Genomic DNA, 56041 nt, shown 5'->3' with positions numbered 1-56041 from the left:
GCGAGACGCGCACCCAGACCGTTTTCGGCACCGGCAATAAACAGGCCGACTGGATGGTGATCGGCGAAGCGCCCGGGCAGAGCGAAGATCTGCAAGGCCAGCCATTTGTCGGCAAGGCCGGGCAGCTGCTGACGGAAATGCTGCGGGCGCTGGGACTGGCCCGGGACGATGTCTTCATCGCCAATATTTTGAAATGCCGGCCGCCCGGCAATCGCGACCCCAAACCGGACGAGATTGACGCCTGCCATGCGTATCTGCAGCGGCAGCGGGCGCTTGTCCAGCCCAGGATCATCCTGGCTGTAGGCCGCATTGCCGCCCAGGCCTTGTTAAAAACCGAGGCCCCGCTAGCCAAGCTCAGAGGCAAAGTGCATACTTTAGATGAAACGCCGGTCGTTGTGGTTTATCATCCCGCCTATTTGTTAAGGTCACTGCCGGACAAGCGCAAAGCCTGGATGGATTTACAGTTGGCGATGAAGACGTACACAGAAGGTTGATTATGCGGGCAATGTTAGACAAGATAAAAAATTGGCTGGTTTATGATGCGGACAGGGAATTCTATGCCAAGGTGTTTCCCGACTCCATGAGTAGAAAGGATTTAATGCGTATCAGGAGAATGGCTGTATCCGATCTGCCCAGCGTGGCAGCCATCGAAAAAAGAGGCTATCCATTCCCATGGGGGGAGGACATTTTCAAGGATTGCCTGAAAGCGCGCTATGATTGCTGGGTTTGCGAAGAGCAGGATAAAGTGCTGGGATATTGTATCGCTTCCATCGCCGTCGGCGAGGCGCATGTTCTGAACCTCTGCGTAGATCCTGCCGAGCAAGGCCAAGGCATTGGCCGGAAGCTGCTGGAGCATCTGATTGAAACGGCAAGGGAACGGGCCGAAACCGTTTTCCTGGAAGTGCGGCCTTCCAACAAAAACGCTATCGCCCTGTATGAAAACATGGGCTTCAACGAAATAGGCATCAGGAAAGGCTATTATCCGGCTGAAAATGGCCGCGAAGATGCGCTGATGATGGCGCTGGAGCTTTTTTAACAAGCCGTACCGCAAGGACGCTTTATTATTCCCCGGTTTAGATACCGGACTGATCCGCTAGTCAGACATGGGCTTCATCCCCTGCCCCGGCCAATAATCCGGACCAACATGGCCGCCGGTCGTCTTCACTGATATCATGACCAGATCGGCGTAAGTGCGAATTCACTTGTGCCCTTTAGGGTATTCGCACTTAATGACCTCTTTAAAATAACAGTGTTTCGGATCGAATGCCGTGCAGGACATAAGTAATCCCCCTGCAACGGCGTAACATCAGTAAAAAATTCTATTCCGCCGGCCCATCCAAACCATCAAAGCCTCTTGCTGAGGCCTATCAAGCTGCCCTTTTACGCCCGGCAAAACACGACCGCCCTCTATCCGTACGATTTATTGAAAATAATTAAACTATGTTATTTAACACATAAAAATAGGTCATTTGCCACAAATGTGATCCCAATATTACTTATATGTCAGTGTTTATTTACATTTTTAATTAGATATCTTTATATTATATAAGCAAATACTAAATCCGATGAGCGGCTGAATATTATGGTATGAAAAATGCTTATTATTAGAAAGTTATTAACTAATAAATAAGTAAAAATGAAGAAGTATGTACTATTATTGGGAGCGAGTTATTTAGGAAGCGGGATTGCTGCCGAACCTGTAACTGCGGATAAAGCCGACGTCAACGCCAGCCAGAACAAAGAACAGACTACAAACGCGGACGACGCCATGGTTCTGGATACGATGATCATCAAAGGCCAGGCATCGAATATCGATGTACCTTTCGGCTCTTATCTCGACCATTCCAAGATAGCGCTATCCAGGACGGCTATCAGCGATACGGCCAAAATGTTCAGCGACGTGCCCGGCATGAGTCTTTCCGGCGGTGGCGGCATTTCAAGCCGGCCCATTCTGCATGGTATGGCGGACGACCGGTTACGGGTGCAAGTAGACGGCATGAATTTGATTTCGGCCTGCGCCAATCATATGAATCCGGCGCTTTCTTATGTAGCGCCGTCCAGCGTTCTGAGCGCCCAGATACTGGCCGGCATCACGCCGGTGAGCCTCGGCGGCGACAGCATCGGCGGGACGATTCGCGTCAATTCGGCCGATCCCGAATTTGCCGAGGACGGCGAGGCGCCTTTGATCAGGGGTCAGATGTCAGGCTTCTACCGCAGCAACGGCGACGCATACGGCGGCAATATTTCCGCTTCGATAGCCAACGAGAACGCGTCGCTGACTTACACGGGGTCTTCGGTGCAGTCGCGCAATTACAAAGCCGGCGGCGATTTCACAACCGCCAATAGAATCAACGGCAATGACGTAGTCGCCTCTTCGCTCTATCGGTCTGAAAACCAGTCATTATCACTGGCCTTGCGCAACGACCGGCATCAAGCCGTCATCAAGGTAGGCCAGCAAAACATCCCCTATCAGGGCTTTCCTAACGTGCGCATGGACATGGTCGGCGATGACAGTTGGTTCGCCAATATCTCCACCAAAAGCCAGTTCGACTGGGGTATCCTGGAAACGCGCGCCTATCATGAAGACGCCCGGCACAAGATGAACTTCCTGAAGGACAAAGGCGGCGAATCAGGCCGGACCATGCCCATGGATACGCATGGCATCAACCAGGGCCTGATGGTCAAAGCCAACATCGATATAACCGACAAACATCTGCTGACCGTCGGCAGCGAATATCAGCGCTATCGCCTGAACGACTGGTGGGATCCGATCGGTACCGACCCGATGAAAATGATGCAGGGCTCCGGCCCCTTCTGGAACATTTTTGAAGGCAAGCGCGACCGGCTGGATGTGTTTACCGAATGGGAAGCCCGCTGGAACGCCCAATGGCTGACCCAGGTCGGCATCCGCGTCGGCGGCGTGGAAATGGATACCGGCGATGTCATGGACTACGGCAAGCTGACGCCGGAAGCCACCGCCTTCAACAATACCAAACACAAGCGCACCGATGTCAATATCGACTGGACGGCTCTGGCGCGTTACACCTTCAACGATATGCAGACCTATGAATTCGGCGTCGCCAGAAAAACGCGCTCGCCCAGCCTGTACGAGCGCTATGCCTGGTCGCGCGGCACCCGCATGGGCATGATGGTCATGCCGATGAATATGTTCATGAACAACTGGGTCGGCGATGGTAACGGCTATGTGGGCAATATCAACCTGCAGCCCGAGGTTGCTCACACCATCAGCGCGACTGCCGACTGGCACGATGCCAATCAGGAAGACTGGCAGGTCAAGGTCACGCCTTTTTACACCAACGTCGACAATTATATCGATGCCGAACTCTGTCAGCCGGCCAACGGCATGACCTGCGCCAGCCCGGCGATGGGCGGTTTTAATCTGCTGCAGCTGAACAACTTTGAAGCCCATCTGTTCGGCGTCGATGTGTCCGGCCAGAAACGGCTGCTGGATTCCAGCAAATACGGCAGCCTGACCGGCAGAGCCGTCATGAGCTACGTAAGAGGTCAAAATAACGACACGGGCGGCAACCTGTACCAGCAGATGCCGTTCAATGCGCTGGTCGCACTGGACCACCGGCTGGGCGGCTGGACCAATACAATCGAAACTCAGATCGTCGATGCCAAAAACCATGTGCAGGATGTGCGCCTGGAACCGAAAACCGCTGGTTACGCATTGCTGAATCTGCGCAGCAGCTACAGTTGGAAGCACATGCGCGTCGATGCCGGCATAGACAATTTGCTGGATAAAAACTATGCGCTGCCGCTAGGCGGCACTTACATCGGGGAAAAGAGCGTACCAGGGACTGCCGTGCCCGGCATGGGCCGCTCGTTCAACGTCGGGCTGACGCTGACCTACTAAAGCCTTTCTCCGGCTGTCTGACAAGGAGCCTGACAACCGGAAACACCCTGCCATCAACCACGAAGGTCACGAAGAAAATCAAAGAAAACTTCGTGTTCTTCGTGGTTTATCCGGATTGTTATTTCAGAGCCGGCGTCACATGCGGCTCGATCGCCTGATACATGATTTGATGCATTTTAGGATTGCCGGCAATCACATTGCCCGACTCCATGTATTTATCATTGAAGGAAAAATCGGTGACGACGCCGCCGGCTTCCTTGATCAACAGGATGCCCGCCGCCATGTCCCACTCGCGCAGGCCGATTTCCCAAAAGCCATCGAGACGCCCGGTGGCCACATAAGCCAGATCCAGCGCTGCAGCGCCGGCGCGGCGGATACCGGCCGAATCCGACATGGCGCGAAACATGCCCAGATAGGCATCAAGATGCTGCAGATTTTTGAAAGGAAAGCCTGTGCCGATCAGCGCGCCTGTCAAGCCGGCCTGGGCTGTCACCCTGATGCGGCGGCTGTTCAGCATTGCGCCGCTGCCGCGTTTGGCAGTGAATAATTCATCGCGCAGCGGATCGTAGACGACGCCGACTTCGATTTTGCCTTTATGCACCAAGGCAATGGAAACAGCGTATTGAGGAAAACCGTGCAGAAAATTTGTCGTGCCATCCAGCGGGTCGATCACCCAGACAAAATCATTGCCTTTATGCGCGCCGCTTTCTTCAGCCAGGATAGCATGATCGGGATAAGCAGTTCTGATGATATTGATGATTTCCCGTTCGGCCAATTGGTCGACCTCACTGGCAAAGTCATTCCTGCTTTTTTGGTTGATGCGCAAACGCCCGACATTGTCGGATGAGCGTACGATAAGGTCGCCGGCGCTTCTTGCAGCGCGGACGGCAATATTAAGCATTGGTTGCATAGGCTGAATTTATAATGAGCGAGTAGAAAACCTCCATAGCATACCAAATCTTTTGCTAAAATTGGCTCTTTTTTCCATGAAGAGACAACACGTTGCTGTCTAATATCAAAATCGTTCTGGTCGAAACTTCGCATCCGGGCAACATAGGCGCCGTTGCCCGGGCCATGAAGAATATGAAAATGACTAATCTGTCGTTGGTTGCGCCTAAAATTTTTCCGAGCGCCGATGCAACCTCGCGGGCATCCGGCGCCGATGACATACTTGCGCGGGCAACGGTCTGCCAAAGCCTGGAGGAAGCCATTGCCGACTGCCAACTGGTCATCGGCGCCAGCGCCCGTTGCCGGACCATCAGCTGGCCGGAATTGACGCCCCGGCAATGCGCCGAAAAGCTCGCTATTGAGGCGCAGACGGCCAAAGCGGCCATTATCTTTGGCCGTGAAAACTCCGGCCTGAAAAACCATGAACTGGACCTGTGCCGCTACCTGCTGCGCATCCCCTGCAATAGCGAATACAGCTCGCTGAATCTTGCCGCGGCCGTGCAGGTGATCTGCTATGAATTATTCGTCGCCTCTGGCCAATCGCACGAGATCATGATCGGCGACAAGGGTGAAGATCCTCTGGCCACGACGGCGCAGATGGAGATGTTCTATGACCATCTCTACGAAGCCTTGACCGATATCGGCTTCATGCATCCCGACAAATCAAAATCGATCATGCGGCGCCTGCGCAGGCTTTTTAATCGTGCACAGCTCGATACTAAAGAGGTGGATATCCTCAGAGGTATCTTGAGAATGTCTCAGGGCCATAAAAGGAATCAATGATATGTTCAGCAGATTGAAAGAAGACATTCTGTGCGTTTTCGAACGGGATCCGGCGGCGCAATCCGTCTTTGAGGTCATTACGGCTTATCCCGGCATACACGCCATTTTGATTCACCGCCTCAGCCATTATTGCTGGAACGCCGGCTTCAGATGGCTGGCGCGCTTTATTTCCCATATCAGCCGCTGGCTGACAGGCATCGAAATCCATCCCGGCGCCAGAATAGGCCGGCGCTTCTTTATCGATCACGGCATGGGCGTCGTGATAGGCGAGACCGCCGTGATCGGCGATGACTGCACGCTGTATCACGGCGTCACGCTGGGAGGCACGACCTGGCAGAAAGGCAAGCGCCATCCGACGCTGCACAACGGCGTGGTCATAGGCGCCGGCGCAAAGGTTCTAGGACCTATCGAAATAGGGCAAGGCGCCCGCATCGGCTCGAATTCGGTCGTACTGAAATCCGTACCGCCTGGCGTAACGATAGTCGGCATTCCTGGCCATATTGTTGACTCAAAAGCCAAAAAATCAACACCGGGGCGCGATGCGATCGCCAGCAAGATGGGCTTCGATGCCTATGGCGCGACGGCAGACATGCCGGACCCTATCGCTAACGCAATCAACCGCATGCTCGATCATATTCATGTGCTGGACGAGCAGATAGAAACCATGAAAAAAGCGCTGAATGATGCCGGCATCGCCTACTCGCAACCGCCGGTGCCTGATCTGGAAGGCTGCGAAATCGAAGACAGCTATGTAAAAGACAAAAGAGAAGAGATTTAATAAATGATTTATGCCTCCGGATTGACGATATATCCGGAGGCATAAATATATTTATCCTGTCATCAATTCATACAAACCGCCAGCCTTTTCGTTGGACTGACAATCCTTTCTTAAGATAGTCTTAAGTATATGATTATAATAGCTTAATACTTCAATAGCGGTCACGATTTGACCACAAAAATATTAACCTTTTAAAAGTTGACTATTTTGCTGGGTTAAGTATAGTTATAGCAATGAGAACTTATTGTATTTGTAAAGGATGGTCTTATGCGCTTAACCACTAAAGGTCGCTACGCCGTAACTGCTATGCTGGATTTGGCTTTTCACAGCCAAAAAAAGCCGGTTACCCTAACTGAAATTGCTACTCGTCAAACTATTTCCCTGTCTTACCTGGAACAATTATTCGCGCGTCTGCGCCGTGCCGGCATGGTAAAAGGCGTACGCGGGCCGGGCGGCGGCTATAAACTCAGCCGCAAGGCCAGCGAGATTAATATTGCCGATATTATTTCCGCTGTGGACGAACCGCTCGATTCAACCAAATGCGGCGGTGAAGGCAACTGCCAGAATAACCAGGCCTGTTTAACCCATGACCTGTGGATGGGCCTGAGCGAGCAGATTCGCCATTATCTGACAGACATCAGCCTGGGCGTGCTTCTGGAAAGACATCAGATTCAGGAAGTTGCCAGAAGGCAGGAACAGGAGGCTCAGCATGTCATTGTCGTTCATCGTCAAAATGGAGTCAGCGCTTAAATTAAATGATCTACCTCGATCATAACGCGACGACACCGATAGATGAACGGGTGTTGGATGCCATGCTGCCTTTTCTGACCACCTTCTACGGCAATCCTTCCAGCCTGTATCGTCAAGGCCGAGTTGCCCGAAGCGCCATAGAGACGGCCCGTGAGCAGGTTGCTTCACTGGTTGGCGCACAGCCTGCGCAAGTCATTTTTACCAGCGGCGGCACGGAAGCCAACAATCTGGCCCTGGCGGCAGGCGGATCCGAAACCGGACTTGCCATTTCAGCCATCGAGCACCCTTCCATTGCTGAGCCGGCCCAGCGCTTGAAAAGCCAGGGACGAGAACTTGCCATTATCGACGTCGACAGCGACGGGCTGATTACGCAAGAAGCCCTGGATCATGTTATCAGGCGCAAGCCCGGCCTGGCCTCTTTCATGCTGGCAAACAATGAAACCGGCGTTATCCAGGATATTGCCAAATACGCGCGGCAATTAAGGGAGCATCGGGTCCTCGTTCACACGGATGCAGTGCAAGCTTTAGGAAAAATCTCGGTAGACTTCAATGAGCTTGGCGTGCACTTGATGTCTCTGTCCAGCCATAAAATTTACGGACCGAAAGGCTGCGGCGCCCTGGTGTTCGAAAAAGACGTCCCAATCAATCCGCTATTGTTGGGCGGCGGCCAGGAGCAGGACCTGAGAGCCGGAACCGAAAATGTCGCAGCTATCATCGGCTTTGGCAAGGCAGCGGAACTGGCGAGAGTGGAACTTGCCGAACGCAGCCGAAATCTGCTGGCTTTAAGGGAACAGCTCGAAGACGGCTTGATGGCTATCCCCGGCTTAACTATTTTTGCCCGTCAGGCTCAGCGATTGCCCAATACCGTCCAGTTCGGCATCGACGGACTCGACGGCGAATTGCTGCTCATGAAGCTGGACCAGAAAAATGTCGCCGTCTCCAGCGGCTCGGCCTGCGCCAGCGGCGCAAGAGAGCCCAGCGCCGTGCTGACGGCCATGGGCGTTGAGCCCGAACTGGCCAAAAGCGCCATTCGCGTCAGCCTTGGACAAGCCAATACGGCTGATGACGTGAGCAAATTCATTGAATTATTGAAATCCTTGATATAAAGGATAAAGTACCAAGAGGTCATTATGTCTGTTTCATTAACGGAAAACGCAGCGAATCAAATCAAAAAACAACTTGAAAAACGCGGCAAAGGCATCGGCTTAAAGCTCGGCGTCAAAAAATCGGGCTGCTCCGGTTACGCTTACGCGCTTGATTATGCCGACGCTCTGGCTGAAAACGACGTCGTCTTTGAAAACTTCGGCGTTAAAATCATCGTTCAGCAAGCCGACCTGCCTGTGATTGACGGCATCGAGGTCGATTATCGCCGTGAAGGCATCAATGCGGCGTTTCAGTTCAACAATCCCAATGTCAAAGCTACCTGCGGCTGTGGCGAAAGTTTTTCTGTTTGATCAGTCCCTGCGGGGTCGAATTCACTTGTGCCCTTTGCGGGTATTCGACCCGAAACAACTTGCTTCGCATCTAATACTGCAGTTGTAAATTACCGTATTGCCCGCGCCGCCGGTAGTGGCAGGTACGAATCGCTGTCGTAGGGTACGCATTGCGTACCTTTCCAGAATCGCACAAGCCGGCGAGCTTGGAAGAAGGTATGCGGTGCATACCCTACAGAAATGCACAACGTCAGCTAGTTTTTAAATTTCCCGAACCTGAGCAATACGCCGGGCAATAGCAGCAAATTCAACAGCGTGGAAGACGCCAGCCCGCCGATAATAATCGCCGCCATCGGCCCCATGATCTCGCGTCCCGGATTGTCGCTGTTGAAGGCAATCGGGAACATGGCCAAGCCGGTCACCAGCGCCGTCATCAAAATGGACGGCAAGCGCTCCTGGGCGCCCTGCATGACCGTCTCCAGATTCCAGTTTTTCCCCTCGACTTCGACCAGATAGCGGTAGTGCGACAGCAGCATGATGCTGTTGCGCGCGGTGATGCCGAACAGGGTGATGAAACCGACAACCGAGCCGACCGACAGCGTCGCGCCGGTCAATACAACCGCGGCAACGCCGCCGATCAGGGCAAACGGCAGATTGGCCAAGGTCAGCAGGACGTGGCGAAAGCTGCCTATGGCGATATAAATAAAGATCAGCACGCCGGCGCCGGCCAGCACGGCATGCAGAATCAGCTCGTTACGGGCATGGGCCTGCTCGGTTGCCGCACCGGTGAATTCGGGGTAAACATCGACCGAGAACGGAATCTCTTTCAGCACGCGCGCTTTAAGCTCCCGCATGAAGTCATCCAGGTCCCGGTCGATGATATTGCAGGTAACGGTCTGCCGGCGTTGCGCGCCCTGATGCAGGATGTTGTAGCGGCTGGCCGCATGCCTGATCTCTGCGACCTGCGCCAACATGATCAGGCTGCCATCCTGAGTCCTGATCGGCAATTGGGCAATCGATTCGGGCTGCTTTCTTAACTCCGGCGCCAGGGCCACGGCGATATTGAAGATTTTATTGCCCTGGGCGAGCTTGCCGACGACATGCGTTTCATAGGCGGCCTGCAGGGTATTGATGACCTGCGACGGCAATATGCCCCAGAAACCGAGCTGGTCCAGATCCAGATCGATTTGCACCAGCGGCGTGCCGGGCGGCGAGCGCAACTGCACATCGGCGGCGCCGGGAATGCTGCGCATAATCTCGGCCAGCGCCTGGGCCTTGTCGTCAAGAACCGTCAGGTCATTGCCGTAAATATTGACGACGACCGGCGAGGTATAACCGGAAATGGTCTCGTCCACCCGCTCCGTCAAAAAAGTATTGGCTTCGAATAAAATGCCTGGAAAATCACTCAGAATGGTTCTAAGCCTGTCCAGGACCTGCTGTTGTTCCGATCCCGGCATGGGTTTGAGGCGAACCTCGTACTCACTGTAATGGCTGCCGTAGGTGTCGGCGCCGCGTTCGGCCCGCCCGGCCCATTGCGATACCGACTCAACGCCTTCAATCTTCATGAATTGCTCGGTCAGCTTGCTGCCGATTCTCAGCGACTCCTGCAGGGACGTGCCGGGCATGCTGGTCGTATGGACAATATAATGCCCCTCGCGCAATTCGGGCAGGAACTTGCTGTCGAGGGCGAAAAACGCCAGCAGGCCAATGAAGCACACAGTCATGCTGACGGCCATGACTGCCTTGAAATGCCCGATCACAAAATTCAACGCGGCGCCATAGCGCGGCTTGATGCGTCTGATCAGCGGCGGCTCATCATCGCCGGCATGGCGGCCAAGCAGCGCGTAGCACAAGGCCGGCGTCAAGGTCAGCGCCACCAGCAGCGACATCAGAATAGCCAGAATGTAGGAATAACCCAGCGGCGCAAACAAGCGCCCTGCCACGCCGTTCAAGGTCAGCAGCGGCACAAACACCAGCGCCACGATAAAGCTCGCATAAACGACCGAACTGCGCACCTCCAGTGAGGCCTGGTAAACGACATCGGCCACAGGCAGCGGCCGGTCCGACAAGCGGTTCTCGCGCAAGCGTCGGAAAATATTCTCGGTATCGATGATGGCGTCATCGACGACCTCGCCCAAGGCGATCGCCAGGCCGCCGAGCACCATGATATTGAGATTGATCCCGGCTTCCAGCAGGACGATGACGGCGCTGATCAGCGATAACGGAATGGCCAGCGCGGAAATAAACGCCGTGCGGAAATTGAACAGAAACAGGTACAGAATAATGAGCACGAACAAACCGCCGATCAGCAAATGCCCCGACAGATTGGACAGCGACGTTTCGATATAATCGGCAGGCCGGAACAGGTGCGAATGGAACGTAATGGCCTGCTTGCTGAAAATAGGCTCGAACTCTTTCAGCGCCTGCTCCGCCTGCCTGGACACGGACAGGGTATTGGCGCCGTATTGGCCGATCACCATCATGACAATGCCGGACTTGCCCATGATTTGCGCCGCGCCAATGGGCGGCTCCGGCGCGTAGGCGATCCTGGCCACTTCGCCCAGCGCAATATTGCGCCCCTGGTCGCGTTTGACGAGGATTTTGGCGAATTGCTCGGGCGTGACGGGTTGTCCGGTCACCTGTAATGTAAAACGCTGACTGTCGTTTTCGACGAAACCGCCGCCCTGAATGTTGCCCGCTTGTGAAGCCGCCTGAATAATGTCGTCGATCGCCAGATTGAAGCGGTGCAGTTGCACGGGATCGACCTGAATCTGCAATTGCGCGACCTCGCCGCCGAACACATTGACATCGGCAACCCCGGGCACAGACAGGAGACGAGGCACGAGGGTCCAGTCGACCAGGCTGCGCAAGGTCATCAAATCCTTGCTGTCGGAGCTTAAGCCGATCGTCAGCACTGTGGCTGACGACGAAGACAGCGGAATCGCCACGGGCGTGCCTATGCCCTGCGGCAGCCGTCCCGACAAGCTAGCCAGCCTCTCGCCAACCAATTGCCGGTTGCGGTAAATATCGCTGTCTTCATTGAAGATCGCCGTCACAATCGACAGCCCTTGAATCGATTCGGAACGCACCGATTCCATGCCGATCAGGCCGCTGATCGCCATTTCAATCTGCTGCGTCACCAGCACTTCAACCTGCTCGGAAGACAGCCCCGGCGATTCGGTTTGAATGATGACCTGTTTGGGCGAAAAGGCCGGAAAAATATCGAGCCCCGCCGTGGAAAAACGGTAGCCGCCATACAGCAGGATCAAGACGGCAAGGGCGATGACGATGCCGTAGAAGCGGATGGAAAAACGGACGAGAGCGGCCAGCATGATTTTTTTAATATTCCCGATTACACGATTTTCAGTCGGATGGAATGCTTCAGCCGACATGCGGCTAGATGCACAGCATAATTATGACCGGCTAATCATCATCCTCATCGGGAATCTGCCCGCGCATTTCTTCCGACAACAGCATTTGCGCGCCCGTAGTCACCAGTTCCTCGCCGGGGCCGATGCCGCCGCCGATGAAATAACCGTCGGCTGTGGCCGAGAAATGTGTGACAGGACGGCGGCTGAACCGATCCTTGTCGGTCTTGATATAAACAAACGCCTGATCCAGATGCCAGATCAATGCCGATTTGGGAATCATCACGCCGGCCCGGTCTTCATCCTGTTGCGTAATCCAGGCCGCGACGCGCATGCCGGGCCTGATGCGGCCGCTATCGGCCTGAAAGAAGTAGCTTTCGCCCTGAACGGCGCCGTCGATTTGCGGCGCGGCCGATATGAGCGTGGCTTTAACGGCTTTGCTGCGAATGCCTGACGGTTCAATGTAAATTTCCTTAACGTCATCGGTCAAATGGGTATTGGTTGGCAGCGTGATTAAAAGCAGGCTTTGCCGGCCCGATAAAAAAGGCGCCAGCTTGCCCGCATCGGGCGATAAAACCCAATCGGCCAATTCCTTGCCCCAGTTGATCAGGGCTTCATCGTAAATCGCCTTGATGCGGAACTGCGAGGCATCCAACAGGGCCTTGTCGGTTTGCCATTGCGATTGCTGATTTTGCAGGCTGCGTTTCGAGGCGATGTCATTGTTATACAAATCCTGCTGGCGCTTGATGCTCTGCTCGGCCAGCTTGAATTTTGCCGCCGCGCTTTTCTGTTCGGCCAGCGCGACCAGATACTGGCTGCGCAGCGCCAGCAACGGCTGGATGGCGACAGCCTTTCCGTATGCGGCGAATTCGGGCCGGTAATTCGAAGCGGCCAGCGTTACGGACTCCAGGCCGGACAATTTCTGCGCTTCATCGCTGAGAACCACGGCCGACTGCCCTGCTGTAGCCTGTGCGGGCTGAATCCGGTTATCGTCATCGTCGGCAAAGACGGGAAAAACACCGATAGCAAAAAAAACGGCTATTAAATGTGCGTTAAATCGGGCAGGGAAAAGCATGGAATTGATGGGTCTTGTAGAGATTGTCCGAATTATAAGGCCAGCGTATCGGATAAATGAATTTTTTTGTTGTTTTTAAAAAATAGCGCGTTATCCTTGAAATCAACAATACAAGCTACGTAAACACTACTTTGAGAGATGAACATGAGTGATTTGCCGGAAAACCTGAAATATGCCAAAACCCATGAATGGGCGCTGCTGGAAAACGACAATGTAGTGCGTGTCGGCATAACGGATTTTGCCCAGGGAGAATTGGGCGATCTGGTTTATATCGAGTTGCCTGAATTGGGGCGCAAAGTAGCCGCCCAGGAGCAGTGCGCAGTCGTGGAGTCGGTTAAAACCGCATCGGATATATTCAGTCCGGTTGCCGGCGAAATTGTCGCCGTCAATGCCGCCCTGACTGACGAACCTGAACAGGTTAATAACGATGCTTATCAGGCCTGGCTTTTTTGCGTTAAAGCGGATGATCCGTCCGACCTGGATCGATTAATGGATGCCGAGGCTTATCGTCAGTCGATTGAAGAGTAAACCGGCCCGCCAGTTATGCACAAAATCTGTGGATAAGTTTGCGAATAACGCGTTTATATGAACTGCAAGCTTTTGACTTTCCGTGGGTTTTCTTAAATCGTACAGAGTTTGAGCGGTTTATTACGCTGTTTGTAACCAAACTACCCCATAGATTGTGTATCATTGGCGGTTTTTGATCACTTAACGAAACATAATGGCGAATCAAAATGCAAAAGGCCTTCAACGGCTGATAAACGCATGCTTCTTTTCTGCTGCCGGCTTTAAAGCGACCTGGACACATGAAGAAGCCTTCAGGCAGGAAGTGCTCCTGTTTGTCATCACTACACCACTGGCGGTCTGGCTGGGTGAAACCACTGTCGAAAAACTGCTGCTGATCGGCAGTATCGTGCTGGTCATGCTGGTCGAGCTATTGAATTCAGCGGTAGAGGCCGTCGTCGACCGGGTCGGGCTCGAACATCACGAATTATCCGGCAGAGCCAAGGATATTGGTTCTGCAGCGGTTATGCTGTCGCTGGTTTGGGCAGCAGTCACCTGGACTTTAATTTTAATATAAGAGGAACACAATGAGCGCACTGATATGCGGATCAATGGCTTACGATACCATCATGGTTTTTCATGATAAGTTTAAAAACCATATTCTGCCGGAAAAAGTCCATATTCTTAACGTATCGTTTCTGGTTCCCGTGATGCGCCGTGAATTCGGCGGTTGCGCCGGCAACATTGCCTATAATCTGAAACTGCTGGGCGAAGAGCCTTTGGCGATGGCGACGGTCGGCCATGATTTCGAACCGTATGCGCAATGGATGTGCCAGAACAGCCTGTCCAGCGAATTCATCCGGATACTGGATGGCCATTATACCGGCCAGGCCTATATCACGACCGACAAAGACGACAACCAGATCACGGCCTTTCATCCGGGCGCAATGAACTTCTCGCATCTGAACTCCGTGCCTGTGGACCGCGACATCTGCATCGGCATCGTGGCGCCGGACGGCAAGGAAGGCATGCAGATGCACGCCGAGCAATTTGCCGAACTGGACATCCCGTTTATCTTCGATCCGGGCCAGGGCATGCCGATGTTTAACGGCGAGGAATTGACCAGATTTCTGGATCTGGCCACTTGGGTCACACTGAACGATTATGAATCCGAATTGATGCAGCAGCGTACCGGCCTGTCTCTGGAGCAAATTTCCGAACGTGTCGAAGCGCTGATTGTCACCCTGGGCGCCAATGGCTCCAAGATTTATACCGGCGGCGAATGCATTAACATTCCTGCCGCAAAACCCAAAGCCGTGCTTGATCCTACCGGCTGCGGCGATGCCTATCGCGCAGGACTTCTATACGGCTTGATGAACGAGATGGACTGGGAAATGACCGGCCGCATCGCCTCGTTAATGGGCGCGATTAAAATCGAACATCACGGCACCCAGAATCATGCCTTTGACATGGATGTGTTCAGGGAAAAATATCGCGAGAATTTCGGTTCCTCACTTTAATTACGCCTCATGCTGAAAAATACGCAAAACCTGTTGGACATCATGTCCCGCCTGCGCCACCCGGAAAACGGCTGCGAGTGGGACGTCAAACAGGATTTTTACAGTTTGATCCCTTATACGATCGAAGAAGCTTACGAAGTCGCCGATGCGATAGAGCGCAATGATCTGGATGATCTGCGCTCGGAACTGGGCGACCTGCTGCTACAGGTGGTTTTCCATTCCCGCATCGCCGAGGAACGCGGCCTGTTCGATTTCGAGCAGGTCGCGGCGGCGATCTGCGAGAAACTGGTGCGCCGGCATCCCCATGTTTTTTCGGATGCGGTGTTTACCAGCGATGAGGAACGCAAACAGGCCTGGGAGCAGGCAAAAGCCCTGGAACGACAGCAGAAAAACAAGGCCGTGGAACAGGACAGCGTTTTATCGGGCGTAGCCATTAATCTGCCGGCCCTGGTGCAGTGCGAGAAAATCCAGAACCGCGCCGCCAGCCACGGCTTCGACTGGCCCGAGGTGCTGCCGGTTTTCGATAAAGTCATGGAAGAGCTGGATGAAGTCAAGGATGCCTGGCGCTCCGGCGATCAGGCGCATATCCAGGAGGAAGTCGGCGACTTGCTGTTAGTTGCCGTGAATCTGGCGCGGCATTTAAAGGTCAATCCCGAAATCGCGCTCAAGGAGAGCACGAAAAAATTCTCCAGGCGCTTTCAATACATAGAGCAACAGGTGCAGGCGTCGGGCCGCGATCTGCGAGACTGCGAGCTGGCCGAACTGGATGCTTTCTGGAACGAGGCGAAAGCGGCCTTGAAAAAATAACGGCCGATAAGGCTATTCCCGCACCGGCCGCTTTTCCAGTTTCCTTTGCAATGTGCGCCGGTGCATGTGCAGGGCTCTGGCCGCGGCCGATATATTGCCGTCATGCTGCATCAGGACTTTCTGCAGATGTTCCCACTCCAGGCGCTTTACCGACAAAGGCGTTTCGCTGATCGATACCGACGAATCGCCTTCGTTTTTATGCAAGGCGCTCACGATTTCATCGGCATTGGCCGGCTTGGTCAAATAATGGACAGCACCGAGCTTTATGGCCTCAACGGCGGTAGCAATGCTGGCGAAACCGGTCAGCATCACGATCTGCGTATTGTCGTCCAGAGAAATCAGTTTCTTGACCAACTCCAGGCCGGACTCATGGCCGATGCGCAAATCAATCACGGCATATTCCGGCAGATTTTGTTCGGCCAGCATGATGCCGCTTTTTACATCATTGGCCACCAGCACTTCATAATTTCTTTTTTGCAAAGCGCTCTTGAGGACATTGCAAAAAGTCTCGTCATCATCAACGAGCAGCAGGCGCGGTTTATCAATATCCTGGGTTGTCATCGTTTTCCTCTATATTCAAAAGGGGCAGTGTGATTTCTACGCAGGCACCGCCTGATTCGACATTATAAAAATTAATTTTACCGCCTAAGCGATTGATCGTGGAATAAGTCAAAAACAGCCCGACCCCGAGGCCGCGCGTCTTGCTGATGACGGGCTGCTTGCCTGCCAGTTCTATCAATTCCGGCGGCAGACCGGGGCCATAATCGCGAATCCTGATATGGGCATGATGCCTGTCCCAGGCTGCATGAAATTCAACGCCCAGTTCAGCCGGAGACGCCTCGGCCGCGTTGTTCAGGATGTTGATGATCGAATGCGTCAGCGTGCGCTCGGCAATGATTTCAGCGTCCGCAGCCACATGGGGATCAATGAAAAAATTCAATTTCGCACCGGGCTTATGTGTGCGCCATTGGTTGAGCACGTTGTCGAGATAGTCGGTCAGCAGCATAACCCTGCCCGATTCGGCGCGCATCTCGCCGGCCGAGGCCGACATGACCGACAGCGCCTCTTTGCAACGCTCAATCTGTTGCTTCATGATCAGCACTTTCTCGTGCAAATCAGGAAAACGATGGATCGGATACTCCTGTTCCAGTTCGTGAGCGACAATGGCAATCGTGCCCAATGGCGTGCCCATATCATGGGCCGCGCTGGCGGCCAGCGTGCCCAGGGAAACGACGCGCTCGTCCCTTAATGCATTTTCGCGCGCTTCAGCCAGATACCGTTCCTGATTTCTCATTGTTTTAGCCAGTTCGACGACAAAGAACGCAACTAGGCCGGCACTGAATACAAAACCAAACCACATCCCGAACATATGCAGATTGAAGTAATGCCTGTCGCTCATGGCATGCATTTTCTGCAGCGTATCGTAATGCGCCATCTCCGGAGGCATCAGGTCCGGATTGGGCATGTGCGGCTCTATCGAAGGCAAGGGAATATTGTAGCCAATCAAGATCGTGTACATGGAAGTGGTTAAAATCACCATATACCAGGCATAGGATTGCGGCAGCATAATCGCGGTAATAATCAGCGGCAGCAGGAACATCCAGATGATCGGATTAGATGCGCCGCCGGTCAGGTACAGCAGTGATGCGATCCCGAAGACATCGATAGCCAGCTGTGAGAAAATTTCCAGTTCTGTAACCGGGTCATCCGTCTTCAAGCGCATCCAGGTATAGAGATTGACGGCCGCGATCGAGAGTATCACCAGCCATAACTGCTCCTGCGGCAGGCGGATATTAAGTCCGTAGATGGATAAAAAAACAAGCCCACCCTCACTGATGATCATCAGATTCCTGAGAATGAAGATCCACTTCAGGTTTTGTCGGGCAGAAATTTCCGATTTGGGCGAAACGTGCGAGAGCATTGACATTAAAAATGTGCGCTAGGTAATTATATTTTGGTTGGTAAATTTACCGGTCTTACGTCTTAAAATCCACCTCTAATTCATCTGCGACAATATGTCACATTTTTATTTGCCATATCCGCTGCTATTATTAACCTAACTTTTAAGGCTCCGTTAGAGCCTGATAGCTGAAAGTTGCGTTATATCTTCCTAATGTATTTTTTCTGAGGCGGTTTTTTTAACCGCCTTTTTTTTGCCTGCTGTAAACTCGCTTGTTTGAAGACTGACCTTCTTTAATTAAAGTTTCCTCAAAAAGTTGTTGGGAGCTCGTCCTTTAATAGTTAAAAATCCCAAGCGCATAGGATAAGGTGATACATGAACCGCATCCTACGCGCTAAAACACGGGTTGGTTGAACAGATGACCGATTAGCCTTATTCAACTTTTCACCGTTATGTAGAGCGTGGGCTTTACCCATCAAATTGGGCAACTCAGCCAAGCATTAACAATGCCGTTGGGGGACATAGTTGATAGTCATGCGGCGCAATACGCTAGCGCTATTGCGCCTTACGGATTACGCCTTATCGAGTTGCATGCACCGTTCTTAGGGGAGGACGAGGCAGTAATGCTTTGTCCTTACCCGATTAACAACTTGAAACCTGTGCTTAAAGCTAGTCTAACTGCTATAGTTGGCTCTTATCCTACTCGATCAAACCATCGTGCGCGTCGATCAAGTAAAGTATGACCATTTTGTCGAGGCGCTTGATCAGCCCCGATGCTTGATGGCTACCGCAAAACCTTGGCGAGATTGATTAATGCTTTTCGCAGAACTACCTAGTGTTGAGGACAGAATGGGGATACAAAATAAGCATGGACTAAGTCGCAATATCCCGGCAGATGTTAAAAGAGAGGTTCGTTCCCGATGCAAGTTTGGCTGTGTCATGTGCCGCAGCGGTTTTTATCAATATGAGCATATAGATCCATATGTTTCCGTATCAACGCATAATCCTGATCGCATCTGTTGTCTTTGTGCTGCTTGTCACGATCGAGTGACTCGAGGACAACTTTCTAAAGCTGCTGTCGAAGCCGCGTATAAAAAAATATGGGCATCGGCGCCTGACGCGGTAGCTGCGCCACGTGGGCCATTAGATTTCCATACTAGTAATGCACATTTAGTTATAGGAGGGCTGCGATACAGTCCTCTGATAAAACCATTGCTGCGCTATCATGGAAGCGATTTATTTCGTGTTGAGCCTGGTGAGAATGGTTTGCCAGGAACTATTTCTGCAGTATTTTTCGATGACTCAGGTCAACCAGTTTTTCAATTAAGCGAAAACGAATGGATCGGCGAGCCAAGAAACTGGGATATTGAAGTAACCGGCCCTAGGTTGCGCGTCCGCAATCCTAAAGGTCGAGTAGTGCTCTCTCTTCGTCTAGAGCCGCCCGGTACTGTTGTTATTGAATGTTTAGACATGCGATGCAATGATGCCCATATACTTATCAGTGAAAAAAGTTACGCAATTGGACGATATATTGAGAACGCTGAAATTGCTTGGGCTTATGCTGAACTGACAGTAACCCGCGCTGTACCGGAAGCAGTGGGTATTGAGTTTGCGATGCCGGCCGAATTACAAGAGCGGGCTAGGAGGCTCGAAGGAGTCGGGCAATCATTGAGAACTCCTGATGGCAATTTCATTATTGGCTCACCATTAGGCTTAGTTTGCTTACCGCTTGGTATATCCATAGGGTATGGCTCCAGCTTCTGGTCTCATGGTTGTGCAATCGCAATCTTGCCGATTTCAAAAGCTCGGAGACTAGTTCAATCTGACCCAATCGGTTTAGCAGCTGCGTTCAAGTCAGGCTCATCTTCCAATGGCAGAGGCAGATGATTGATAGAGGATTTATTGCCCACCACTGTGCTGAATATGAGCTTTTTGGGCCTGAAGTCCAACGGGACAAAAACGTACGCTAAGCCAAAATATTGGCTCATGTCACCAAAAATGATGTTAAATCTGTCTCTTAAATCGATTAATAGACAGCGCGTAGGATGCGGTGAGGTACGAACCGCATCGATCTGGAGTGCGACCAATCTTTAACATGCCTTACCGAGTTGGCGTCAGGAATGTCTGGGTAAGAGAAAACATGAGCACCAGCGCCTTAAGGAGGCAAAGAGCGAAATCATCGCTCGCGGTCGCCTAGCGATGATAACTTCATTGCAAGTTTATCAGTCAATGATTAAGCTGTAGCGACAAAGTCCCTCGGTAATTAGTCCGTCAGTTCCCCTCGGTAATCACACTCTTACAAATTAGGGCTGAACCTCAACTAGACAATATCAGATTTGATCTGCTTTTTTAAAACCGTTCGCGTCGGACCTATGGAAAATAATTTGCACTTTCTGAATAAATTTATGTTCGCTCTGGCCTATCTGGGTATTGCTGGTCTCGTCTTTTTAGATACTGTCATTTTTTTATTCATTATATTTACGCTGAGTGCAGGAGTTGATCTTCTTAATGTTCTCTATCTTTCAGCGCTAGGCGCTATCTGGAGTGTCATTCTGCTTGTGATTTTTGCCCTCACAGGATCTAAAAGCTTCGTGAATAAATTTGTGTTCGCTCTAGCCTATCTGGGTCTTGCTTGCCTCGTTTTTTTAGATACTGTCATTTTTTTATTTATTATATCTATGCTGAAAAGCGCAAGCGTTGATCTTTTTTATGTTCTCCTTCTTTCAGCACTAGGCACTTTCTGGAGTATCATTCTGCTTGGGATTTTTGCTTTCAAGGGATTTAAAAGCTTTGAAAGATATTTGTTGGCGGTCTGTACAGTGCTGCCAGTAACTACTTTGGTATACCTGATATGGTTTTGGGGTCGGTAACCAAAACATGTAACAAATGTAACTTGAGGCACATTTGCAGAAGCGGCGGAAGACTGACACAGGCATTTATCCTAATGTTGGTCCCAATATGCTAGGTTGTGTTGACATTTACCACGAGTTTCAGAGAAATTGCGCCATTTTTTGAGCAATGGCGAATCGACTGGTACTCAGTGATGACGAATGGCGTTATATTTTCCCCATTCTGGCGAAGCATCAGCATGTTTATGTGGGATCAGAACAAGCCCTTCGCAGCTTCATGACCTCGGCGCGCAGGATGCAATAATCGAGGAGTCCATATATGCGGTGAGGTACGAACCGCATCGATCGCGTTATGAAAGCTGGGGTGCGGCCAATCTTTAACCTACCTTAGTCGGCGGCAGTGAATTGCCACCACAACTACGTCAGCCGTGAACGTCATCATGGCAAAGACGTATTGGTAACCCGCAAGGACACCAAATCGTTTATCGTCCTCTGACTGGGCAACGAGGAAAGTTTTTGCAGTTGCAGCCGCGGCACCGTGTAAATCATGTCAACAACGACGGCGAAAAAGCAAGTGTCGCTTTAAGAGCATATCGCCGCACCCAAGGGCGTGGAATGCCGCAAAGATCAGCCGGTGATCGATGCAAACCCGGACGACTACAAACCCATCAAGCAGGTCATGCAGACGCAAAGCGATCTGCTGAAAAGCAGGTGATTTGCGCCAAAGGCTAACAATATCTTTTATACAACCCAAACCTGAAAGCAAAAAAAGCCCGTATAAAACGGGCTTTTTAAAACAGTTAAACTGAATTTGATCAGTTTTTGGTTTTATCAACGATCTGGTTGGCTTTGATCCAAGGCATCATGCTGCGCAGTTTGGCGCCGACAACTTCGATCGGATGCTCTGCATTCAGGCGGCGTTTGGCTGTCATTTCGGGATAGCCGGTCATGCCTTCCAGGATGAATTTCTTGGCGTATTCGCCGTTTCTGATGTTTTTCAGGGCTTCGCGCATCGCCCAGCGGCTTTCTTCGTTGATGACTTGCGGGCCTGTCACATACTCGCCATACTCGGCATTGTTGGAGATCGAGTAGTTCATGTTGGCAATGCCGCCTTCGTACATCAGGTCGACGATCAGCTTCAATTCGTGCAGACACTCAAAGTAAGCCATTTCAGGCGCGTAGCCGGCTTCAACCAGCGTTTCAAAACCGGCTTTGACCAGTTCAACGGCGCCGCCGCACAATACTGCCTGTTCGCCGAACAGGTCGGTTTCGGTTTCGTCGCGGAAGGTCGTTTCGATGATGCCTGAACGGCCGCCGCCGATGGCCGATGCGTATGACAGACAGATGTCTTTGGCTTTGCCTGACGCGTTCTGATGCACAGCGATCAGGTCAGGGATGCCGCCGCCGCGGACAAATTCCGAACGCACGGTATGGCCCGGCGCTTTAGGCGCGATCATGATCACGTCCAGATCGGCGCGTGGCGCAATCTGGTTGTAAAGAATCGCAAAGCCGTGTGCGAATGCCAATGCTGCGCCCTGTTTGATGTTCGGCTCAATTTCGGCTTTATACAGTTGAGACTGGAACTCGTCAGGCGTCAGGATCATGACCACGTCAGCGCCGGCAACGGCTTCAGGCACGTCTTTAACGGTCAAACCGGCATTCTGCGCTTTCGCAACCGAGGCAGAGCCTGCACGCAAGCCTACGACAACTTCAACGCCGGAATCTTTTAAGTTGTTGGCATGGGCATGACCTTGTGAACCGTAACCGATGATGGCTACTTTTTTACTTCTGATGATTGAAAGATCAGCATCTTTGTCGTAATAAACTTGCATAAGTTTTCCTATGTTTTAAGTTTTTAAAATTTCAAACCAGAACCGGCTGACCGGATTCTGAATAACCAAAGCAGAACTACAGGTGCAGTCCTTTCTCGCCGCGCGAAATGCCGGTCGGACCAGAGCGCACGACTTCAATAATATTGCCTGAGTCAATCGCCGCAATGAATGCATCCAGTTTATCCGACGTACCGGTCATTTCAACCACATAGGATGTCGGCGTCACATCGATGATGCGGCCGCGGAAGATATCGGTCAGGTTTATGATTTCTCCGCGTGTCTGATCCGTGGTTTTGACTTTCACCATCATCAGTTCGCGTTCAATGTGCGAGGACTCAGCCAGATCGATCAGCTTGACCACATCGATCAGCTTGTTGAGCTGCTTGGTGATCTGCTCGATGATGTCATCACTGCCGCGCGTGACCAATGTCATTCTGGACAGGCTGGGTTCTTCCGTCGGCGCTACGGTCAGCGACTCAATGTTATAGCCGCGCGCTGAAAACAGGCCGGCAACGCGCGATAATGCGCCAGCCTCGTTTTCCATCAGTATCGAAATAATATGTCTCATTATGCCAGTTCCCTGTCGGTCGGTGTTCCCGGTGCTACTCTCAGTTTCATGTCATGATGGCCTTTGCCGGCTTCGATCATCGGATAAACGTTCTCGGTCCGGTCGGTTATGATGTCCAGAAACACCGTGCGGTCTTTCATGGCAAAGGCCTCTTCCAGCGCCGGCCGCACTTCTTCCGGTTTGTCGATGCGCATGCCGACATGACCATAGGCATCGGCCAGTTTCACGAAATCGGGAATCGTGTCCATATAGGAATGTGAATAGCGGCTTTCATACGTGAACTCCTGCCATTGACGCACCATGCCCATGTAGCGGTTGTTCAGGTTGACGATTTTGACCGGCGTATTGTACTGCAGCGCCGTCGATAATTCCTGGATGCACATCTGGATGCTGGCTTCGCCCGTAACGCAGGCCACATCGGCTTCGGGAAAGGCCAGTTTGACGCCGATCGCGGCCGGCAAGCCGAATCCCATCGTGCCCAGACCGCCGGAGTTGATCCAGCGGCGCGGCTTGTCGAAATGATAATACTGAGCCGCATACATCTGGTGCTGCCCTACATCCGAGGTGATGTATGCATCGCCTTTGGTCACTTCATAAAGCTGCTCGATCACATACTGGGGCTTGATGATGGCGCTGTCTCTATCGTATTCCAGGCACTTGACGGCTCGCCATTTCTCGATCTGATTCCACCAGCTTTCCAGTTTCTTCTTGTCCGGCTTCTTGTCGCTTTCCTTGATCATTTCCAGCATTTGTTCCAGCACCGGCTTCACATCGCCGACGATGGGCACATCGACTTTAACGGTCTTGGAAATAGACGCCGGGTCGATATCGATATGGATAATCTTGGCGTACGGGCAGAACTGATCAAGCTTGCCGGTGACACGGTCATCGAAGCGCGCGCCGATTGCAATGATCACATCGCTCTCGTGCATGGCCATATTGGCCTCATAGGTGCCATGCATGCCCAGCATGCCGACGAACTGCTTGTCTGTCGCGGGAAACGCGCCCAGCCCCATCAAGGTATTAGTGACCGGATAGCCCAGTAGGTGGGCTAGTTTCGTCAGTTCCTTGCTGGCCTCGCCCAGCACGACGCCGCCGCCTGAATAAATCATCGGTTTTTCAGCGTCCAGCAACAGATCAACAGCTTTTTTGATCTGGCCTTTGTGCCCGGCCACAGCCGGATTGTAGGAACGCATCGTGACTTTTTTGGGATATTTGTAAGGAACCTTGATTTTGGGATCGGTGATATCCTTGGGTATATCGATGACGACCGGCCCAGGGCGTCCTGTGGTCGCTACGTAAAACGCCTTTTTGATTGTTTCGGCCAGCTTGTTCACGTCCTTGACCAGGAAATTATGCTTCACGCAAGGCCGGGTAATGCCGACCATGTCGACTTCCTGGAAGGCGTCGCTGCCAATCACCGGCGATGATACCTGACCGGAAATGACGACCAGCGGAATCGAATCCAAATAAGCGGTGGCAATACCGGTTACGGCGTTGGTCGCGCCCGGTCCGGAAGTCACCAGCACCACGCCGGGCTTCCCGGTTGCACGGGCATAGCCGTCGGCAGCATGGGTTGCCGCCTGTTCATGCCGGACCAGAATGTGTTTGACGTCGTCCTGCTGGAAAATGGCATCATATAAATGCAATACCGCTCCGCCAGGATAGCCAAAAATATATTCCACGCCTTCGTCTTTGAGACTCTGAATTACGATTTGTGCGCCATTTAGCTCCACGCTAATTTCCTCAATAAACTTAATAGGACTTTCGATTCAAGCCGATTATATTCGTTTTTCAAAATTCAGGCCCGATGTCGCCGGTATTATTTTGAAAAAAGTTGCATAAACTACTGATATTGTCTTATTCCGTCAAGATAATCTGGACTATTTTACTCGGTTCTTAATCAAATTGTAATTTTGACCTGATGTTAAATTACGGATCGTTTTTTTATGCCGTTTAACATCCGACACTATAACTCTTTGACCGCCTCAGCTAAAGTGCGTATAGATGCGTATATGCTTGTGTTTAATAAACGCCTGCGGTCGAATATCCTATAGGGCGCAGGAAAATTCGACTCTATAATTGCGCAATATCAATTTTGATATTGACTGTACGGTTTAATGCTTGTCTAGCCTATGACAATCCATTATTGTTCTAAAAATCACGCACTCACATAAGGAATCGATAAAATGTCAATAAAAAATGCTTTCTATGCCCAGTCAGGGGGAGTTACGTCTGTCATTAACGCCAGCGCATGCGGAGTTATAGAAACCGCTCGGCAGCATCCCGACAAGATAGGCACGGTCTATGCCGGCTACAATGGCATTATCGGCGCTTTAAAGGAAGAGTTGATCGATACCAGCCTTGAATCGGACGCCGCCATTGCCGCGTTAAGACACACGCCGGCCGGCGGCTTCGGTTCCTGCCGCTACAAACTGAAGAGCCTGGAACAAAACAAGGCCGAGTACGAGCGCCTGATCGAAGTCTTTAAAGCGCACAATATCGGTTACTTCTTCTATAACGGAGGCGGCGATTCTCAGGATACCGCCTATAAAGTTTCTCAGTTGGGCGACCAGCTGGGTTACCCGATCACTTGTGTCGGCGTGCCCAAAACCGTGGACAATGACTTGCCCATTACTGATACCTGTCCGGGTTTCGGCTCTGTCGCCAAGTACATCGCCGTTTCAATGCGCGAAGCCAGCTTCGACGTGGCCTCCATGTGCTCCACGTCTACGAAGGTTTTCGTCCTGGAAGTCATGGGGCGCCATGCCGGCTGGATCGCCGCGGCAGGCGGATTGGCGGCCGATGCCGACAACGACATCCCGCTGGTTATCCTGTTTCCCGAAGTGAAGTTTGATCAGGCCAAGTTTCTGGCCAAGGTTGATGAAAAAGTCAAAGCGCATGGCTACTGTTCTGTCGTTGTCTCGGAAGGCGTGAAAGGCGCCGACGGCAAGTTTCTGGCCGAGGCCGGCGGCACCGACGCGTTCGGCCATGCCCAATTGGGAGGCGCGGCGCCGGTAGTCGCCAATATTGTCAAAGAGGCATTGGGCTATAAGTATCACTGGGCGGTTGCCGATTATTTGCAAAGAGCCGCTCGCCATATCGCTTCGAAAACCGATGTGGATCAAGCTTATGCCATGGGCAAAGCCGCAGTGGAACTGGCTATCTCAGGCAAGTCGGCGGTCATGCCCACTATCGTCAGGACATCGGACTCGCCTTACCAATGGCACGTAGGCCATGCCGAGCTCAAGGATGTCGCCAACGTTGAAAAAATGATGCCGGCCGAGTTTATTTCGGACGACGGCTTCGGCATTACCGAAGCGTGCCGCCGTTATCTGCAGCCATTGATCATGGGCGAAGATTATCCGCCTTATAAAAACGGCCTGCCGGATTATGTGACCATGAAAAAACAGATGATCGCTAAAAAGCTGGCTGACTTTTCCATCTAGCTTGTCCTGGCCTTTCTTGAAGGGCAAGGAAGCAAGTACATACCGATAACCACGGAAACCGGGCTTTCCGTGGTTATTTGGTAAGGACAGACTCTGCTGAACACTATTCCGCTTAACCTGTCGCTCGCACAATGGTGCGTTCTCTCTGCCCTGCTCGCGTCTCTCGGCGCTATTTCATACGGCCTGCAGTTTCGCCCTGGGTGCATCGTGCTCAGCACTGGCTGGTTTTACGGGTATAAATATTTCGGTTCGCGCCAATGCCTGCACGGCTCAAGCCGCCCGTACGGGCATGTCCCATGCATTTCTGATCGCCATCCGGGGCGACTCCATTACCGGCTTAAAGCCGATGGGCTTATTCTGCAGTAAACTCGACCTCGTAACCGGAAAATTTCCGAATATTAATGACGCCTGTGTCCAGTATCAGATACTGGCCTTTAATGCCATGCAGAACGCCTGCAACTTCGGATTGCGAATCAAGATTGAAGGATTTGACCTTTACCGGATAATTGTCGACCGGATAATGAATATCGACCGCTTGCTCATGCGCCAGAAATTCAATCGCCTGTGAGCCGAAGCGCTCGCTTATATCCGCCAGTTCCGTTTTACACACGCCGATCAGTTCATCGCGTTTGGCGGCCAGATCAACCGGCTCGGCATGATTTTTCAACATCTGCTGCCAGCTGGTCTTGTCGCTGACATGCCTGGCGATGGCTACCTCAACCAGGCCGGAAATATAGCGCGACTGCGCTTTAAGAATCGGCAAGGCCTGTACGGCGCCCTGATCGATCCAGCGCGTCGGGATCTGACTCTGACGCGTAATGCCCACTTTGATGCCGGAGGAGTTGGCCAGGTAAACGATATGCGGCTGAAAACAAAATTCGGCCGCCCATGCCGGCTCCCTGCAGGTGCCTGCCTCGAAATGGCAGGTTTCCGGCTTCACAATACACATATCGCATTGCGCCAGCGTAGAAAAACAGGGATAACAATAACCTTGGCTGAAACTTTTCTTGGTCTGCCTGCCGCAATGCACGCAAAAAATCCTGCCGGTATAGGTAAGTTTGATCGGCTTGCCGATCAGCGGATTTAATGGAATCAGCCGATCCGTTAACGGCAATTCATACCGAACCGGATTGTCCAGTTGGGTATGCATTTTTCTTAATTGTCCCTGCATGCAGGTATTCCTCTAAAAAAGCTGGTAACAACTGATATAATGTCATGATTTGATAATCTACTAAAGAGGACAAGCATGTCACTAATGAGCGTTTCGTCTGGAAAAGATCTTCCGAACGATATTAATGTTGTCATTGAAATACCTGCCTATAGCGACCCGGTCAAGTATGAAGTCGATAAAGAGACCGGCGCACTGATGGTTGACCGCTTCATGGGCACATCGATGCAGTACCCGACCAACTACGGTTATGTGCCGCATAGCCTTTCAGATGACGGTGACCCGGTTGATGTTCTGGTGATTACGCCTGCGCCGCTGTTGAGCGGTTGCGTGGTGCGCTGCCGTCCTATCGGCGTCCTGAAAATGACTGATGAAGCCGGAGCGGACGCCAAGGTACTGGCCGTGCCGGTGGAAAAGCTGACGCCGTACTATAACCGTGTGAAGACTTACGAAGACATTCCCGAAAGTAAATTAGCCAAAATCGCGCATTTCTTTGAGCACTACAAAGATCTGGAATCGGGCAAATGGGTCAAAGTTGAAGGCTGGTTTGGCCTGGAAGAAGCTCGGGAAGAAATCATGTCAAGCATAGAGCGTTATAAAGCGGCCAAGAAGAAACCGCACTTCTAAACGTTGTTATCAGCTATGCAGAGGGGGCGGTCGGCAGCGCCCCCACAAACTATTCAGTCACCTTTCAGCGCTTATAGCCGTCGGTATTCTTCTCGACCCAGCGCTGATCCTCCGTCTTTAAAACTTCCTTTTTCCAGAAAGGCGCTTTCGACTTTAGCGCTTCCATAATATACCGGCTCGCATCAAACGCGTCGCCGCGGTGTGATGTCCAGACCGCTACCAGCACGATGGGCTCATTAGGCAGAATATCCCCCACGCGATGCACAACCAGCGCATCGATAATCGGCCACTGCTGCTGCGCTTCGGCAACGATTTTTTCGAGCTGCTTTTCGGTCATGCCCGGATAATGCTCGAGATTCATGGCTTTGACATCGTCGCCTTCATTGAAATCGCGCATTGTGCCGATAAAGAGGCTGGTCGCGCCGAATTTGCCGGCCATATGCCGCGCCGCGTTTTGATAGGCCTGAACTTCATGCCAGGGATCAAAACCTTCCGCACAAATTTTTACTGTCATTATCAGCCTCCGGTTACCGGCGGAAAAAAAGCCACTTCGTCGCCGTCTTTGACAATACTGTTCCAGTCCACATATTCCATATTGACAGCCGCCAGCAGATTATCCGGCAGCGGCTTGCCGTCGTTGGCGCGGCGCCATACATCGCTGACAGTGGCAATGCCCTCAAACTCAAGATCGTATTCCGAGCGCCCCAGGCTTTCTTTCAAACTGGCGAAATAACGCACTTTAATTGACATAGTCATTCACGCGGCCATAAAAAAAATAGATAATAATACTTTGAACCTCGCCTCTGCAAAACGGCTCAGATAATGACAAGCATGGTTACATATATCTCGCCTTCCTGCACTTTCATAACACGACTTAGCAGTTGCCAGGCCCCTTCATTCCTTTAACGATAATTCTACCGATTTGTGACTCAACTAACCCATTTTAATCAAGCCGGCGAAGCCCATATGGTCGATGTCGGCGATAAAGCGATCACTCAGCGCACGGCCGTCACCGAAGGCTATATTGAAATGCAGCCGGAAACGCTCAAGCTGATCATCGACGGCGGGCATAAAAAAGGCGATGTATTGGCTATCGCCAGAATTGCCGGCATCATGGCCAGTAAGAAAACGGCCGATCTGATTCCGCTCTGCCATCCTCTGCCCATCACGCATGTCGACATCAGCCTGACTGCGGAAACCGATAAAAACCGTGTACGCTGCCAGACCACGGTAAAAACCAATGGCCAGACCGGCGTAGAGATGGAAGCGCTTACCGCCACGCAGATCGCTTTGCTGACTATCTACGACATGTGCAAGGCTGTGGACCGGGGCATGGTCATTCAATCCGTCCAGCTGTTGGAAAAAAACGGCGGCAAATCGGGACACTGGCAACGCCAATAAACCCTCTGCCATAAATTGTTTCCCGGATGCATTCTCTGCCGCGGCCGGTCTTATTTTCCAGCTTGGCCCCAAGGTTTATGAGATAGCCAAGCCTCCATAAAAATCTCGCTGATGGCCCTGCCGGCGGTCATGATAGGTTTTCTGATTTTTTACAGCCCTCTCATCCTTAGCGGGGCTTGAAGGGAATTCGGTTCGCCGCACAGCAGACTACTGGCTATTGATCATGCTCATGGGCATGGGGCGGACCGCCTAGGAACTCACATGAATAGCTATAGAAAACTTGGCTATGACTTGTTTTTTCTTAACCCGGCTAATGCCTTAAACAGTTTCCCGGCTTTGCCGTTGTCAGGCTTTTGCTGAGCAAATAATTCATCACGGCGGACCAGATTCAGCCATTTTTCATATTCTCTTTGTGTTTCTTCCAGTTTGCTGCGAATTATTTTTTTATGTTCGCTGGTAATCTCAAGCCGAATGAAATCGCTGTCTATCCTGAGCATGAACCGGGCAACTTCATCCAACAGATCGTTATCGACTTCTTCAGGCGCAAAGCTTTTTTTATAGACGCCAAAATTCTCGTGATTATTGATGAGTATTTTTATATTTGAGGCGGCATAATCCACTTCAAACTTAAATCTTACCGGAACTTTCCGCGTCACCGTAAAACTGGCATTTTGTACCATGCCGACGCCCTGGAAGTACTTCCATTCAAAAGGCACTTTATGCGCGCTTAAAAAGGCAATCTCCTGCTCAATCAGACTTCTTCCTTGCAGATGATAGGTAAATGTACCTTCGTTCTGGCAGAAGAAATTGACATTGACCTGCATAAGTTTATCGGGATCGGCATATCCCATAATGCCGTCGGTGTTTATTCTGTATCCGGTCTGGATCAGCCGGCCGAACTGGGGATATCTGGAACTGTAGTCATCAATGAAAACGGCCTGTTCAAGATAAGTTAAATGCTCCACCATTTCTTTCATGAACACAAAAATGCTTTGCATCTTGGGCAGGATCGATTTTTTATAGCGCGCAGCCAATTCTTGCTCAATAGTTTGTTGATCCAGCGCATCATCTTGCTTTCGATTTACCTGATCCCTTAATTGCTCAAGAACCCCCATAGTCACTCCTTTAGCTTTTATTACAGATTACTGCAATAAGTGTAGCGCAGATTTCATAATAAATATGGGATCTGCGCTACTTTAGCGCCTCTAAATTTTATGATAGATGGCTGCGCCTTCCTCAACAAACTGCTTGGATTTCTCATCCATGCCTTTTTCCAGGGCTTCTTCTTCGGCGATACCTTTTTCAGCCGCGTAATCGCGTACATCCTGGCTGATTTTCATTGAGCAGAAATGCGGGCCGCACATTGAGCAGAAATGCGCGATTTTGGCCGATTCCTTAGGCAGGGTTTCGTCATGGAACTCGCGCGCCCGTTCCGGATCCAGGCCGATGTTGAACTGGTCTTCCCAGCGGAATTCAAAGCGCGCCTTGGACATGGCATTGTCGCGCGCCTGCGCGCCGGGATGGCCTTTGGCAAGATCGGCGGCATGCGCGGCAATTTTGTAAGTCACGATACCTTCTCGCACGTCTTGCTTGTTAGGCAGGCCCAGATGCTCTTTCTGGGTCACATAGCAGAGCATCGCACAGCCGTACCAGCCGATATTGGCGGCGCCGATCGCCGAAGTGATATGGTCGTAACCGGGCGCGATATCCGTCGTCAAAGGCCCCAAAGTATAAAAAGGCGCTTCGCCGCATTCTTCGAGCTGCTTGTCCATGTTGACCTTAATCATATGCAGAGGCACATGTCCGGGACCTTCGATCATGGTTTGCACGTCATGTTCCCAGGCGATTTTCGTCAGCTCGCCCAGGGTTTCCAGCTCGCCGAACTGCGCGGCATCGTTGGCGTCGTAAATTGAACCCGGACGCAACCCGTCCCCTAATGAGAAAGACACGTCATAGGCTTTCATGATTTCGCAGATCTCTTCGAAATGCGTGTACAGGAAGCTTTCTGTGTGATGTGCCAGACACCATTTCGCCATAATGGAGCCGCCACGCGACACGATGCCGGTCATTCTTTTGGCCGTCAACGGCACATGATGCAAGCGCACGCCGGCATGAATCGTGAAGTAGTCGACGCCCTGCTCGGCTTGTTCGATCAACGTGTCGCGGAAGATCTCCCAGGTCAGTTCCTCGGCCTTGCCGTTGACTTTTTCCAGTGCTTGATAGATAGGCACAGTGCCGATAGGTACAGGCGAGTTGCGCAAAATCCATTCGCGCGTTTCATGAATGTTCTTGCCGGTCGACAAATCCATGATCGTGTCGCCGCCCCAGCGGATGCCCCAAAGCATTTTTTCGACTTCTTCCTCAATGGACGATGTAACTGCCGAATTGCCGAGATTGCCGTTGATTTTCACGAGGAAGTTGCGGCCGATAATCATCGGCTCCAGTTCGGGGTGATTGATATTGGCCGGAATAATGGCCCGGCCGCGCGCGACTTCGGAGCGCACAAACTCGGGAGTAATGACCGATGGAATCGACGCGCCGAAAGAATCGCCCGGATGCTGGTCTTTCCATAACTCGCGCATTTCTTCCATTTTCTGGTTTTCGCGGATCGCAATGAATTCCATTTCCGGCGTAATAATGCCCTGTCTGGCATAATGCATTTGCGTGACATTGGCTCCGGCCTTGGCGCGGCGCGGCTTGCGGATATGCTCAAAGCGCAGATCGGCGGTCGCCGGATCTTCCAGGCGCTGACGACCGAATTCCGAGCTTGGGCCAGACAGCTCTTCGGTATCGTTACGCTCGGCAATCCAGGCCGCGCGGATGGCGCTCAGGCCTTTTTTTAAATCGACTTCAACCGCCGGATCGGTGTAAACGCCTGAGGTATCATAGACATACAGCGGCGGGTTTTTTTCCGCGCCAAACTGGGCCGGCGTATCGGACAGGGTAATCTTGCGCATCGGAACGCGTATGTCAGGCCGGCTGCCTTGAACATAGATTTTTTCCGATGCCGGATAGGAATCAATTTTGACACTGCTGGTAGCAGACGTAAGATCTTTAAGGACAGCGCTCATGCTTATCTCCGAAATTCAATAAAACAAGACGCAGGGAAGTGTGGGCTTTCCTACGCCGGTATTAACCGGGGTCAGGTTCAAAGGGTTTCTCTCAGCCTCAAGACGTATCTCGAAGCACCCCTAGCCTTTACGGATAAGGGCGCTAAGTTAAAGGAAAATGGCCTGTTTTGCAAGCCAGCGCCGCATTGTAGCATTTATAAAAACCTTATAAATCAAAAGCTTTTATTTAAAGACCAACTTAAAATTATCCTTTCAATTCAAATTAAAGCACTACTACGCTTAGGCATTGAGATAAAATGCTATGATGTGCCACCTTGAAGGAGGCGCGGACTGAACCTGATATCGGCCGGAATCGAGCCGGCGGCCCATCGTTATCTGCCAATTACAGTTGCCATTATTTCGGCTATATTGCTTAAACATAGGCGCAAACAGTATCGCCAATTGGATGGATAGAAAAACTTATTGCCTCTGTCCGCTCGGAAATGTCCCGCTGTTTCCTGTACAAAATTGTCGCGTTAGAAAAATGATTTTTTCCAACAGCAGTGTTAGAATCTCCCAACTAGTGACTAACCAGATTTAACGGATGTCGACAGACCCTCAACAAACGCCTCATCTCCCGCCCGCCCTGGAATTTAAGAGCAGTACATTTTCTGTACCTGTCTTGGTTTTATTCGATAACGATACGGCAGTGATCGAACAGCAACTCCAGGAAAAAGTTCGCCTGGCGCCTGAGTTTTTCAAAAACTCACCGCTGGTGTTTGACCTGCAGGAACTGAATAGGCAGGAGCGCGAGATTGATATTGACGTACTGACGAAAATCATTCGCAAACTTAATTTACTGCCGATTGGCATACGCGGCGGCAACCCGCAGCAGAACCAGCAGGCCATAGCGCAGGGCATTCCGGTCCATTCAATTCATAGCAGCAGCGCTTCCGCGCCTGTAGAAACTGTGAAACAGAAAAAAACCGCTCCGGAACCGGCTCCAAAATCAGAGCCTGTAATGAGTACGCTTATTACGCATCCCATCCGTTCCGGCCAGCGCCTCTATGCCGAGGGAGACTTGATCATTCTGGCTCAGGTCAGTGCGGGCGCCGAAATCATGGCCGAAGGCAATATTCATGTTTACGGAACATTAAGAGGCCGAGCGCTGGCCGGCGTGCAGGGCAATCCGGAAGCGCGCATTTTCTGTTCCGATCTGCAGGCTGATCTTATATCGATTGCCGGCACCTACAAAATCAGTGAAGATCTGAACGAATCCGTCAGCAACAAGCCCGTCCAGATCTATTTGCAAAACGAAAATTTGATCATTAAAGAACTTTAATCAATACCGCTAACTTGGAGGAACAACCCTTGGCAAGAATCATCGTCGTAACATCCGGAAAAGGGGGTGTTGGCAAAACAACAACGAGTGCGGCCATCTCCATGGGGCTTGCAAAAAGAGGCTACAAAACGGCCGTCATTGATTTCGACGTAGGCTTACGCAATCTGGATTTGATCATGGGCTGTGAACGCCGTGTCGTTTATGATTTTATCAATGTCATGAATGGCGAAGCCAACCTGAACCAGGCGTTGATTCGCGATAAACACTGCGACCAGCTTTACATTCTGCCCGCCTCCCAGACGCGCGACAAAGATGCTTTAAGCATCGAAGGCGTAGGCAAGGTATTGGAAGAATTGTCCAAAGATTTTCAGTATATTATCTGCGATTCTCCGGCCGGCATCGAGAAAGGCGCCCACCTGGCCATGTACTTCGCCGACGATGCCTTCATCGTGACCAACCCGGAGGTTTCCTCGGTTAGAGACTCAGATCGCATGCTAGGGCTTTTGGCGAGCAAATCGCGCCGGGCCGAGCGAAACGAGGAGCCGATTAAAGAATACCTGCTGTTGTCCCGCTACTCGCCGGATCGCGTAAAACTAGGGGAAATGCTCAGCGTAAAAGACGTGCAGGAAATTTTATCCCTGCATTTACTGGGCGTAATTCCGGAGTCGAAATCGGTATTGAATGCATCAAACTCAGGCGTTCCTGTTATTCTGGATGAAAAAAGCGATGCCGGCCAGGCCTATGCCGATATCGTTGCCCGCTATTTAGGCGAGGAGAAACCCCATCGTTTTATTGATGAGAAAAAAGGTCTTTTCGGGAAGCTTTTCGGGGGTAAATAATGAGTTTACTCGACTATTTTAGGATCACTAAAGCCAGCTCGGCATCGGTGGCGAAAGAAAGGCTGCAAATTCTGGTGGCTCATGAGCGATCCTCCAGAAACCAGCCCTCTTACCTTCCTCAGTTGCAGAAAGAGCTGCTGGAAGTTGTAAGAAAATACATTAACGTGGGGCAGGATGCCATTTCAGTTAATTTTGAACAGGATGACGATCAGGAAATACTCGAATTAAATATCGTATTGCCTGATCATCACCACACTAATAAGAAGTCTTAATTTTTTAACCAACCCTACACATCAAGGTGATCAATATGTCTTATACAATCGGCGAGGCTGCGGGTAAAATCTGGCGTTATCTGGATGAGAATGGTCCCGCCAGCGTAACTAAAGTGACTTCTGAAACAGGGATCAGCAAAAATGATATTCAACGCGCAATTGGCTGGCTGGCTAAAGAAGACAAGCTATCCATTGAAATGAAAGGCCGCGCTGAAACCCTATCATTGAAATAAAGCATAGATCAAGGGCTAAAGTTAAAAACCCAGTACTTTAGCCTTGCAGTTGCCCTACACCAGAAACAGGGTTGCCAGACCCAGAAAAGCCATAAAGCCGATCACATCGGTAACCGTAGTCAATAGCACACCACCTGCCAAGGCAGGATCTACGCCTATCTTTTGCAGTGCCAGCGGAATGCTCGCACCGGCCAATGCGGCGCAAACCAGATTGATAAGCATGGCGCTGCCCAGCAATAATCCGATACTGCTGCTTTGAAACCAAATCCCTGCAATGCAGGCAACGATAACTGCCCATAAGGCGCCGTTCACAGCACCGACAGCGATTTCCTTTCGAAACAGCCTTATGGCATTGATGCTGCTGATCTGCCGCAGCGCCAGCCCGCGTATCACCAGGGTCAGCGTCTGACTTCCGGCAACACCGCCCATACTGGCGACAATAGGCATCAATACCGCCAACGCGACAATCCGGTCTAAAGTCGCCTCAAACAAACCGATAACCCAGGATGCCAGAAAAGCCGTCAGCAGGTTAATACCCAACCAGATTGCGCGCCGCTTGGCGCTCGTCATCACAGGAGAAAATATGTCCTGTTCTTCATCCAGGCCCGCCATGCTCATCAGTGAATGATCCGCTTCCTCGCGAATAACATCGACGATGTCGTCGACCGTGATTCTTCCCAGCACCTTACCGTCTTCCGCGACAACAGGCGCGGAAATCATATCGCGCTGCTCAAATAATAAAGCGACTTCCCCGGCCGGCATCTGATAAGGGATGCCGCTCATACTGAAATCCATCACTTCCGACACCATGGCATGAGGATTTTTGGTCAGCAATACGGCTAAAGGCAAAACGCCCTGAAAATGATCGTTTCGGTCAACAACGACCAGGTTGTCCGTCGCCCTGGGCATGGACCCGCGCTTTCTTAAATAGCGCAGCACAACATCCAGCGACACGTCGGCGCGCACGGTCAATACATCAAGGCTCATTAAACCGCCCGCGGTATTATCATCGTACGATAAAGCCGATTCCAGGCGGCGCCTTTCCTGTATGCCGATCGATTCCGTCACTTTGGAAAGCAGCGGCTCGGGAAGCGTATGCAGCAGATCGATCAGATCATCCGACTCCAGACTTTCCACTGCGGTAGTCAGGTCTTGCCAGTCAGTAATTTCTATGAGTCCGTTCGCCACCTCGACATGCAGATCGACCAGAATCTCTCCAACCGTATTCAGCGGAATCAGTTTCCAGATTACTTTCCGATCTTCAGGCTCCAGCGATTCGATTAAAAGCGCTATTTCCGCGGGGTATAATTCTTGAATAAACTGCCTGACTTCATTCTCTGAGCCTGAACACAGCAGTTCCGTCATGCGTTTGAGGAGAAGCTCGTTATTGTCCTGTTTTGCAGTAGCTGACATAGAAGAAATATCCGTAAAAACCGGCACAACAGACCCATGCTGTGCCAGTTCCAGTTGATCAATGCAGAAAAAACTAATGCAATTCTCTATGGCGAACGATTACGTTCAGAGAACAATTCTTAAAATGCTGGGCCAATGAATCAACCAGATAAACCGATCGGTGCTGCCCGCCTGTGCATCCGATTGCAACGGTTAAGTAACTCCGGCCTTCTGCTTCAAACCGAGGTATCCAGCGTTGAAGAAAATCGGTAATATCTTGAAAAAATTCAGCGACTAAGGACTCGCCTTTAAGAAAATCCGCTACCGGCTTATCCTTTCCGGTCAAACCGCGTAATTCCGGGATCCAGTGAGGGTTTGGCAGAGAACGGGCATCAAATACAAAATCGGCATCCAGCGGCACGCCATGCTTAAAACCAAACGACTGAAACTGTAAGGCAATATGCTGGGCATTCCTTTCGCCGATCTGCTCCTTGATCAGCTCCCGCAACTGATGGTAATGCGTTCGACTGGTATCGATGACGACATTGGCATGCCGGGCAATCGGGGTCAGCATTTCCCTTTCGATTTTCAGCGCTTCTTTTAACGGTATATTAAAGTCCGTCAGCGGATGGCGCCGCCGGGTTTCACTGTAACGCTTCAATAATGTCGATTCTTCAGCCTGCATGAATATGATTTCGCAATCTATCCCTTTGCTGCGAATCAGGTTCAGGCAATCCGAGAAATTGAGCAGGCTTTCGCTCTGGTTCCTGGCATCAATGCCGATCGCGGTTTTTTTATAAGTTTTTTTATCGGCCAGCATGACGTGGTTGATAAAGTCTTCCAGCAATGTGACCGGAAGATTATCAATACAGAAATAACCACAATCCTCTAGCGTTTCTAGCGCGATACTTTTACCGGAACCGGAGAGGCCGCTGACGATTAACAGTTTCATAGTAAATTAGCCGCAAGGTTAAAAGCTTATTTTAACCTTGCGGCTTACACCTTATCTATGGCTTCCGATTTTTTCTTTATGCTTGATAATCTGGCGGTCCAGTTTATCAACCATATTATCGATGGCTGAATACATGTCTTCCTGCTCATCTTCAGCAAACAACTTTGCACCGCTCAGCTGCAAGGTAGCTTCGGCTTTCTGGACTAATTTTTCAACACTCAAAATAACATGGACATCAGTCACATGGTCAAAATGACGCGCCAGCGTTTCAAATTTGTTTTCTACATGCGCTTTCAGCGCATCGGTTACTTCAAGATGATGACCTGTGATATTAACTTGCATGGAATAAACTCCTAAGGGTGAAAAGATTGTTTTTTATTGTTATCAGCCCGCGCTATAAAATGCGCTTTCTCTGACTGGATGGCGAAATCAACATCGCTTCACGATACTTCGCAACTGTCCTTCTCGCGACATTGATGCCTTTTTCTTTTAATAAGTCCGCTATTTTACTATCGCTTAACGGTCTTGCCGGATTTTCACTTCCGATTAATTCTTTAATAAATGCCCTAATAGCCGTAGCCGAACATTCTCCGCCGCTTTCCGTCGACACATGACTGGAAAAGAAGTATTTGAATTCGACGATGCCGTTCGGCGTATGCATGTATTTCTGCGTCGTCACGCGGGATATGGTTGACTCGTGCAATTCCAGCTCCTCGGCAATATCTCTGAGCACCATGGGCTTCATCGCTATAGGGCCATGCTCAAGAAACGCCGGCTGCTTTTCTACGATACAGCGCGCCACGCGCAGCAAAGTATCATTACGGCTGTGCAGGCTCTTGATAAACCATCTGGCCTCCTGCAAGTGATCCTTCATGGCCGCATTGTCTTTGCTGTTGTCGGATCTTTTGATCAGCGACGAATAAAAAGGATTTATGCGCAGCTTGGGCGCAATGTCCGGATTAAGATGCACTTGCCATGTACCGTTCTGTTTGGTCACATAGACGTCAGGGATCACATATTCGGACTCGGCCTCCTGTACGCGTGCGCCGGGCTTGGGATCCAGAGTCCTGATCAACGCAATGATCGCCTCCAGCTGGCGCTCTGTGACGCCTAATCGGCGCATCAGCTTTGACTGGTCGTGCGAAGCCAACAAATCCAGATGCCGCGAAACGAGAACCAGCGCCTCTTCCTTGAAAGGCGTCGAGTCCGGCAACTGTTGCAGCTGTATTCTCAGGCAATCGCTTAAATCAACTGCCGCGACGCCTGCCGGATCAAAATTCTGCACGCGGTGCAATACCGCTTTAACTTCGTCAAAATCAAGATCTTCCAACTGCACTTGCAGGCCCTGAAAGATGTCATCCAGGCCGGTTCTCAGATAGCCGTCCTCATCCACCGCATCGATAATAGCCATGGCGATGGCGTGATCGCGCTCGGAGAAACGGGTCAACTCCAATTGCCATAATAAATGATCCAATAGTGTCGAAGACTTGCTGCGCTGCGGTTCAAATTCAGCGGAATCATCGGAAGAACCGGCTCCCGCAGCCATCACGCTGTCATAAACGTCCTCCCAGGAATATTCCAGCGGCAATTCCTCCGGAATATCGGTTTGCGAGCCTTCGCTGGTCTGCAGATCCGAATTGTCAATTTTCTTTTCGGATGCCGGCTCAGCCTCCGGCGACACGCTTTCTTCTTCATTGATCTCCAGCATTATATTGGATTCCAGCGCCTGTTGTATTTCCTGCTGCAGATCCAGAGTCGACAATTGCAGCAATCTGATCGCCTGCTGCAATTGCGGCGTCATAGTCAGTTGCTGGCCCAGCCGAAGATGTAAGGATTGTTTCATCGGAATAAGATCTTTTCTAACTATTTTAACTTAAAGACTAAAGTTATCGCCTAAATAAACTTTTCGTACTTCCTGATTGGCAACGATGGCTGCTGCTCCGCCTTCTGCGATCACCCTGCCATCGGCAAGTATATACGCTCGATCACAAATACTTAATGTTTCTCTGACATTATGTTCGGTAATCAATACGCCGATGCCCCGATATTTTAAATGCTCAATGATCTTTCTGATATCCTCTACCGAAATCGGATCAACGCCGGCGAAAGGTTCATCAAGCAATATAAATTGCGGATTGGTAGCCAATGCTCTGGCAATTTCAACGCGCCGGCGCTCTCCGCCGGACAGCCCCACGGCAATCTGGTCGCGCAGATGCAGGATATGAAACTCCTGCAGCAACTCTTCTATTACCAGTTCAGCCTGCCCCTTGGTTAAATCGGAACGAATCTGCAGTACGGCGCGCAAATTATCCGCCACGCTCAGCTTGCGGAACACCGAAGGCTCCTGCGGCAAATAACCGATGCCCAATTGCGCCCTTAAATGCATAGGATGATGGGTCAAATCGTGCGAGTCCAGCATAATCTGGCCTTCATCGGCCTTAATCAAGCCTACCATCATATAAAAACTGGTCGTTTTACCGGCCCCGTTAGGTCCCAGCAAGCCGACGACTTCACCGGTATTGACATGCAATGACACACCGTTGACTACATTGCGCTTGTTGTAATTTTTAATCAGCTGTTTTGCTGCTAATTTAGCCATTGTTACTTAGCTTCTTTGGGTTTCGGTTTCAGTATGACGCGCACGCGCTTTGAGTCGGAAGACTTTTCGCCGGCTCTGACGACCGAATTTTTACTGTCGTATTCGATTAATTTACTGGAATAAGTGGCATTGCCCTGCCAGACTGTCGCATCATCGATCAGGATCAGCAGGTTCTTTTTAGGATAATACTCGCCGATCATGGCTTCACCGGTGATATCTTCCTCTCCCTCGTTGGGCTTTTGTCTGAATTTTGCCTTGTTGCCTGTAAACACCAGTTTTTCGGCATCGCCGTCGACAAAATAAACCACCAACTTATCGGAATTGACTTTAATACTGCCCTGAATGGAAACCACGTTGCCGGTATAAGTGCTTATGGCTTTACTGTCGTCATAAGTCGCCGTGTTGGAATCTATCGTGATCGGCTGTTCGGAATCACTTTCCAGCGCCATGGAGGCAGAGCCATATAAACCTAAGAATAAGGCAAAGCAGCAAAAAATTGCCGATTTTTTATTTCGTTTCATATTTTCCTCGCACATTAGCGAGCAATTTAATATTAATCGGGTTGGAAAAAACAAGTTTCATGCCGGTACCCGTAGTCACATTGGGAGGACTGATCAGTTCCGCCCATTCATCTGTTTCCGCATAACTGGTTTCCGGCTTAACTCTGACATTGGAGGTGTTGATGATAAGCTGGTTGACGCCCTCGCCCTTGGCTCTCTCAACGTGGACCTTTCCCGTCAGCAGCAAATCCTTGCCATCGGCGGATAAAACGCCGGTTTCAGATTGAACGACCCAAGGCGGCGTTTTCTCCTTGTGGAAAGACATCACGGGCTTTTCCAGATGCGTTGTGCCGTCATCGCTGTAGTGCGTCATTTTATCGGCAAGCAATTTATTTTTTAACTTGCCTGCTTCATTCATTTCCCACTTTGTATAGCCCGTACTGAAATAATCGGGGCTGTGAGGCGGAACCGGAGCCCGCAACTCATCCAGTCCGGTCAATTTAACCAGCCACCAGCTCATTACCGCGATAATGAGGGTGTACAGGTAAATATATTTGCCGCTCAGATTGATCATTTCAGATAAGCATTCACAACGTCTTCAAAGCGTCCCTGAGCCTGCATGATCAGGTCGCAGACTTCCCTGACCGCGCCGTGTCCGCCAGGCAAAGTCGTGCACCAGTCGGCATGCTGTTTGACAACAAAATTCGCATCGTCAACCGCAATGGCAAGACCGGCCCGGATCATGATCGGCAGATCCAGCAAGTCATCGCCGACATGGGCCGCCTGGTCCGGCGTAATCTGCAACTTATCGATGATTTCATCAAACGCGGCAATCTTGTTTTCATGACCTTGATAGACATATTCGATGCCCAGATTTTTCATGCGCAACGCTACCGAGTTCGATTTGCGCCCCGAAATAACGGCGACTTCCACGCCGGTCTGCCGCAACAGCTTGATGCCGTGTCCGTCGCGCGCATGAAAGGCCTTGTATTCATTGCCTTCATTGTCGAAAAAAAGCTTGCCGTCCGTTAAAACGCCATCCACATCCAGGATCAGGAGTTTCAGCTTTTTGGCCTTTTCGAGCACGGCCTGCATTTGTCCTGCTTCTGTCATTACACTATTCCCGCATGAATCAAGTCATGCATGTTCAAAGCCCCTATCGCGCATCGATGCCCGTCGACGACAATCAATGCGTTGATTTTTTTCTGTTCCATGATGCGCATGGCTTCGGCGGCGAGCATATCGGCCGTAATCACGGTGCAATGCGGCGTCATGACTTCGGTAATGGCGGTACGGTGAATGTCCAGATTCCGCCCCAGCATGCGCCGCAAGTCGCCGTCGGTAAAAATCCCCACCACCCGGTTATCGGCATCGACGACCGCAGTCATGCCCAGTTTTTTTTCGGTCATTTCCAGCAGCGCCTCGCTGATCAATGCCGTCTCCGGAACGGACGGCACTTTACTGCCGGCATGCATGATATCGCTCACCATCAATAATAGCCGCTTTCCCAAACTGCCGCCGGGATGCGACAAGGCAAAATCATCGCGCGTAAATCCGCGCGCTTCGAGCAATGAAACAGCCAAGGCATCGCCCATTACCAGCGCCGCGGTTGTACTGGAAGTCGGCGCCAGTCCCAATGGACAGGCTTCCTGCTCAACACCGACATGAATGTGGACCGTTGCAAATTTAGCCATCGTGGAAGCGGGGTTTCCGGTCATTGCGATTAAAGGCACGCCCAAACGCTTGATAATCGGCAGGATAGTCAAAACTTCGCCGGTTTCGCCGGAATTTGACAGCGCCAGCACCACGTCCTGGCGCGTAATCATGCCCAGATCGCCATGGCTGGCTTCGCCCGGATGCACAAAAAAAGCCGGCGTTCCCGTACTTGCCAGCGTCGCGGCAATCTTGCCGGCGATATGCCCTGACTTGCCCATACCCGTAACGACAACGCGGCCGGTACAATTGAACATCAACTTGCAGGCGGCAACAAAATCATCATTGATCTGCTCGGCCAATGCAGCAATCGCGCGATTTTCCACCTGGATGACAGCCAGCGCCAGTTCGCGGAGCTTTTGATCATGTATCTTCATGTTCTGCCGGCAATATCAAACGCCAACCGCGCTTTGATAAAGAACCCATCCATAGACAGTATAGACCGACACTAAGCCGAACCCTTCCATGCGACTGATATGCCCGGCTTTTGAAATGCCATAACCCAAAATAAACAATGCGCCGGTAAAAGCCAGCATGACCGGAAAATCGCGAGTCAGCACGCTCTCGGCAACCGGCCCCGGCGCCAGCACGCCCGGCACTGAATAAACAGCCAGCAGATTATAGATATTCGAACCGACGACGTTTCCGACCGCCAGATCATCCTCACCTTTCAAAACACTGCCGATTGATGCGGCCAATTCCGGCAGGCTCGTGCCTACAGCAACGATCGTCAGGCCAATCACTACATCGCTGACGCCAAAAAACTGAGCGATATTGACCGCTGACATCACCAATACGCGAGAGCTCAGCAATAACCCAACCAATCCAAACCCAAAGTAAAGCCACGCTTCTTTATTAGGCAAATTCTCGGACAGTTCGGCTTCCATCTCCTCGCCTAAAAGATCATGTTGTTTTTCATTAGATGCTGTACGGATCAACCACCCTGTAAAGGTGATCAAACCTACCAGCATCAAGGCGCCATCGAAAAAATCCCAGCCATCCAGGGACAGCAGGTAAGCGCCGATACTGAGAGCCATCAATACCGGCAATTCTCTTTTTAAAATGCCGGAATGAAACGCCAAAGGCGCCACCAGCGCCGTAGAACCCAGGATCAAACCGATATTGGCTATATTGGAACCCAATGCGTTGCCTATGGCCAGACCGGCATTTCCCTGCCATGAAGCAATGGTTGATACCAGGATTTCCGGCGCAGATGTGCCCACGCTGACTATCGTCAAACCGATGAGCAATGGAGAAATGCCGAGATTTCTGGCAATGGAGGCCGTTCCCGTAACGAATTTATCCGCTGAATAGACTAAAACAGCCAATCCTGCTAGCAGAGCAATAAAGTTGATGACCATGGAGTTCCAGCTCAAAAATTGCTTATTATGCCATGTTTATCTCATTCATGTACTATGCATGACAACCCCTTTGTCATGACTTCACGCATGTCGAAGCTGACCGGCGCAGCACCGTGACTCATGGCGAGAACAAATACATTACCCTTGAATTAATGCCACAGCAGATCAACTACCGGCGGAACAATCATCGCCTGTTGTTGAATCGATTGACTCGAAACATGCCGCCTCATATAATCAGTCCGGTTTTATGGTTCCCGCAAACAGCGGGTGAAACTGGAAGTCGGTTAAAAGCCGACGCTGCCCCCGCAACGGTAGGTGATTGCCATCACAAGCCCGGAGACAGGCCTGAAACTGTAACAGCAGTATTGCGGAGGGCGATCTGTCACACGTCAGCTTTTGGCTTGTCGTTCTACGCTGTTATTTTAATTAACCAAACGCGGGATCGACAATCATGCAAACCTATTCCACGACAACAGCAGCTTTTTCCTCAAAGTTTCTGCCCGGCTTAAGCGCCCTCGCATTGGGCCTGACCATTATTCTAGGCGTCGGCTTCATGCAGGACGCCGGCAATTATCTGCATAACGCCGCCCACGACAGTCGCCACAGCGCTGCTTTCCCTTGCCATTGATATGGCCGATTTTCGCAAATTGTTTGCGGTCTCGCTGCTGGCCGGGATTTTGGCCGGCCTGCTGCTTAGCTTGTTGCAACACTATCAGACCCAGCCTTTGATCCTGGCCGCGGAACGCTTTGAAGCGCCTGACGCCGATCAAGCGCATGACTGGCACCCCGAAGACGGTTGGCAGCGCGCAGCTTTTACCCTGCTCTTTAACTGCCTGAGCGGCTTAGGCTTTGCGCTAATGCTCAGCACGGCGATGTACTGTCAGGGCGCCAGCGGGCATATGCGCGGGTTGTTATGGGGCATGGCCGGTTACCTGGTGTTCTTCGTCGCCCCGGCATTGGGCTTGCCGCCGGAACTGCCGGGCACCGACAGCGCCGCATTGCACAACCGGCAAGCCTGGTGGCTGTTTACGGCGGCAACCACCGCGGCCGGCCTGTTCGGCTTGTTTTTCGGCAAAAACCGCTGGCTGCAAGCCGGCAGCATTATTCTGCTGCTGGTCCCGCATCTGATCGGCGCCCCGCATCCCGATGCCGTGCAAGCACTGGCTCCCGAGCCTTTGCAGCAACGTTTTATCTGGATGTCTGCTGTCGATAACGCACTTTTCTGGCTGGCTCTGGGCGTTTTCTCAGGTTGGCTCTTACCCAAATTCAGACTTTAATTCATGACATCTCCATCAGCCCGACATTGCCCGGCCATGCTAATCAGCGCCCCTGCGTCCGGACAAGGCAAGACCACCATTACCGCCGCACTGGCCTATTATCACCGCCAGCAAAACCGCAAAGTCAGGGTATTCAAGACCGGCCCCGACTTCATCGATCCGCAAATCCTGGCCCATGCCTCGGGACAACCGGTGTATCAGCTGGATTTGTGGATGATGGGCGAAGCGCATTGCCGAGAACTGCTGTACCGCGCCGCCGCCGACGCCGACGTCATCCTGATCGAGGGCGTGATGGGCTTGTATGATGGCGACACCAGCAGCGCCGATCTGGCTCAGGCATTATCCGTGCCTGTCGCAGTAGTGATCGATGCCCAGGGCATGGCGCAAACCTTTGCCGCCGTCGCGTATGGCCTGGCCAATTACCGGCCGCAACTGCCGTTTGCCGGGGTAATCGCCAACAAGGTCGGCAGCCCTGGCCACGCCAAACTGCTTGAAGAAGCGCTGCCGGATGCGATGCCGCTGCTGGCAGTGATGGCGAAAGACGGAACGATCGGTTTGCCGTCGAGGCATCTCGGTTTGCTGCAGGCCGATGAAATCGGCGATCTCGACCTGCGACTGGCGCGCGCCGCCGAATTGCTGAGCAGTCTCGCGCCCTGCCGTTTGCCGGACAGCGTGGCTTTTGAGCCTGTCGAGGCCATGCCGCTGCCGCGTCTGCTGGCTGGCAAGCGCATTGCCGTCGCCCGCGATGCAGCGTTTTCGTTCATTTACCAGGCCAATCTCGATTGTCTTCAGGCCATGGGCGCGGAACTGCGGTTTTTCTCGCCATTGACCGACAGCGGCCTGCCGAACGCCGATAGCCTGTATTTACCCGGCGGCTATCCGGAACTGCATTTGCAGACCCTGGCCGATAATCTGGCGATGAAGCAGGCCCTGCAGGCCCATCATCGGGCCGACAAACCGATTTACGCCGAATGCGGCGGCTTTTTGTATTTGCTGAACAGCCTGGAAGACCGTGACGGCAACCGCGCGAAAATGGCCGGCCTGCTGCCCGGCAGCGCCCGGATGCAGAGCCGACTGGTCAATCTCGGCATGCACAGCTTGCAGTTGGAGCAAGGCGAGATCCGCGGCCACAGCTTTCATCATTCACAACTGGAAACGACCATGGAGCCGTTGACCCTGTCCGTACCGCAACGCAGCTTCGGTCACGGTGAAGGTTTTTTTCGTTCCGGACGCTTGCAGGCCTCTTACCTGCACAACTATTTTCCATTTAATCCGCAGCTCGCCGCAGGGTTCTTCTCATGAGTGACCAATCTGTAGTCTGGTTTGTCGGCGCAGGCCCTGGCGATCCCGATTTAATCACCGTCAAAGGCCGTGACCTGATCGCCAGAGCCGACGCCATCCTGTTCGCCGGCTCCCTGGTGCAGGCGGCGGCGACGCAATGGGCGCCGAGCCATTGCCTGATCAAGGATTCCAAGGACATGACGCTGGAACAGATCACCGATTGGCTGATCGATCAGGCCGAGCCAGGAAAAACCGTCATCCGCCTGCAAACCGGCGACCCCGGCCTCTATGGCGCGTTGATCGAAATGGTGCAGCCACTGGATGCGGCCGGCATCGCGATCGAAGTGGTGCCGGGCGTATCGTCGGCAATGGCGGCCATGGCTTGCGCGGTGGAGAGTCTGACCTTGCCGGAAGTGACGCAGACAGTGATCCTGACCCGCGTCGAAGGTCGCACGCCGATGCCTGAAGGCGAATCCCTGCAAGAACTGGCCAGCCATCACACCACGCTGTGCCTGTTTTTATCGATCACGCTGCTGCCCACCATCGAACGCGAGCTGAAAGCGGCCGGCTGGGCCGACGATGCGCCGGTGCTGGTGGTGCACAAGGCCAGCTGGCCCGGCGAACAGCAGATTATCCGCGGCACGCTGGCCGATATCCGTGAGAAATGCCGCACCGCCAAAATCAACAGCCAGGCAATGATCATCGTCAGTCCCACGCTGGGCGCCCGCCATTGGCCTTCCCTGAAAAAATCCAAGCTCTACGATGCCGGCTTCAGCCACCGCTTCCGGCGCGGCGTGCGTGCAAATTCCGAGGATCAATCATGACGACGACCATTCTACTGGTCGGCCACGGTTCGCGTAACCAGGCCGGCAACGACGAGATTCAGAATTTCCGGCAGCAATGGCAGGCCCTGCATCCGGACTGGCGCATCGAACTGTGCTACATCGAGCTGGCCGAGGTGCTACTGGACGAGGGCCTGTGCCGCGCGGCACAAGGCGCCTGCAAGGTCATCGTCGTGCCGCTGATCCTCAGCGCCGCCGGTCACGTCAAAGCCGAAATCCCCGAGCATATCGCAAAAGCCCGCGAGCGCTTTCCCGAAGTCGAATTCATCTACGCGCCGCATATCGGCGCCAACGAAGATATCTTGAGAATTCTGGAAAAGAATCTGAAAAGCGTGATGCATACCTTGGCGATGCCGGACCCCAAAACCACCGGCGTCATCATTCTGGGGCGCGGCTCTTCGGACCGGGTCGCCAACGGCGAACTGGCGAAAATGGCGCGCTGGCTTTACGAACTCACCGAACACGAACTGGTCGATGTGGCTTTTACCGGCATCACCCATCCTCGCCTGGAGAGCATCGTTCAGCGCCAGGTGCGGCTGGGCATGACCCAAATCGCCATTCTGCCTTACTATCTGTTTACCGGCCTGCTGATCGAGCGCATCGCGCTGCAGGTCGCGCGACTGCAGAGCCAATACCCGCAAACTGCCATCGCCTGCGGCAACTATTTCGGCTTCGACAAGAAAATCTTCACGCTGCTCGATCAGCGGGTTGCGGAGGCCATCGCCCCGAACGCGCCGAAAATGCTGGAGTGCGACGGCTGCCAGTACCGCGAACAGGCCATGCAGTACGACCACCATCACCATCATTAAACAGATCGTCATGAGCAACAATATCCAGACCGAACAACTGACCCAGGCCGGCCAGCAGATCGAACACGACTCCTTCGCCATCGTCGACCGCGAAGCCGGCAGTCATGCCTATTCCGATGGGCAATGGCAAATCGTCCGGCGCATGATCCATGCCACTGCCGACTTTGAATTCAACGGCCTGGCCGAGTTCTCCGACAATGTGGTAGAAGCCGGCATTCAGGCGATTCTGGACGGCGCGCCAATCGTTGCCGACGTGGAAATGATTTGCGTCGGCCTGTCGCAGCCGCGCCTGAAGCATTTCGGCATCCAATCCCATCAATTCATCGCCGACGACGACGTGATCGAGGCGGCAAAGCAGATCAACAGCACCCGGGCCGTGCAGGCCATACGCAAGGCCCAGCGCCTGGGCCTGCTGGACGGCGGCATCGTTGCGGTCGGCAATGCGCCGACCGCCTTGCTGGAAGTCGTGCGCATGATCGATGAGGAAGACGTCAAGCCGGCGCTGATCGTCGGCATGCCGGTCGGCTTCGTTTCCGCCGCCGAATCCAAGGATGCCCTCAGCCGCCTGCAGGACGTACCGTGGATCATCACCCGCGGCCGCAAGGGCGGTTCAACGCTGGTGGTCGCAGCGCTGCATGCCTTGTTGAGTCTGGCTGAAAGCCGGCAAAGAACCGATTAGCGTGATGATGGCGGAAAAGAAACCGAAAGGCACCCGCAAGGGCTACACCACTGGCGCCTGTTCGGCGGCAGCGGCGCGGGCGGCGGTGCAGGGATTGCTGGACGGCAAGGTGCCGGACAGCGTCGAATGCCTGCTGCCCAACGGCCAGTTGGTCGCATTCAAGGTTGAAGAAGGCTATTGCCGCGACGGCTCGGCGCATGCGGTGGTCGAGAAAGACGCCGGGGATGACCCCGACTGCACCAACCACGCCCGACTCACCGCCGACGTGGCATGGACAGCCCGGCCCGATACGCTGGAGCTGAAAGGCGGTGCCGGCATAGGCACTGTCACCCGCCCCGGCCTGGGGCTGGCGGTCGGAGGGCCCGCCATCAATCCGGTGCCGCGCAAGAATATCGAAGACAACATTCGTCTGATCGCCGCCGAACAGTTACGGCACCGAGGATTGCAAGTCACGCTGTCTGTTCCCGATGGCGAGGAAATGGCAAAAAAAACCCTCAACTATCGTTTGGGTATTATCGGCGGCATCTCGATTCTGGGCACGACCGGCATCGTCCACCCGTATTCCACCGCCGCTTTTCGCGCCAGCGTCGTGCAGGGCGTCGAAGTGACTGCCCGTCAGGGACAGGATACCGTGGTGCTGACTACCGGCGGCCGTACCGAAAAATTCGTGATGCAGGAACTGCCTGAGCTGGACGAGAGCTGTTTCGTGCAAATGGGCGACTTTCTCACGCCGGCCCTGGATGCGGCCGATCGCTGCGGCATCCACAACATCGTCATCGGCGGCATGGTCGGCAAGCTGACCAAAATGGCGCAGGGCGAAACCATCACCCATGCCGGCCGCAATCCGGTCGACGTCGAACTGGTCGCTGACATCGCCCGCAGCATCGGAGCTCCCGAAGCCGTCTGCCAGGCCATCGCCGGCCAGGAAACTGCTCGGTACGCCAGCGAATGCATGGAACAACTGGGTCTGGAATATGAATTTCACGTCGAATTGGCTAAGAGGGTGATTGCGACATTAGACAGACGCTATCCCGGCCGCTTTAAAATCGCAGTGCTGGTTTGCGATTTCGACGGCAACAAACTGGCGGAAGCCGGAAGGACTTTTTCATGACTGTAGCATGCACGCTCATCGGCGTACTTGACGACGGCGCAGCCGGCCTTGGCGATGAGGCTTTACAACGCCTGCGCGAAGCGAAACACGTGATTACCGGCGGACGCTTGCTGGCGTTGCTGGCCGGAGAAATAACCCAGGCGCAGCATTACGACCTGACTGGCAGGCTGAGCCAAGTGCCGGTCTGGATTAACGCGGCCCTAGCCAATAACGAACCGGTGGCGGTATTAGCCAGCGGCGATCCGCTCTGCCACGGCATCGGCGGTTATCTGGCGGACAGGCTGCCGCACGTCAAGCTGCGGATATTGCCGAATCTCAGCAGCATCCAACTGGCTTTCGCCGAACTCGGCCTGCCCTGGCAGTCGGCGGCGATCGCATCCGTGCACAGCAAGGATGCGGGCGAGTGGCAGCGCGGCGCCATGCCGGAACACGGCCTGTATGCGCTGATGCAACAATGCCGGCGACACGATTTGCTGGCAGTGCTGACCAGCCCGGACAACAACCCGCCGCGCATCGCCCGCATGTTGCAGGCCGAAGGACTGGCGGAGGCCTTTGAAATCGCGGTGGCGCAGGCCTTGAAGCAGTCAGTGCAAGCCGTCACCGGTTTTCTGCCGGTTTCCGCCGTGGCCGAGGGGACTTATGCAGAACCGAATGTCATGATTCTCAAACGCAAATTGACGCCAGCCGCCCCTGTGCTGTTCGGCGTCAGCGACGACTGTTTTCAGCAGCGCAAGCCGGAAAAAGGCCTGATCACCAAGCGCGAGGTGCGGGCGGTATCGCTGGCGCGCATGCAATTGACCCGGCGCAGCATCGTCTGGGATATCGGCGCCGGTTCGGGTTCGGTCGGACTGGAAGCGGCGCGGCTGTGCGTGGACGGCCATATTTACGCCATTGAAAAAAACGCCGACGACCTCGCCAATGTAGAACAGAATCATGCCGCCTGGGGCATCAGCAATTACAGTTTTTTCCACGGCAAGGCGCCGCAGCATCTGGACGGCTGGCCCGATCCGGATGCGATATTCATCGGCGGCTCCGGCGGCGAACTGGCGGAACTGATCGGGATTTGCCTCGGCCGGCTGCGCCAGGGCGGCTGGCTGGTGATGAATTTCGTAACGCTGGAAAACCTGTCGACGGCCGTGGAGACCCTGAAGCGGCTCGGCGCCTGCTGGGATGTCTGCCAGATTCAGGCCTCGCGCAGCAGCCCCATACTCGACATGAACCGCCTGCAGGCGGAAAACCCGGTATGGATCGTTTCGGCAACCGCTTCCGGCGCTGCTTAACCTTACATGGGCCAATCACAATGACAATTAAACTCGGCACGCTTTACGGCGTATCCCTGGGCCCCGGCGATCCGGGCCTGATCACCCGCCGCGCCTGGCAGTTACTGTCGGGCTCCGGGCACTGGACGTATCCGGTGCGCAAGAAAAACGGCGACAGTTATGCGCTGGACATCGCGCTGCGCGCTGGTCTTGCCTTGCCTGCCGCGCATACGCCGCTGCTGTTTCCGATGACTCACGACAGCGAAATTCTGGCGCGCTACTGGCTGGAGGCGGCGCAAACCGTACTGGCGCGGTTGCAGTGCGGCGAGGATGTGCTGTTTCTGGTGGAAGGCGATGCCTCGACCTATTCCACCTTCGGCCATCTGCAGCGCAGTGTGCGCGCCTTGCAGCCGGATGTGACGGTGGAAACCGTGCCCGGCGTATCGTCGTTTCATGCCGCCGCCGCGCGCTGCGGCGAACCGCTGGCCGATGTCGACGACACCATCGCCATCGTCCCGGCCGGTTACGGCATCGCCCAGATCGAACGGATGCTGGCCGATTTCGACACGCTGGTGCTGCTCAAGGTAAAGCCCCTGCTGGATGACATCATCGAGCTGTTGCGCCGCAGCGATCTGCTGGCGCAGGGCTGGTTCATCGAAAAGGCCGGCGCGCCGGAAGAGCGCATGGTGCATGACCTGGCCGGCCTGCAAGGCCAGAAAGTCAATTATCTGTCGCTGCTGATTATCAAAAACCCCGGCCGCCAACGTGGCGAAATGCAGCGCGGCTGCCGCAAGAAGAAGGAAACAAGCGATGACTGAAGTACGCGTCGCGATTGTCGCGATCACCAAACACGGCGCCGCCATCGCCAGCCGGTTGGCGCCGCAAATCCCGGAAGCCGAGGTGGTCGTTTCGGAAAAGCAGGCCGAACAGATGGGCGATTTCACTAATCCGCTCCGAATTTATCAAGGTGCATTGAGCGCCCAGATCGGCCATTTGTTCGAGTCTTACGAGCAGATCATCTTTCTGGTGTCGCTCGGCGCGGTGGTGCGGCTGATCGCGCCGCACCTGAAATCCAAAGACGAAGATCCCGGCGTGCTGGTGATCGACGATGCCGCCGAATTCGTGATTCCGGTGCTGTCCGGCCATGTCGGCGGCGCCAACGCCTATGCCGAAAAAGTCGCCGCCCTGCTGAAGGCCACGCCGGTGCTGACCACGGCATCCGATGCCGGCAAGACCATTCCGGTAGACATTTTGGGCCGCGAGCTGGGCTGGCAGGTGGAAGCGCCGAAAATCAACATCACCCGCGTTTCCGCCGATGTCGTCAACCAGCTGCCGATTGCCTTCGTGCAGGAAGCGGGCAGCCGCAACTGGTGGACGCGGAGTACGCCGCTGCCTGCCAATATTCATCTGTTTGAACGTTTCGAGGATGTCGATACCTACCAATACCGTTCGATTTTATGGGTGACGCGGCGCGACATTGACGCTGCCGTCTGGCGGCGTCTTGAAGAGCGGCTGGTGGTGTACCGGCCGCCGTTGGGGCAATCATGAAAGTGATGATCGGCATCGGCTGCGATCGCGGCGTCAGCCTGCAAACCCTGCAGGAGGCATTGACGCAGGCCTTGCGGCAAGGCGGACTGGATGCGGCGGCGGTCGCCGGGCTGGCCAGCATCGACAAAAAAAACGACGAGCACGCTTTGCTGCAATTGGCGGAAGAAAATGCCTGGCCGTTGCATTTTTATCCGGCCGAGGCGCTGGCGCAGATCCCGGTGCCGAATCCGTCGCCAGTGGTGCAGAAATACATGGGCACGCCGGCGGTGGCCGAGGCGGCGGCCCTGAAAGCGGCCAATACCGACATGCACCATTTACTGGTGGAAAAATACAAATATCTGGGAGCGGACGGCAAGAACGCCACCGTTTCAATTGCGAGAATGAAATGACGAAAACAGGCAAAATTTTTCTGGTGGGCATCGGCCCCGGCTCTCACGAGCACATGACTTTCCGCGCCCGGCAGGCCATCGAAGAAGCCGACGTGGTCATCGGTTACAGCACCTATATCAAGCTGGTCGCGGACCTGCTGGATGGCAAGGAAGTGATCAGGAAAGGCATGACCGAAGAACTGGATCGCAGCATCGAAGCTTACGAGCACGCCAAACAGGGCAAAACGGTGGCGCTGATTTCTTCCGGCGACATCGGCGTTTACGGCATGGCCGGACCCACTTATGAATTGCTGCTGGAAAGCGGCTGGACGCCGGACAGCCCGATTCAGGTGGAAGTCGTCCCCGGCAGCACCGCCTTGTCGAGCTGCGCTTCGCTGGTGGGGGCGCCTTTAACCCACGATTTTTGCTCGATTTCACTGTCCGATCTGTTGACGTCGTGGCCAATGATCGCCCGCCGTCTGGAAAGCGCAGCACGCGGGGATTTCGTGGTGGCTCTGTATAACCCCAAAAGCGGCCGCCGCACGCGGCACATCGTCGAAGCGCAAAAAATCCTGCTGCGCCACCGCAGCGCTGAGACGCCGGTAGCCATCGTCAAATCCGGCTATCGGGCCTTGCAGAACATCCAGATTGTGAGACTGGCGGAAATGGCTGATTGCGACATCGGCATGCTGACCACGGTGCTGGTCGGCAACAGCAGCACTTTTGCCCGCGAAGGCCTGATGGTGACGCCGCGCGGCTACGCCAATAAATATGATGCGCTGACCGGCGAGACGCTGGCCGGGGAGCGAGCAGGCCGCTCACTCAGCATGGGCCTGGAAGGCTGGAAGGCGTGTGTGCGCCGCCATTTACGTGAGACATCTGCCGCTTCCCTGCTGGACGCCGCACGCTATTTCGGCCGGCCGCTGGAAGAAATTCTCGAAGCGGTGGCCGAAGCCGGCCCGGACGACAAGGCCGGTGAATTCGAGGCGCAGGCTGTCCTGCCGGATCAACGGCACAACGTACTGGCAGCGGCGCAAAACTGGGGAGCTCTGCGTGCCGTGGTACGCTCAGAGAACGGAGCAGTCGCGGAACTGTTTATTCGAGGCGCGGACTTGCGGCTGCAGGACGAACGAATCAGCATCGTCAATGACCATTTCCATCTGCACCTGGACTGGCGTCAGGCTCATCAGGCCTGGTTTGTCAGCCGGGGCGACCAAGCCCACGGCGTACAGATCCTCGATCGGCAGGGGGATCCTTTGTTGAACCTGTGGCTGATCGTGCAAGCGGGCTCGTTCGACACAAATGCCATGACCCGGTACTACAATGATAGGATGCGAATCGCCTGCCCCTCACCACAGGATATAAACAATGACTGATAATCAGCTTCCGGTAACGGAAAAACCCAAAATGTCGGCTTACAAGCGTCACTTGCTGGTCTGCACAGGTCCGCGCTGCACGCAGAACGGCGAATCACAGGCTTTGTTCGACCAACTCGGCGAAAAATTCAAGGCCGCCGGCATTGATCAAGGAGAATTGCGAGTCAAGCGCACCCGCACGCACTGCTTCGCCACCTGCAAATCGGGTCCGATCATGTGTGTGCAGCCCGATGGCGTCTGGTACTACAACGTCAACGAGAAGAATCTGCAGCGCATTATTGATGAGCATCTGGTGGGCGGCCAGCCTGTCGAAGACCTGATTTATCACCGTGGCCCCTTTCTTGATGAATGGCAAACGGGCGATAAGTAAGTCCAGATATTTTTAGCCCATGCTTTCCGCTCCTGCTCTAAACCGATGCGGAGAAGCGCTACTTTTCCTTTCTCAAACAACTGTATATTGACTTGACAGGGACTAGTCATAGAAAATAGCGGGTTTAGATTCTGAAATATATCCTGACCACGCATGGATAACAGCGTTTCCTCTCAAAACAGCCTAGTTTCTGTTCACAATTTGTCATTTTCCCGGGGCAATAAGAAAATATTTGACGATATTTCGCTGGAATTCGAACGCGGCAAGATTACCGCCATCATGGGTCCCAGCGGCACGGGCAAAACCACGCTGTTGAAACTGATCGGCGGCCAATTGTTTCCCGACCAGGGCACTGTGACGGTAGACGGGCAGAATGTCCACCGCTTGCGCCGGTCGGAATTGTACAATTTGCGCAAACGCATGGGCATGCTTTTTCAAAGCGGTGCCTTATTAACGGATATGAGCGTGTACGATAATGTGGCTTTTCCGTTGCGCGAGCACACCCATCTGCCCGAATCCATGATCCGCACGCTGGTCTTGATGAAACTCCAAGCCGTAGGACTGAGAGGCGCACGCGATCTGATGCCTAACGAGTTGTCCGGCGGCATGGCCAGGCGAATCGCCCTGGCCCGCGCAATCGCGCTGGACCCGATGATGATCATGTATGATGAACCGTTTACAGGCCAGGACCCGATTTCCATGGGCGCGCTGGTGCACCTGATCAAATCGTTGAACAACACCCTGGGCTTGACCAGCATTATCGTCTCGCACGATGTCCATGAAACGGCGGCGATCTCCGATTATATTTACGTATTATCGGAAGGCAAAGTCGTCGGCCAGGGCACGCCGAAAGAAATTCAACAGTCGGAATCTGAATGGGTTCAACAATTCATGACCGGAGCGGCAGACGGCCCGGTGCATTTTCATTACCCTGCAACAGACTATGTTGACGACCTGCTGTCATCCAAAAAACGTTCTGGCCGGGTATCAAAGCGTTACGGGCAGCTATAAACATGACTCAATTTCTACAATTTTTAGGCAGAACGACACGTACCAGCTTTACCAAGCTGGGACGCGGCACATTCTTCCTGCTGCATACGCTCGGAGGCCTCGGCAGCATTTTGCCAAGACCCAGACTGATCCTTAATCAGATGTATGCGGTCGGCGTCCTGTCCTTTCTGATTATCACCGTTTCAGGGTTGTTTGTCGGCATGGTGCTGGGCCTGCA

At 52.9% G+C, this 56041-nt stretch carries 59 protein-coding genes, 1 pseudogene and 2 riboswitches (2 of these 62 cut by a window edge); of the genes and pseudogenes, 37 read left to right on the top strand and 23 right to left on the bottom strand.

Annotated features, from left to right (window positions below; genetic code table 11):
• The 3 genes from V2P20_RS06605 to V2P20_RS06595 form a co-directional block, all read left to right on the top strand.
• Nucleotides 1-494, top strand: the 3' portion of a protein-coding gene (locus V2P20_RS06605) for a uracil-DNA glycosylase (RefSeq protein ID WP_331817312.1). It extends 223 nt beyond the left edge of the window; only the last 494 of its 717 coding nucleotides appear in the window; its start codon lies off the left edge, out of view; it ends in the stop codon at nt 492-494.
• 2 nt (nt 495-496) lie between these two features.
• The gene (gene rimI, locus V2P20_RS06600) at nt 497-1036 is read left to right on the top strand and encodes a ribosomal protein S18-alanine N-acetyltransferase (RefSeq protein WP_331817310.1); all 540 of its coding nucleotides are present in this window, start codon (nt 497-499) and stop codon (nt 1034-1036) included.
• A 600-nt stretch (nt 1037-1636) separates the two neighbouring features.
• Nucleotides 1637-3880, top strand: coding sequence for a TonB-dependent receptor (locus tag V2P20_RS06595; RefSeq protein ID WP_331817308.1), 2244 nt, complete (start codon nt 1637-1639; stop codon nt 3878-3880).
• 118 nt (nt 3881-3998) lie between these two features.
• Here V2P20_RS06595 and V2P20_RS06590 read toward each other — a convergent pair whose 3' ends face one another.
• Nucleotides 3999-4790: an inositol monophosphatase family protein gene (locus V2P20_RS06590; protein ID WP_331817306.1), complete on the bottom strand. Its 792-nt coding sequence runs from the start codon at nt 4788-4790 to the stop codon at nt 3999-4001.
• Nucleotides 4791-4882: 92 nt separating this feature from the next.
• Here V2P20_RS06590 and V2P20_RS06585 point away from each other — a divergent pair, with 92 nt between their 5' ends.
• The 5 genes from V2P20_RS06585 (at nt 4883) to V2P20_RS06565 (ending at nt 8593) form a co-directional block, all read left to right on the top strand.
• On the top strand, nt 4883-5611 hold the full coding sequence (locus V2P20_RS06585) for an RNA methyltransferase (RefSeq protein WP_331817304.1): 729 nt from the start codon (nt 4883-4885) through the stop codon (nt 5609-5611).
• Between the two features lies 1 nt (nt 5612).
• Nucleotides 5613-6389: a serine O-acetyltransferase gene (cysE, locus tag V2P20_RS06580; RefSeq protein ID WP_331817302.1), complete on the top strand. Its 777-nt coding sequence runs from the start codon at nt 5613-5615 to the stop codon at nt 6387-6389.
• A gap of 267 nt (nt 6390-6656) precedes the next feature.
• Nucleotides 6657-7139: an Rrf2 family transcriptional regulator gene (locus V2P20_RS06575; RefSeq protein ID WP_331817300.1), complete on the top strand. Its 483-nt coding sequence runs from the start codon at nt 6657-6659 to the stop codon at nt 7137-7139.
• Between the two features lie 5 nt (nt 7140-7144).
• The gene (locus tag V2P20_RS06570) at nt 7145-8245 is read left to right on the top strand and encodes a cysteine desulfurase family protein (protein ID WP_331817298.1); all 1101 of its coding nucleotides are present in this window, start codon (nt 7145-7147) and stop codon (nt 8243-8245) included.
• A 24-nt stretch (nt 8246-8269) separates the two neighbouring features.
• Nucleotides 8270-8593 (top strand): iron-sulfur cluster assembly accessory protein, encoded by a 324-nt coding sequence (locus tag V2P20_RS06565; protein ID WP_194971530.1) that lies wholly within the window; start codon nt 8270-8272, stop codon nt 8591-8593.
• 233 nt (nt 8594-8826) lie between these two features.
• Here the strand turns inward: V2P20_RS06565 and V2P20_RS06560 are convergent, their stop codons facing one another.
• A complete protein-coding gene (locus V2P20_RS06560; RefSeq protein WP_331817349.1) occupies nt 8827-11904 on the bottom strand; it encodes an efflux RND transporter permease subunit in 3078 nt (1025 codons plus the stop codon).
• 91 nt (nt 11905-11995) lie between these two features.
• A complete protein-coding gene (locus V2P20_RS06555; protein WP_331817294.1) occupies nt 11996-13015 on the bottom strand; it encodes a hypothetical protein in 1020 nt (339 codons plus the stop codon).
• Nucleotides 13016-13159: 144 nt separating this feature from the next.
• Here V2P20_RS06555 and gcvH point away from each other — a divergent pair, with 144 nt between their 5' ends.
• The 4 genes from gcvH to mazG all read left to right on the top strand — a co-directional run bounded on the left by gcvH (nt 13160) and on the right by mazG (nt 15846).
• Nucleotides 13160-13543, top strand: a complete 384-nt coding sequence (gene gcvH / locus V2P20_RS06550; RefSeq protein WP_331817292.1) for a glycine cleavage system protein GcvH — start codon at nt 13160-13162, stop codon at nt 13541-13543.
• 193 nt (nt 13544-13736) lie between these two features.
• Complete coding sequence (locus tag V2P20_RS06545; RefSeq protein ID WP_331817290.1) at nt 13737-14096, top strand: diacylglycerol kinase; 360 nt, start codon at nt 13737-13739, stop codon at nt 14094-14096.
• Between the two features lie 10 nt (nt 14097-14106).
• Complete coding sequence (locus V2P20_RS06540) at nt 14107-15039, top strand: carbohydrate kinase family protein (protein WP_331817288.1); 933 nt, start codon at nt 14107-14109, stop codon at nt 15037-15039.
• Between the two features lie 9 nt (nt 15040-15048).
• Nucleotides 15049-15846 (top strand): nucleoside triphosphate pyrophosphohydrolase, encoded by a 798-nt coding sequence (gene mazG, locus V2P20_RS06535; RefSeq protein WP_331817286.1) that lies wholly within the window; start codon nt 15049-15051, stop codon nt 15844-15846.
• Nucleotides 15847-15858: 12 nt separating this feature from the next.
• Here mazG and V2P20_RS06530 read toward each other — a convergent pair whose 3' ends face one another.
• Both V2P20_RS06530 and V2P20_RS06525 read right to left on the bottom strand, forming a co-directional pair.
• A complete protein-coding gene (locus V2P20_RS06530; RefSeq protein ID WP_268118199.1) occupies nt 15859-16407 on the bottom strand; it encodes a response regulator transcription factor in 549 nt (182 codons plus the stop codon).
• The gene (locus V2P20_RS06525; protein WP_331817347.1) at nt 16388-17767 is read right to left on the bottom strand and encodes an ATP-binding protein; all 1380 of its coding nucleotides are present in this window, start codon (nt 17765-17767) and stop codon (nt 16388-16390) included. The genes V2P20_RS06530 and V2P20_RS06525 overlap by 20 nt, the downstream gene beginning before the upstream one ends.
• A gap of 828 nt (nt 17768-18595) precedes the next feature.
• Between V2P20_RS06525 and V2P20_RS06520 the strand changes: the two genes are divergently transcribed.
• Both V2P20_RS06520 and V2P20_RS06515 read left to right on the top strand, forming a co-directional pair.
• On the top strand, nt 18596-19633 hold the full coding sequence (locus tag V2P20_RS06520) for a hypothetical protein (RefSeq protein WP_331817282.1): 1038 nt from the start codon (nt 18596-18598) through the stop codon (nt 19631-19633).
• A gap of 485 nt (nt 19634-20118) precedes the next feature.
• Nucleotides 20119-20616 carry a hypothetical protein gene (locus V2P20_RS06515; protein WP_331817280.1) on the top strand — a complete coding sequence of 166 codons (498 nt, stop codon included), beginning with the start codon at nt 20119-20121 and terminating at the stop codon, nt 20614-20616.
• Nucleotides 20617-21410: 794 nt separating this feature from the next.
• Here V2P20_RS06515 and ilvC read toward each other — a convergent pair.
• From ilvC to V2P20_RS06500, 3 genes are all read right to left on the bottom strand, one after another.
• The gene (gene ilvC, locus V2P20_RS06510; protein WP_194969664.1) at nt 21411-22427 is read right to left on the bottom strand and encodes a ketol-acid reductoisomerase; all 1017 of its coding nucleotides are present in this window, start codon (nt 22425-22427) and stop codon (nt 21411-21413) included.
• A 76-nt stretch (nt 22428-22503) separates the two neighbouring features.
• Complete coding sequence (gene ilvN, locus V2P20_RS06505; RefSeq protein WP_194969665.1) at nt 22504-22995, bottom strand: acetolactate synthase small subunit; 492 nt, start codon at nt 22993-22995, stop codon at nt 22504-22506.
• A complete protein-coding gene (locus V2P20_RS06500; RefSeq protein WP_331817277.1) occupies nt 22995-24731 on the bottom strand; it encodes an acetolactate synthase 3 large subunit in 1737 nt (578 codons plus the stop codon). Before V2P20_RS06500 ends, ilvN begins: the two co-directional genes overlap by 1 nt.
• A gap of 453 nt (nt 24732-25184) precedes the next feature.
• Between V2P20_RS06500 and V2P20_RS06495 the strand changes: the two genes are divergently transcribed.
• Both V2P20_RS06495 and V2P20_RS06490 read left to right on the top strand, forming a co-directional pair.
• Nucleotides 25185-26444 carry a 6-phosphofructokinase gene (locus V2P20_RS06495; protein ID WP_331817275.1) on the top strand — a complete coding sequence of 420 codons (1260 nt, stop codon included), beginning with the start codon at nt 25185-25187 and terminating at the stop codon, nt 26442-26444.
• Nucleotides 26445-26589: 145 nt separating this feature from the next.
• A pseudogene (locus V2P20_RS06490) lies at nt 26590-26781 on the top strand (sodium/proton-translocating pyrophosphatase); the annotation flags it as partial.
• Between the two features lie 15 nt (nt 26782-26796).
• On the opposite strand, the gene V2P20_RS06485 reads toward V2P20_RS06490, so the two are convergent.
• The gene (locus tag V2P20_RS06485; protein WP_331817273.1) at nt 26797-27615 is read right to left on the bottom strand and encodes a DUF2797 domain-containing protein; all 819 of its coding nucleotides are present in this window, start codon (nt 27613-27615) and stop codon (nt 26797-26799) included.
• A gap of 75 nt (nt 27616-27690) precedes the next feature.
• Here V2P20_RS06485 and ppa point away from each other — a divergent pair, with 75 nt between their 5' ends.
• The gene (gene ppa / locus V2P20_RS06480) at nt 27691-28239 is read left to right on the top strand and encodes an inorganic diphosphatase (RefSeq protein ID WP_194969669.1); all 549 of its coding nucleotides are present in this window, start codon (nt 27691-27693) and stop codon (nt 28237-28239) included.
• Nucleotides 28240-28303: 64 nt separating this feature from the next.
• Here ppa and V2P20_RS06475 read toward each other — a convergent pair whose 3' ends face one another.
• Nucleotides 28304-28753 (bottom strand): molybdenum cofactor biosynthesis protein MoaE, encoded by a 450-nt coding sequence (locus V2P20_RS06475; RefSeq protein WP_331817270.1) that lies wholly within the window; start codon nt 28751-28753, stop codon nt 28304-28306.
• A 2-nt stretch (nt 28754-28755) separates the two neighbouring features.
• On the bottom strand, nt 28756-28989 hold the full coding sequence (locus V2P20_RS06470) for a MoaD/ThiS family protein (RefSeq protein ID WP_331817345.1): 234 nt from the start codon (nt 28987-28989) through the stop codon (nt 28756-28758).
• Nucleotides 28990-29163: 174 nt separating this feature from the next.
• Here V2P20_RS06470 and moaC point away from each other — a divergent pair, with 174 nt between their 5' ends.
• Entirely contained in the window at nt 29164-29640 is a 477-nt protein-coding gene (gene moaC, locus V2P20_RS06465; protein WP_331817268.1) for a cyclic pyranopterin monophosphate synthase MoaC, read from the top strand.
• A gap of 284 nt (nt 29641-29924) precedes the next feature.
• On the opposite strand, the gene V2P20_RS06460 is transcribed toward moaC, so the two are convergent.
• Together V2P20_RS06460 and thiC are read right to left on the bottom strand one after the other, a co-directional pair.
• Nucleotides 29925-30755 carry a hypothetical protein gene (locus V2P20_RS06460; RefSeq protein ID WP_331817266.1) on the bottom strand — a complete coding sequence of 277 codons (831 nt, stop codon included), beginning with the start codon at nt 30753-30755 and terminating at the stop codon, nt 29925-29927.
• A gap of 90 nt (nt 30756-30845) precedes the next feature.
• Complete coding sequence (gene thiC, locus V2P20_RS06455; protein WP_331817264.1) at nt 30846-32711, bottom strand: phosphomethylpyrimidine synthase ThiC; 1866 nt, start codon at nt 32709-32711, stop codon at nt 30846-30848.
• Nucleotides 32712-32741: 30 nt separating this feature from the next.
• Nucleotides 32742-32843: riboswitch (TPP riboswitch) on the bottom strand.
• Nucleotides 32844-33294: 451 nt separating this feature from the next.
• Here thiC and minC point away from each other — a divergent pair.
• From minC to V2P20_RS06435, 4 genes are read left to right on the top strand one after another with little or no spacing between them, the layout of a single operon-like run.
• Entirely contained in the window at nt 33295-34032 is a 738-nt protein-coding gene (gene minC / locus V2P20_RS06450) for a septum site-determining protein MinC (protein ID WP_331817262.1), read from the top strand.
• A gap of 29 nt (nt 34033-34061) precedes the next feature.
• Complete coding sequence (gene minD, locus V2P20_RS06445; RefSeq protein ID WP_331817260.1) at nt 34062-34871, top strand: septum site-determining protein MinD; 810 nt, start codon at nt 34062-34064, stop codon at nt 34869-34871.
• The gene (gene minE / locus V2P20_RS06440) at nt 34871-35143 is read left to right on the top strand and encodes a cell division topological specificity factor MinE (protein WP_331817258.1); all 273 of its coding nucleotides are present in this window, start codon (nt 34871-34873) and stop codon (nt 35141-35143) included. The genes minD and minE overlap by 1 nt, the downstream gene beginning before the upstream one ends.
• Nucleotides 35144-35178: 35 nt before the next feature.
• Nucleotides 35179-35376 carry a winged helix-turn-helix domain-containing protein gene (locus V2P20_RS06435; RefSeq protein ID WP_331817256.1) on the top strand — a complete coding sequence of 66 codons (198 nt, stop codon included), beginning with the start codon at nt 35179-35181 and terminating at the stop codon, nt 35374-35376.
• Nucleotides 35377-35430: 54 nt separating this feature from the next.
• On the opposite strand, the gene mgtE is transcribed toward V2P20_RS06435, so the two are convergent.
• The 10 genes from mgtE to V2P20_RS06385 all read right to left on the bottom strand — a co-directional run bounded on the left by mgtE (nt 35431) and on the right by V2P20_RS06385 (nt 43893).
• Complete coding sequence (mgtE, locus tag V2P20_RS06430) at nt 35431-36789, bottom strand: magnesium transporter (protein ID WP_331817254.1); 1359 nt, start codon at nt 36787-36789, stop codon at nt 35431-35433.
• 73 nt (nt 36790-36862) lie between these two features.
• Nucleotides 36863-37720: an RNase adapter RapZ gene (gene rapZ / locus V2P20_RS06425; RefSeq protein WP_331817252.1), complete on the bottom strand. Its 858-nt coding sequence runs from the start codon at nt 37718-37720 to the stop codon at nt 36863-36865.
• Nucleotides 37721-37771: 51 nt separating this feature from the next.
• Nucleotides 37772-38062, bottom strand: coding sequence for a ribosome-associated translation inhibitor RaiA (gene raiA, locus V2P20_RS06420; protein ID WP_331817250.1), 291 nt, complete (start codon nt 38060-38062; stop codon nt 37772-37774).
• A 52-nt stretch (nt 38063-38114) separates the two neighbouring features.
• Nucleotides 38115-39563: an RNA polymerase factor sigma-54 gene (locus tag V2P20_RS06415; RefSeq protein ID WP_331817248.1), complete on the bottom strand. Its 1449-nt coding sequence runs from the start codon at nt 39561-39563 to the stop codon at nt 38115-38117.
• Nucleotides 39564-39593: 30 nt separating this feature from the next.
• A complete protein-coding gene (gene lptB / locus V2P20_RS06410) occupies nt 39594-40319 on the bottom strand; it encodes an LPS export ABC transporter ATP-binding protein (protein ID WP_194969682.1) in 726 nt (241 codons plus the stop codon).
• Nucleotides 40320-40321: 2 nt separating this feature from the next.
• Nucleotides 40322-40768, bottom strand: coding sequence for a lipopolysaccharide transport periplasmic protein LptA (gene lptA / locus V2P20_RS06405; protein ID WP_331817245.1), 447 nt, complete (start codon nt 40766-40768; stop codon nt 40322-40324).
• 58 nt (nt 40769-40826) lie between these two features.
• The gene (lptC, locus tag V2P20_RS06400) at nt 40827-41393 is read right to left on the bottom strand and encodes an LPS export ABC transporter periplasmic protein LptC (protein ID WP_331817243.1); all 567 of its coding nucleotides are present in this window, start codon (nt 41391-41393) and stop codon (nt 40827-40829) included.
• Nucleotides 41390-41932, bottom strand: a complete 543-nt coding sequence (gene kdsC, locus V2P20_RS06395; protein ID WP_348532244.1) for a 3-deoxy-manno-octulosonate-8-phosphatase KdsC — start codon at nt 41930-41932, stop codon at nt 41390-41392. Before kdsC ends, lptC begins: the two co-directional genes overlap by 4 nt.
• Entirely contained in the window at nt 41932-42909 is a 978-nt protein-coding gene (locus V2P20_RS06390; RefSeq protein ID WP_331817241.1) for a KpsF/GutQ family sugar-phosphate isomerase, read from the bottom strand. The genes kdsC and V2P20_RS06390 overlap by 1 nt, the downstream gene beginning before the upstream one ends.
• 15 nt (nt 42910-42924) lie before the next feature.
• The gene (locus V2P20_RS06385; protein WP_331817239.1) at nt 42925-43893 is read right to left on the bottom strand and encodes a calcium/sodium antiporter; all 969 of its coding nucleotides are present in this window, start codon (nt 43891-43893) and stop codon (nt 42925-42927) included.
• Nucleotides 43894-44124: 231 nt separating this feature from the next.
• A riboswitch (cobalamin riboswitch) is annotated at nt 44125-44257 on the top strand.
• Nucleotides 44258-44344: 87 nt separating this feature from the next.
• Here V2P20_RS06385 and V2P20_RS06380 point away from each other — a divergent pair.
• The 15 genes from V2P20_RS06380 to mlaE all read left to right on the top strand — a co-directional run.
• Entirely contained in the window at nt 44345-44521 is a 177-nt protein-coding gene (locus V2P20_RS06380) for a CbtB domain-containing protein (RefSeq protein ID WP_331817237.1), read from the top strand.
• 1 nt (nt 44522) lies between these two features.
• Entirely contained in the window at nt 44523-45170 is a 648-nt protein-coding gene (locus tag V2P20_RS06375) for a CbtA family protein (protein ID WP_331817235.1), read from the top strand.
• A gap of 3 nt (nt 45171-45173) precedes the next feature.
• Nucleotides 45174-46472, top strand: a complete 1299-nt coding sequence (locus V2P20_RS06370; RefSeq protein WP_331817233.1) for a cobyrinate a,c-diamide synthase — start codon at nt 45174-45176, stop codon at nt 46470-46472.
• The gene (gene cobM, locus V2P20_RS06365) at nt 46469-47275 is read left to right on the top strand and encodes a precorrin-4 C(11)-methyltransferase (protein WP_331817232.1); all 807 of its coding nucleotides are present in this window, start codon (nt 46469-46471) and stop codon (nt 47273-47275) included. Before V2P20_RS06370 ends, cobM begins: the two co-directional genes overlap by 4 nt.
• Nucleotides 47272-48102, top strand: coding sequence for a sirohydrochlorin chelatase (locus V2P20_RS06360; RefSeq protein WP_331817231.1), 831 nt, complete (start codon nt 47272-47274; stop codon nt 48100-48102). Before cobM ends, V2P20_RS06360 begins: the two co-directional genes overlap by 4 nt.
• Nucleotides 48103-48112: 10 nt before the next feature.
• Nucleotides 48113-48781, top strand: coding sequence for a precorrin-8X methylmutase (locus V2P20_RS06355; protein WP_331817230.1), 669 nt, complete (start codon nt 48113-48115; stop codon nt 48779-48781).
• A 4-nt stretch (nt 48782-48785) separates the two neighbouring features.
• The gene (locus V2P20_RS06350; protein WP_331817229.1) at nt 48786-49892 is read left to right on the top strand and encodes a cobalt-precorrin-5B (C(1))-methyltransferase; all 1107 of its coding nucleotides are present in this window, start codon (nt 48786-48788) and stop codon (nt 49890-49892) included.
• Nucleotides 49889-51172, top strand: a complete 1284-nt coding sequence (gene cbiE, locus V2P20_RS06345; RefSeq protein ID WP_331817228.1) for a precorrin-6y C5,15-methyltransferase (decarboxylating) subunit CbiE — start codon at nt 49889-49891, stop codon at nt 51170-51172. Before V2P20_RS06350 ends, cbiE begins: the two co-directional genes overlap by 4 nt.
• Before the next feature lie 20 nt (nt 51173-51192).
• The gene (gene cobI, locus V2P20_RS06340) at nt 51193-51969 is read left to right on the top strand and encodes a precorrin-2 C(20)-methyltransferase (protein ID WP_331817227.1); all 777 of its coding nucleotides are present in this window, start codon (nt 51193-51195) and stop codon (nt 51967-51969) included.
• A complete protein-coding gene (locus V2P20_RS06335; RefSeq protein WP_331817226.1) occupies nt 51962-52699 on the top strand; it encodes a cobalamin biosynthesis central domain-containing protein in 738 nt (245 codons plus the stop codon). Before cobI ends, V2P20_RS06335 begins: the two co-directional genes overlap by 8 nt.
• Nucleotides 52696-53088: a cobalamin biosynthesis protein gene (locus tag V2P20_RS06330; protein WP_331817224.1), complete on the top strand. Its 393-nt coding sequence runs from the start codon at nt 52696-52698 to the stop codon at nt 53086-53088. Before V2P20_RS06335 ends, V2P20_RS06330 begins: the two co-directional genes overlap by 4 nt.
• A complete protein-coding gene (gene cobJ / locus V2P20_RS06325; RefSeq protein WP_331817222.1) occupies nt 53085-54443 on the top strand; it encodes a precorrin-3B C(17)-methyltransferase in 1359 nt (452 codons plus the stop codon). The genes V2P20_RS06330 and cobJ overlap by 4 nt, the downstream gene beginning before the upstream one ends.
• On the top strand, nt 54436-54813 hold the full coding sequence (locus V2P20_RS06320) for a ferredoxin (RefSeq protein ID WP_331817220.1): 378 nt from the start codon (nt 54436-54438) through the stop codon (nt 54811-54813). Before cobJ ends, V2P20_RS06320 begins: the two co-directional genes overlap by 8 nt.
• Before the next feature lie 153 nt (nt 54814-54966).
• On the top strand, nt 54967-55824 hold the full coding sequence (locus V2P20_RS06315) for an ATP-binding cassette domain-containing protein (RefSeq protein ID WP_331817218.1): 858 nt from the start codon (nt 54967-54969) through the stop codon (nt 55822-55824).
• 2 nt (nt 55825-55826) lie between these two features.
• Nucleotides 55827-56041, top strand: the beginning of a protein-coding gene (gene mlaE, locus V2P20_RS06310; RefSeq protein WP_331817216.1) for a lipid asymmetry maintenance ABC transporter permease subunit MlaE. Its footprint extends 565 nt past the window's final position; only the first 215 of its 780 coding nucleotides appear in the window; its start codon is at nt 55827-55829; the stop codon falls past the right edge of the window.

It is taken from the genome of Methylobacter sp. Wu1 (assembly GCF_036553575.1).
In the GTDB taxonomy this organism is placed as follows: Bacteria; Pseudomonadota; Gammaproteobacteria; order Methylococcales; family Methylomonadaceae; genus Methylobacter.
This window is presented reverse-complemented; position numbering and strand designations above follow the sequence as displayed.

What these genes read in the sequence shown, in the direction of transcription:
- rimI (WP_331817310.1), top strand. Translation starts at nt 497, where the DNA reads ATGCGGGCAATGTTAGACAAGATAAAAAATTGGCTGGTTTATGATGCG.
- V2P20_RS06595 (WP_331817308.1), top strand. Translation starts at nt 1,637, where the DNA reads ATGAAGAAGTATGTACTATTATTGGGAGCGAGTTATTTAGGAAGCGGG.
- V2P20_RS06590 (WP_331817306.1), bottom strand. Translation starts at nt 4,790, where the DNA reads ATGCAACCAATGCTTAATATTGCCGTCCGCGCTGCAAGAAGCGCCGGC.
- cysE (WP_331817302.1), top strand. Translation starts at nt 5,613, where the DNA reads ATGTTCAGCAGATTGAAAGAAGACATTCTGTGCGTTTTCGAACGGGAT.
- V2P20_RS06575 (WP_331817300.1), top strand. Translation starts at nt 6,657, where the DNA reads ATGCGCTTAACCACTAAAGGTCGCTACGCCGTAACTGCTATGCTGGAT.
- V2P20_RS06570 (WP_331817298.1), top strand. Translation starts at nt 7,145, where the DNA reads ATGATCTACCTCGATCATAACGCGACGACACCGATAGATGAACGGGTG.
- V2P20_RS06565 (WP_194971530.1), top strand. Translation starts at nt 8,270, where the DNA reads ATGTCTGTTTCATTAACGGAAAACGCAGCGAATCAAATCAAAAAACAA.
- V2P20_RS06560 (WP_331817349.1), bottom strand. Translation starts at nt 11,904, where the DNA reads ATGCTGGCCGCTCTCGTCCGTTTTTCCATCCGCTTCTACGGCATCGTC.
- V2P20_RS06555 (WP_331817294.1), bottom strand. Translation starts at nt 13,015, where the DNA reads ATGCTTTTCCCTGCCCGATTTAACGCACATTTAATAGCCGTTTTTTTT.
- gcvH (WP_331817292.1), top strand. Translation starts at nt 13,160, where the DNA reads ATGAGTGATTTGCCGGAAAACCTGAAATATGCCAAAACCCATGAATGG.
- V2P20_RS06545 (WP_331817290.1), top strand. Translation starts at nt 13,737, where the DNA reads ATGGCGAATCAAAATGCAAAAGGCCTTCAACGGCTGATAAACGCATGC.
- V2P20_RS06540 (WP_331817288.1), top strand. Translation starts at nt 14,107, where the DNA reads ATGAGCGCACTGATATGCGGATCAATGGCTTACGATACCATCATGGTT.
- mazG (WP_331817286.1), top strand. Translation starts at nt 15,049, where the DNA reads ATGCTGAAAAATACGCAAAACCTGTTGGACATCATGTCCCGCCTGCGC.
- V2P20_RS06530 (WP_268118199.1), bottom strand. Translation starts at nt 16,407, where the DNA reads ATGACAACCCAGGATATTGATAAACCGCGCCTGCTGCTCGTTGATGAT.
- V2P20_RS06525 (WP_331817347.1), bottom strand. Translation starts at nt 17,767, where the DNA reads ATGCTCTCGCACGTTTCGCCCAAATCGGAAATTTCTGCCCGACAAAAC.
- V2P20_RS06520 (WP_331817282.1), top strand. Translation starts at nt 18,596, where the DNA reads ATGGGGATACAAAATAAGCATGGACTAAGTCGCAATATCCCGGCAGAT.
- V2P20_RS06515 (WP_331817280.1), top strand. Translation starts at nt 20,119, where the DNA reads ATGGAAAATAATTTGCACTTTCTGAATAAATTTATGTTCGCTCTGGCC.
- ilvC (WP_194969664.1), bottom strand. Translation starts at nt 22,427, where the DNA reads ATGCAAGTTTATTACGACAAAGATGCTGATCTTTCAATCATCAGAAGT.
- ilvN (WP_194969665.1), bottom strand. Translation starts at nt 22,995, where the DNA reads ATGAGACATATTATTTCGATACTGATGGAAAACGAGGCTGGCGCATTA.
- V2P20_RS06495 (WP_331817275.1), top strand. Translation starts at nt 25,185, where the DNA reads ATGTCAATAAAAAATGCTTTCTATGCCCAGTCAGGGGGAGTTACGTCT.
- V2P20_RS06485 (WP_331817273.1), bottom strand. Translation starts at nt 27,615, where the DNA reads ATGCAGGGACAATTAAGAAAAATGCATACCCAACTGGACAATCCGGTT.
- ppa (WP_194969669.1), top strand. Translation starts at nt 27,691, where the DNA reads ATGTCACTAATGAGCGTTTCGTCTGGAAAAGATCTTCCGAACGATATT.
- V2P20_RS06475 (WP_331817270.1), bottom strand. Translation starts at nt 28,753, where the DNA reads ATGACAGTAAAAATTTGTGCGGAAGGTTTTGATCCCTGGCATGAAGTT.
- V2P20_RS06470 (WP_331817345.1), bottom strand. Translation starts at nt 28,989, where the DNA reads ATGTCAATTAAAGTGCGTTATTTCGCCAGTTTGAAAGAAAGCCTGGGG.
- V2P20_RS06460 (WP_331817266.1), bottom strand. Translation starts at nt 30,755, where the DNA reads ATGGGGGTTCTTGAGCAATTAAGGGATCAGGTAAATCGAAAGCAAGAT.
- thiC (WP_331817264.1), bottom strand. Translation starts at nt 32,711, where the DNA reads ATGAGCGCTGTCCTTAAAGATCTTACGTCTGCTACCAGCAGTGTCAAA.
- minC (WP_331817262.1), top strand. Translation starts at nt 33,295, where the DNA reads ATGTCGACAGACCCTCAACAAACGCCTCATCTCCCGCCCGCCCTGGAA.
- minE (WP_331817258.1), top strand. Translation starts at nt 34,871, where the DNA reads ATGAGTTTACTCGACTATTTTAGGATCACTAAAGCCAGCTCGGCATCG.
- V2P20_RS06435 (WP_331817256.1), top strand. Translation starts at nt 35,179, where the DNA reads ATGTCTTATACAATCGGCGAGGCTGCGGGTAAAATCTGGCGTTATCTG.
- mgtE (WP_331817254.1), bottom strand. Translation starts at nt 36,789, where the DNA reads ATGTCAGCTACTGCAAAACAGGACAATAACGAGCTTCTCCTCAAACGC.
- rapZ (WP_331817252.1), bottom strand. Translation starts at nt 37,720, where the DNA reads ATGAAACTGTTAATCGTCAGCGGCCTCTCCGGTTCCGGTAAAAGTATC.
- raiA (WP_331817250.1), bottom strand. Translation starts at nt 38,062, where the DNA reads ATGCAAGTTAATATCACAGGTCATCATCTTGAAGTAACCGATGCGCTG.
- V2P20_RS06415 (WP_331817248.1), bottom strand. Translation starts at nt 39,563, where the DNA reads ATGAAACAATCCTTACATCTTCGGCTGGGCCAGCAACTGACTATGACG.
- lptB (WP_194969682.1), bottom strand. Translation starts at nt 40,319, where the DNA reads ATGGCTAAATTAGCAGCAAAACAGCTGATTAAAAATTACAACAAGCGC.
- lptA (WP_331817245.1), bottom strand. Translation starts at nt 40,768, where the DNA reads ATGGCGCTGGAAAGTGATTCCGAACAGCCGATCACGATAGATTCCAAC.
- lptC (WP_331817243.1), bottom strand. Translation starts at nt 41,393, where the DNA reads ATGATCAATCTGAGCGGCAAATATATTTACCTGTACACCCTCATTATC.
- kdsC (WP_348532244.1), bottom strand. Translation starts at nt 41,932, where the DNA reads ATGACAGAAGCAGGACAAATGCAGGCCGTGCTCGAAAAGGCCAAAAAG.
- V2P20_RS06390 (WP_331817241.1), bottom strand. Translation starts at nt 42,909, where the DNA reads ATGAAGATACATGATCAAAAGCTCCGCGAACTGGCGCTGGCTGTCATC.
- V2P20_RS06385 (WP_331817239.1), bottom strand. Translation starts at nt 43,893, where the DNA reads ATGGTCATCAACTTTATTGCTCTGCTAGCAGGATTGGCTGTTTTAGTC.
- V2P20_RS06380 (WP_331817237.1), top strand. Translation starts at nt 44,345, where the DNA reads ATGCAAACCTATTCCACGACAACAGCAGCTTTTTCCTCAAAGTTTCTG.
- V2P20_RS06375 (WP_331817235.1), top strand. Translation starts at nt 44,523, where the DNA reads ATGGCCGATTTTCGCAAATTGTTTGCGGTCTCGCTGCTGGCCGGGATT.
- V2P20_RS06370 (WP_331817233.1), top strand. Translation starts at nt 45,174, where the DNA reads ATGACATCTCCATCAGCCCGACATTGCCCGGCCATGCTAATCAGCGCC.
- cobM (WP_331817232.1), top strand. Translation starts at nt 46,469, where the DNA reads ATGAGTGACCAATCTGTAGTCTGGTTTGTCGGCGCAGGCCCTGGCGAT.
- V2P20_RS06360 (WP_331817231.1), top strand. Translation starts at nt 47,272, where the DNA reads ATGACGACGACCATTCTACTGGTCGGCCACGGTTCGCGTAACCAGGCC.
- V2P20_RS06355 (WP_331817230.1), top strand. Translation starts at nt 48,113, where the DNA reads ATGAGCAACAATATCCAGACCGAACAACTGACCCAGGCCGGCCAGCAG.
- V2P20_RS06350 (WP_331817229.1), top strand. Translation starts at nt 48,786, where the DNA reads ATGATGGCGGAAAAGAAACCGAAAGGCACCCGCAAGGGCTACACCACT.
- cbiE (WP_331817228.1), top strand. Translation starts at nt 49,889, where the DNA reads ATGACTGTAGCATGCACGCTCATCGGCGTACTTGACGACGGCGCAGCC.
- cobI (WP_331817227.1), top strand. Translation starts at nt 51,193, where the DNA reads ATGACAATTAAACTCGGCACGCTTTACGGCGTATCCCTGGGCCCCGGC.
- V2P20_RS06335 (WP_331817226.1), top strand. Translation starts at nt 51,962, where the DNA reads ATGACTGAAGTACGCGTCGCGATTGTCGCGATCACCAAACACGGCGCC.
- V2P20_RS06330 (WP_331817224.1), top strand. Translation starts at nt 52,696, where the DNA reads ATGAAAGTGATGATCGGCATCGGCTGCGATCGCGGCGTCAGCCTGCAA.
- cobJ (WP_331817222.1), top strand. Translation starts at nt 53,085, where the DNA reads ATGACGAAAACAGGCAAAATTTTTCTGGTGGGCATCGGCCCCGGCTCT.
- V2P20_RS06320 (WP_331817220.1), top strand. Translation starts at nt 54,436, where the DNA reads ATGACTGATAATCAGCTTCCGGTAACGGAAAAACCCAAAATGTCGGCT.
- V2P20_RS06315 (WP_331817218.1), top strand. Translation starts at nt 54,967, where the DNA reads ATGGATAACAGCGTTTCCTCTCAAAACAGCCTAGTTTCTGTTCACAAT.